58 protein-coding genes and 4 pseudogenes (2 of these 62 running past the window's edge) are annotated in these 53,248 nt (G+C 67.4%); 39 read left to right on the top strand and 23 right to left on the bottom strand.

Annotated elements, in window-relative coordinates; genetic code table 11:
• From BS74_RS09685 to rplQ, 9 genes and pseudogenes are all read left to right on the top strand, one after another.
• Positions 1-47, top strand: partial view of an adenylate kinase gene (locus BS74_RS09685; RefSeq protein WP_185747722.1) — the end only. 514 nt of this gene lie to the left of the window's left edge; the window shows 47 of its 561 coding nt (coding positions 515-561); the start codon falls outside the window, past its left edge; it ends in the stop codon at positions 45-47.
• Entirely contained in the window at positions 47-814 is a 768-nt protein-coding gene (gene map / locus BS74_RS09680) for a type I methionyl aminopeptidase (protein ID WP_038058319.1), read from the top strand. Before BS74_RS09685 ends, map begins: the two co-directional genes overlap by 1 nt.
• A gap of 7 nt (positions 815-821) precedes the next feature.
• Positions 822-1,040, top strand: a complete 219-nt coding sequence (gene infA, locus BS74_RS09675; protein ID WP_003043942.1) for a translation initiation factor IF-1 — start codon at positions 822-824, stop codon at positions 1,038-1,040.
• Between the two features lie 8 nt (positions 1,041-1,048).
• Complete coding sequence (gene rpmJ, locus BS74_RS09670) at positions 1,049-1,162, top strand: 50S ribosomal protein L36 (RefSeq protein ID WP_014514895.1); 114 nt, start codon at positions 1,049-1,051, stop codon at positions 1,160-1,162.
• 9 nt (positions 1,163-1,171) lie between these two features.
• A complete protein-coding gene (gene rpsM / locus BS74_RS09665) occupies positions 1,172-1,552 on the top strand; it encodes a 30S ribosomal protein S13 (RefSeq protein ID WP_015718087.1) in 381 nt (126 codons plus the stop codon).
• Positions 1,553-1,591: 39 nt separating this feature from the next.
• Positions 1,592-1,981: a 30S ribosomal protein S11 gene (gene rpsK, locus BS74_RS09660; protein ID WP_038058318.1), complete on the top strand. Its 390-nt coding sequence runs from the start codon at positions 1,592-1,594 to the stop codon at positions 1,979-1,981.
• A 13-nt stretch (positions 1,982-1,994) separates the two neighbouring features.
• On the top strand, positions 1,995-2,624 hold the full coding sequence (gene rpsD, locus BS74_RS09655; protein WP_038058317.1) for a 30S ribosomal protein S4: 630 nt from the start codon (positions 1,995-1,997) through the stop codon (positions 2,622-2,624).
• A 51-nt stretch (positions 2,625-2,675) separates the two neighbouring features.
• Positions 2,676-3,616 (top strand): annotated as a pseudogene (locus tag BS74_RS09650) (DNA-directed RNA polymerase subunit alpha).
• Between the two features lie 4 nt (positions 3,617-3,620).
• Positions 3,621-3,977, top strand: coding sequence for a 50S ribosomal protein L17 (rplQ, locus tag BS74_RS09645; protein WP_038058315.1), 357 nt, complete (start codon positions 3,621-3,623; stop codon positions 3,975-3,977).
• A gap of 73 nt (positions 3,978-4,050) precedes the next feature.
• Here rplQ and BS74_RS09640 read toward each other — a convergent pair whose 3' ends face one another.
• Positions 4,051-4,527: a hypothetical protein gene (locus BS74_RS09640; protein ID WP_038058313.1), complete on the bottom strand. Its 477-nt coding sequence runs from the start codon at positions 4,525-4,527 to the stop codon at positions 4,051-4,053.
• A gap of 44 nt (positions 4,528-4,571) precedes the next feature.
• Between BS74_RS09640 and BS74_RS09635 the strand changes: the two genes are divergently transcribed.
• Positions 4,572-5,405, top strand: coding sequence for a DMT family transporter (locus tag BS74_RS09635; protein WP_038058311.1), 834 nt, complete (start codon positions 4,572-4,574; stop codon positions 5,403-5,405).
• A gap of 4 nt (positions 5,406-5,409) precedes the next feature.
• On the opposite strand, the gene BS74_RS09630 is transcribed toward BS74_RS09635, so the two are convergent.
• Entirely contained in the window at positions 5,410-5,922 is a 513-nt protein-coding gene (locus BS74_RS09630) for an HNH endonuclease (protein ID WP_038059150.1), read from the bottom strand.
• Between the two features lie 94 nt (positions 5,923-6,016).
• On the opposite strand from BS74_RS09630, the gene BS74_RS09625 reads away from it, so the two are divergent.
• The 17 genes and pseudogenes from BS74_RS09625 (at position 6,017) to BS74_RS09545 (ending at position 23,101) form a co-directional block, all read left to right on the top strand.
• Positions 6,017-7,366 carry a tetratricopeptide repeat protein gene (locus BS74_RS09625; RefSeq protein ID WP_038058309.1) on the top strand — a complete coding sequence of 450 codons (1,350 nt, stop codon included), beginning with the start codon at positions 6,017-6,019 and terminating at the stop codon, positions 7,364-7,366.
• A gap of 1 nt (position 7,367) precedes the next feature.
• Positions 7,368-8,180, top strand: a complete 813-nt coding sequence (locus BS74_RS09620) for an SPOR domain-containing protein (protein ID WP_038058307.1) — start codon at positions 7,368-7,370, stop codon at positions 8,178-8,180.
• Entirely contained in the window at positions 8,177-8,812 is a 636-nt protein-coding gene (locus BS74_RS09615) for a redox-sensing transcriptional repressor Rex (protein ID WP_038058305.1), read from the top strand. The genes BS74_RS09620 and BS74_RS09615 overlap by 4 nt, the downstream gene beginning before the upstream one ends.
• A gap of 14 nt (positions 8,813-8,826) precedes the next feature.
• Complete coding sequence (locus BS74_RS09610; protein WP_038059148.1) at positions 8,827-9,264, top strand: hypothetical protein; 438 nt, start codon at positions 8,827-8,829, stop codon at positions 9,262-9,264.
• A 25-nt stretch (positions 9,265-9,289) separates the two neighbouring features.
• The gene (locus BS74_RS09605; protein ID WP_038058303.1) at positions 9,290-10,237 is read left to right on the top strand and encodes a polyprenyl synthetase family protein; all 948 of its coding nucleotides are present in this window, start codon (positions 9,290-9,292) and stop codon (positions 10,235-10,237) included.
• Between the two features lie 133 nt (positions 10,238-10,370).
• On the top strand, positions 10,371-11,630 hold the full coding sequence (locus BS74_RS09600) for a Glu/Leu/Phe/Val family dehydrogenase (protein WP_038058301.1): 1,260 nt from the start codon (positions 10,371-10,373) through the stop codon (positions 11,628-11,630).
• 9 nt (positions 11,631-11,639) lie between these two features.
• Positions 11,640-12,914 (top strand): Glu/Leu/Phe/Val family dehydrogenase, encoded by a 1,275-nt coding sequence (locus tag BS74_RS09595; RefSeq protein ID WP_038058299.1) that lies wholly within the window; start codon positions 11,640-11,642, stop codon positions 12,912-12,914.
• Positions 12,915-12,981: 67 nt separating this feature from the next.
• Positions 12,982-13,503: a GNAT family N-acetyltransferase gene (locus tag BS74_RS09590; protein ID WP_038058297.1), complete on the top strand. Its 522-nt coding sequence runs from the start codon at positions 12,982-12,984 to the stop codon at positions 13,501-13,503.
• 1 nt (position 13,504) lies between these two features.
• Positions 13,505-14,395: a 2-hydroxyacid dehydrogenase gene (locus BS74_RS09585; RefSeq protein ID WP_038059146.1), complete on the top strand. Its 891-nt coding sequence runs from the start codon at positions 13,505-13,507 to the stop codon at positions 14,393-14,395.
• Positions 14,396-14,441: 46 nt separating this feature from the next.
• A complete protein-coding gene (locus BS74_RS09580; protein ID WP_038058295.1) occupies positions 14,442-14,663 on the top strand; it encodes a hypothetical protein in 222 nt (73 codons plus the stop codon).
• Positions 14,664-14,724: 61 nt separating this feature from the next.
• Positions 14,725-15,747 carry a 1,9-bis(guanidino)-5-aza-nonane synthase gene (locus tag BS74_RS09575; protein ID WP_038058294.1) on the top strand — a complete coding sequence of 341 codons (1,023 nt, stop codon included), beginning with the start codon at positions 14,725-14,727 and terminating at the stop codon, positions 15,745-15,747.
• A gap of 89 nt (positions 15,748-15,836) precedes the next feature.
• Positions 15,837-18,605 carry a tetratricopeptide repeat protein gene (locus BS74_RS12660; protein ID WP_038059145.1) on the top strand — a complete coding sequence of 923 codons (2,769 nt, stop codon included), beginning with the start codon at positions 15,837-15,839 and terminating at the stop codon, positions 18,603-18,605.
• Between the two features lie 5 nt (positions 18,606-18,610).
• Positions 18,611-19,434: pseudogene (locus BS74_RS09565) on the top strand (menaquinone biosynthesis family protein).
• Between the two features lie 9 nt (positions 19,435-19,443).
• Positions 19,444-20,069 (top strand): annotated as a pseudogene (locus BS74_RS13035) (Crp/Fnr family transcriptional regulator).
• Positions 20,070-20,079: 10 nt separating this feature from the next.
• Complete coding sequence (gene bshC, locus BS74_RS09555) at positions 20,080-21,534, top strand: bacillithiol biosynthesis cysteine-adding enzyme BshC (protein ID WP_038058292.1); 1,455 nt, start codon at positions 20,080-20,082, stop codon at positions 21,532-21,534.
• A 61-nt stretch (positions 21,535-21,595) separates the two neighbouring features.
• Complete coding sequence (locus tag BS74_RS09550) at positions 21,596-22,657, top strand: SpoIID/LytB domain-containing protein (protein WP_038058291.1); 1,062 nt, start codon at positions 21,596-21,598, stop codon at positions 22,655-22,657.
• Positions 22,658-23,101, top strand: a complete 444-nt coding sequence (locus tag BS74_RS09545; RefSeq protein WP_152607349.1) for a methylated-DNA--[protein]-cysteine S-methyltransferase — start codon at positions 22,658-22,660, stop codon at positions 23,099-23,101.
• On the opposite strand, the gene BS74_RS09540 is transcribed toward BS74_RS09545, so the two are convergent.
• Positions 23,098-24,525: a glycoside hydrolase family 13 protein gene (locus BS74_RS09540; protein WP_038058289.1), complete on the bottom strand. Its 1,428-nt coding sequence runs from the start codon at positions 24,523-24,525 to the stop codon at positions 23,098-23,100. The two genes, BS74_RS09545 and BS74_RS09540, sit on opposite strands and share 4 nt — an antisense overlap.
• Positions 24,526-24,617: 92 nt before the next feature.
• On the opposite strand from BS74_RS09540, the gene gmk reads away from it, so the two are divergent.
• Genes gmk through BS74_RS09515 form a run of 5 tightly spaced genes read left to right on the top strand, consistent with a single transcriptional unit; the run spans position 24,618 to position 27,857 of the window.
• On the top strand, positions 24,618-25,280 hold the full coding sequence (gene gmk, locus BS74_RS09535) for a guanylate kinase (protein WP_038058287.1): 663 nt from the start codon (positions 24,618-24,620) through the stop codon (positions 25,278-25,280).
• Positions 25,261-25,560 carry a DNA-directed RNA polymerase subunit omega gene (gene rpoZ / locus BS74_RS09530; RefSeq protein WP_038058285.1) on the top strand — a complete coding sequence of 100 codons (300 nt, stop codon included), beginning with the start codon at positions 25,261-25,263 and terminating at the stop codon, positions 25,558-25,560. Before gmk ends, rpoZ begins: the two co-directional genes overlap by 20 nt.
• On the top strand, positions 25,561-26,751 hold the full coding sequence (coaBC, locus tag BS74_RS09525; protein ID WP_038058283.1) for a bifunctional phosphopantothenoylcysteine decarboxylase/phosphopantothenate--cysteine ligase CoaBC: 1,191 nt from the start codon (positions 25,561-25,563) through the stop codon (positions 26,749-26,751).
• Between the two features lie 11 nt (positions 26,752-26,762).
• Positions 26,763-27,239: an arginine repressor gene (argR, locus tag BS74_RS09520; protein ID WP_038058281.1), complete on the top strand. Its 477-nt coding sequence runs from the start codon at positions 26,763-26,765 to the stop codon at positions 27,237-27,239.
• A 6-nt stretch (positions 27,240-27,245) separates the two neighbouring features.
• Entirely contained in the window at positions 27,246-27,857 is a 612-nt protein-coding gene (locus BS74_RS09515; RefSeq protein WP_038058279.1) for a MarC family protein, read from the top strand.
• Here the strand turns inward: BS74_RS09515 and BS74_RS11970 are convergent.
• Genes BS74_RS11970 through glyA form a run of 3 tightly spaced genes read right to left on the bottom strand, consistent with a single transcriptional unit; the run spans position 27,854 to position 30,888 of the window.
• On the bottom strand, positions 27,854-28,018 hold the full coding sequence (locus BS74_RS11970; protein ID WP_185747721.1) for a nucleotidyl cyclase domain-containing protein: 165 nt from the start codon (positions 28,016-28,018) through the stop codon (positions 27,854-27,856). The genes BS74_RS09515 and BS74_RS11970 overlap by 4 nt on opposite strands.
• Entirely contained in the window at positions 28,015-29,619 is a 1,605-nt protein-coding gene (locus tag BS74_RS09510) for a DNA repair protein RecN (RefSeq protein WP_038058277.1), read from the bottom strand. Before BS74_RS09510 ends, BS74_RS11970 begins: the two co-directional genes overlap by 4 nt.
• A 45-nt stretch (positions 29,620-29,664) precedes the next feature.
• Positions 29,665-30,888 (bottom strand): serine hydroxymethyltransferase, encoded by a 1,224-nt coding sequence (gene glyA / locus BS74_RS09505; RefSeq protein WP_038058275.1) that lies wholly within the window; start codon positions 30,886-30,888, stop codon positions 29,665-29,667.
• 128 nt (positions 30,889-31,016) lie between these two features.
• Here glyA and BS74_RS09500 point away from each other — a divergent pair, with 128 nt between their 5' ends.
• The gene (locus BS74_RS09500; RefSeq protein WP_038058273.1) at positions 31,017-31,289 is read left to right on the top strand and encodes a hypothetical protein; all 273 of its coding nucleotides are present in this window, start codon (positions 31,017-31,019) and stop codon (positions 31,287-31,289) included.
• Between the two features lie 86 nt (positions 31,290-31,375).
• On the opposite strand, the gene purF is transcribed toward BS74_RS09500, so the two are convergent.
• From purF to BS74_RS09455, 9 genes are all read right to left on the bottom strand, one after another.
• Positions 31,376-32,767, bottom strand: a complete 1,392-nt coding sequence (gene purF, locus BS74_RS09495) for an amidophosphoribosyltransferase (RefSeq protein WP_038058271.1) — start codon at positions 32,765-32,767, stop codon at positions 31,376-31,378.
• Positions 32,754-34,937: a phosphoribosylformylglycinamidine synthase subunit PurL gene (purL, locus tag BS74_RS09490; protein WP_038058269.1), complete on the bottom strand. Its 2,184-nt coding sequence runs from the start codon at positions 34,935-34,937 to the stop codon at positions 32,754-32,756. The genes purF and purL overlap by 14 nt, the downstream gene beginning before the upstream one ends.
• Positions 34,937-35,650 (bottom strand): HAD family hydrolase, encoded by a 714-nt coding sequence (locus BS74_RS09485; RefSeq protein WP_038058267.1) that lies wholly within the window; start codon positions 35,648-35,650, stop codon positions 34,937-34,939. The genes purL and BS74_RS09485 overlap by 1 nt, the downstream gene beginning before the upstream one ends.
• Complete coding sequence (gene purQ / locus BS74_RS09480; protein WP_038058265.1) at positions 35,647-36,330, bottom strand: phosphoribosylformylglycinamidine synthase subunit PurQ; 684 nt, start codon at positions 36,328-36,330, stop codon at positions 35,647-35,649. The genes BS74_RS09485 and purQ overlap by 4 nt, the downstream gene beginning before the upstream one ends.
• Positions 36,327-36,581, bottom strand: coding sequence for a phosphoribosylformylglycinamidine synthase subunit PurS (gene purS, locus BS74_RS09475; protein ID WP_038058263.1), 255 nt, complete (start codon positions 36,579-36,581; stop codon positions 36,327-36,329). Before purS ends, purQ begins: the two co-directional genes overlap by 4 nt.
• A gap of 2 nt (positions 36,582-36,583) precedes the next feature.
• Positions 36,584-37,279 (bottom strand): phosphoribosylaminoimidazolesuccinocarboxamide synthase, encoded by a 696-nt coding sequence (gene purC / locus BS74_RS09470; RefSeq protein ID WP_038058262.1) that lies wholly within the window; start codon positions 37,277-37,279, stop codon positions 36,584-36,586.
• A 160-nt stretch (positions 37,280-37,439) separates the two neighbouring features.
• Positions 37,440-38,750 carry an adenylosuccinate lyase gene (gene purB / locus BS74_RS09465; protein WP_038058259.1) on the bottom strand — a complete coding sequence of 437 codons (1,311 nt, stop codon included), beginning with the start codon at positions 38,748-38,750 and terminating at the stop codon, positions 37,440-37,442.
• Positions 38,751-38,762: 12 nt separating this feature from the next.
• A complete protein-coding gene (locus BS74_RS09460; RefSeq protein WP_038058251.1) occupies positions 38,763-39,338 on the bottom strand; it encodes an intradiol ring-cleavage dioxygenase in 576 nt (191 codons plus the stop codon).
• Positions 39,335-39,895: a YceI family protein gene (locus tag BS74_RS09455; protein ID WP_038058249.1), complete on the bottom strand. Its 561-nt coding sequence runs from the start codon at positions 39,893-39,895 to the stop codon at positions 39,335-39,337. Before BS74_RS09455 ends, BS74_RS09460 begins: the two co-directional genes overlap by 4 nt.
• An 84-nt stretch (positions 39,896-39,979) precedes the next feature.
• On the opposite strand from BS74_RS09455, the gene BS74_RS09450 reads away from it, so the two are divergent.
• The 5 genes from BS74_RS09450 (at position 39,980) to ccsA (ending at position 43,638) form a co-directional block, all read left to right on the top strand.
• Positions 39,980-40,639, top strand: coding sequence for an HAD family hydrolase (locus tag BS74_RS09450; RefSeq protein WP_038058247.1), 660 nt, complete (start codon positions 39,980-39,982; stop codon positions 40,637-40,639).
• Complete coding sequence (locus BS74_RS09445) at positions 40,636-41,001, top strand: carboxymuconolactone decarboxylase family protein (RefSeq protein WP_038058244.1); 366 nt, start codon at positions 40,636-40,638, stop codon at positions 40,999-41,001. The genes BS74_RS09450 and BS74_RS09445 overlap by 4 nt, the downstream gene beginning before the upstream one ends.
• Positions 40,973-41,647, top strand: coding sequence for a uroporphyrinogen-III synthase (locus tag BS74_RS09440; RefSeq protein WP_038058242.1), 675 nt, complete (start codon positions 40,973-40,975; stop codon positions 41,645-41,647). The genes BS74_RS09445 and BS74_RS09440 overlap by 29 nt, the downstream gene beginning before the upstream one ends.
• Before the next feature lie 63 nt (positions 41,648-41,710).
• On the top strand, positions 41,711-42,889 hold the full coding sequence (gene hemA / locus BS74_RS09435; RefSeq protein ID WP_038058240.1) for a glutamyl-tRNA reductase: 1,179 nt from the start codon (positions 41,711-41,713) through the stop codon (positions 42,887-42,889).
• Positions 42,886-43,638: a cytochrome c biogenesis protein CcsA gene (gene ccsA, locus BS74_RS09430; RefSeq protein WP_038058238.1), complete on the top strand. Its 753-nt coding sequence runs from the start codon at positions 42,886-42,888 to the stop codon at positions 43,636-43,638. Before hemA ends, ccsA begins: the two co-directional genes overlap by 4 nt.
• A 121-nt stretch (positions 43,639-43,759) precedes the next feature.
• Here the strand turns inward: ccsA and BS74_RS09425 are convergent.
• The 6 genes and pseudogenes from BS74_RS09425 to BS74_RS09400 form a co-directional block, all read right to left on the bottom strand.
• A pseudogene (locus tag BS74_RS09425) lies at positions 43,760-45,165 on the bottom strand (sensor histidine kinase).
• A gap of 103 nt (positions 45,166-45,268) precedes the next feature.
• Complete coding sequence (locus tag BS74_RS09420; protein WP_038058233.1) at positions 45,269-45,943, bottom strand: response regulator transcription factor; 675 nt, start codon at positions 45,941-45,943, stop codon at positions 45,269-45,271.
• Between the two features lie 33 nt (positions 45,944-45,976).
• Positions 45,977-46,594 carry a PAQR family membrane homeostasis protein TrhA gene (gene trhA, locus BS74_RS09415; protein WP_038058231.1) on the bottom strand — a complete coding sequence of 206 codons (618 nt, stop codon included), beginning with the start codon at positions 46,592-46,594 and terminating at the stop codon, positions 45,977-45,979.
• A 3-nt stretch (positions 46,595-46,597) separates the two neighbouring features.
• Positions 46,598-48,991, bottom strand: coding sequence for a phosphoenolpyruvate synthase (gene ppsA / locus BS74_RS09410; RefSeq protein ID WP_038058230.1), 2,394 nt, complete (start codon positions 48,989-48,991; stop codon positions 46,598-46,600).
• 14 nt (positions 48,992-49,005) lie between these two features.
• Positions 49,006-49,890: an AAA family ATPase gene (locus tag BS74_RS09405; protein WP_038059143.1), complete on the bottom strand. Its 885-nt coding sequence runs from the start codon at positions 49,888-49,890 to the stop codon at positions 49,006-49,008.
• A 34-nt stretch (positions 49,891-49,924) separates the two neighbouring features.
• Positions 49,925-51,922 (bottom strand): elongation factor G, encoded by a 1,998-nt coding sequence (locus BS74_RS09400; RefSeq protein ID WP_038058229.1) that lies wholly within the window; start codon positions 51,920-51,922, stop codon positions 49,925-49,927.
• A 47-nt stretch (positions 51,923-51,969) separates the two neighbouring features.
• Here BS74_RS09400 and BS74_RS09395 point away from each other — a divergent pair, with 47 nt between their 5' ends.
• Complete coding sequence (locus BS74_RS09395; protein ID WP_038058228.1) at positions 51,970-52,359, top strand: M67 family metallopeptidase; 390 nt, start codon at positions 51,970-51,972, stop codon at positions 52,357-52,359.
• 9 nt (positions 52,360-52,368) lie between these two features.
• Here the strand turns inward: BS74_RS09395 and BS74_RS09390 are convergent, their stop codons facing one another.
• Entirely contained in the window at positions 52,369-53,178 is an 810-nt protein-coding gene (locus BS74_RS09390) for a type I restriction enzyme HsdR N-terminal domain-containing protein (RefSeq protein WP_038058227.1), read from the bottom strand.
• A gap of 61 nt (positions 53,179-53,239) precedes the next feature.
• Positions 53,240-53,248, bottom strand: partial view of a flavin reductase family protein gene (locus BS74_RS09385; protein ID WP_038058225.1) — the final stretch only. It continues 471 nt past the right edge of the window; only the last 9 of its 480 coding nucleotides appear in the window; its start codon lies beyond the right edge, outside the window; it ends in the stop codon at positions 53,240-53,242.

Genomic DNA, 53,248 nt, shown 5'->3' with positions numbered 1-53,248 from the left:
CCCCTGACGAGGTTTACGCCCGCATCCGGGAAGCCCTGGGAATCTGATGGCCATCAAACTGAAAAGTCCGTGGGAGATTGAGCGCATGCGGGAGGCGGGAGCCCTCCTCACCGAGGTGGTGGAGGAGGTAAGGCGGCACGTGGAGCCCGGCGTCACCACCAAGGAGCTGGACCGGATCGCCTATGAGGCCATAAAAAGGCGCAAGGCCAAACCGGCCTTCCTGGGCCTTTACGGGTTCCCCGCCACCCTGTGCACCTCGGTGAACGAGGTGGTGGTCCACGGCATCCCCTCAGAGGAGCCCCTCAAGGAGGGGGATATCCTTTCCGTGGACGTGGGCCTCATCTATGGGGGCTTCGCCGCGGACATGGCCCGCACCTTTCCCGTGGGCAAGGTCTCCCCGGAGGCGGAAAGGCTTATCCAGGACACGGAGGCCGCCTTCTGGGAGGGGATGAAGTACCTTAGGCCCGGGTACCGCATCGGGGATGTGGCCCATGCGGTGCAGACCTATCTGGAGAGCCGTGGATACGGGGTGGTGCGGGAGTTCGTGGGGCACGGGGTGGGGCGGGAGATCCACGAGGATCCCCAGCTGCCCAACTTCGGCAAGCCGGGAACGGGCCCCAAGATCCGGCCCGGGATGACCCTGGCCCTCGAGCCCATGGTGACCCTACGCCCGGCTTCCGTGGTAATATTGGAAGATGGCTGGACGGCGAGCGCCGGAAGGGGCAACCTCGCCGCCCACTACGAGAACACCGTCTTGGTGACGGAGGAAGGCCCGGAGCTCCTCACCGGGGTTGCCCTGGTGCGGGCAGGGTAGGAGGGGTATGGCGAAGGAGAAGGACACCATTCGGGCAGAGGGCGTGGTTACCGAGGCTTTGCCCAACACCACGTTTCGGGTGAAGCTGGACTCGGGACCCGAGATCCTGGCCTACATTTCGGGCAAGATGCGCATGCACTACATCCGCATCCTGCCTGGGGACCGGGTGGTGGTGGAGATTACCCCCTACGACCCCACGCGGGGCCGCATCGTGTACAGGAAGTAGGAGGCGAGATGAAGGTACGGGCGTCGGTTAAAAAGATGTGCGAGAAGTGCAAGGTGGTGCGCCGGCACGGTCGGGTGTACGTGATCTGCGAGAACCCGAAGCACAAGCAACGGCAAGGGTAAGGAGGGAACGTGGCGAGGATTGCAGGCGTGGAGATTCCCAGGAACAAGCGGGTGGATGTGGCCCTCACCTACATCTATGGGGTGGGGCCCGCCCGGGCCAAGGAGGCCTTGGAGAAGACGGGGATCAACCCGGCGACCCGGGTGAAGGACCTCACCGAGGCGGAGGTGGTGCGCCTTCGGGAGTACGTGGAGAACACCTGGAAGCTGGAGGGTGAGCTCAGGGCGGAGGTGGCCGCCAACATCAAGCGCCTTATGGACATCGGTTGCTACCGGGGCCTCCGCCACCGCCGCGGATTGCCGGTGAGGGGGCAGCGCACCCGCACCAATGCCCGTACCCGTAAGGGACCCCGCAAGACCGTGGCGGGTAAGAAGAAGGCGCCTAGGAAGTAGTTCTAGGGCCAGTGGATACTCCTAAAGCTGAGGGAGAGTATGGCCAGGAAACCGACCAAGAAAAAAGTCAAGCGACAGGTGGCCAGCGGGAAGGCGTACATCCACGCCTCCTACAACAACACCATCGTCACCATCACCGACCCGGACGGCAACCCCATCACCTGGTCCTCGGGCGGGGTCATCGGCTACAAGGGAAGCCGCAAGGGCACGCCCTACGCGGCCCAGCTTGCGGCCATGGACGCCGCCAAGAAGGCCATGGCCTATGGCATGCAGAGCGTGGACGTGATCGTGCGCGGCACCGGGGCGGGTCGGGAGCAGGCCATCCGGGCCCTCCAGGCCTCGGGCTTGCAGGTGAAGTCCATCGTGGACGACACCCCCGTGCCCCACAACGGCTGCCGGCCTAAGAAGAAGTTCCGCAAGGCTTCGTAAGGAGTAGGAGAAGATGGGTCGTTACATTGGTCCAGTTTGCCGTCTTTGCCGCCGGGAAGGAGTCAAGCTCTACCTGAAGGGGGAGCGTTGCTACAGCCCCAAGTGCGCCATGGAGCGCCGCCCCTACCCTCCGGGGCAGCACGGGCAGAAGCGCACCCGCCGTCCTTCCGACTACGCGGTGCGCCTTAGGGAGAAGCAGAAGCTCCGCCGCATCTACGGGATCTCCGAAACCCAGTTCCGCAACCTCTTTGAGGAGGCGAGCCGCAAGAAGGGGGTTACGGGTACCGTCTTCCTGGGTCTTTTGGAGTCCCGCTTGGACAACGTGGTCTACCGGCTGGGCTTTGCCGTAAGCCGCCGCCAGGCCCGGCAGATGGTGCGCCACGGCCACATCACCGTGAACGGCCGCCGGGTGGACCTTCCCGCCTACCGGGTGAAGCCGGGGGATGAGATCGCCATCGCCGAGGGCAGCCGCAACCTGCCCTTCATCCGGGAGAACCTCGAGGCCATGAAGGGCCGCAAGGTGGGCCCCTGGCTTTCCTTGGACGTGGAGGGGATGAAGGGCAAGTTCCTGCGCCTGCCCGACCGGGAGGACCTGGCGCTTCCCGTGAACGAGCAGCTGGTGGTGGAGTTCTACTCCAGGTAGCCCTAAGGGGGCCCGGCCTGTCCGGGCCCCGGTGTACCGGCAAGGAGGTCTATGTTAGAGAGCAAGCTGAAGGCCCCGGTCTTCACGGTGCGCACCCAGGGGCGGGAATACGGGGAGTTCGTCCTGGAGCCCCTGGAGCGGGGGTTTGGCGTCACCCTGGGCAACCCCTTGAGGCGGATCCTCCTTTCCTCCATCCCCGGGACCGCGGTTACCAGCGTGTACATTGAGGACGTTCTCCACGAGTTCTCCACCATTCCCGGGGTAAAGGAGGACGTGGTGGAGATCATCCTGAACCTGAAGGAGCTGGTGGTGCGCTTCCTGGACCCCAGGATGCAGACCGCCACCTTGGTCCTGAAGGCGGAAGGCCCGAAGGTGGTCAAGGCGGGGGATTTTGTGGTGCCCCCCGATGCGGAGATCCTGAACCCCGACCTCCCCATCGCCACCTTGGACAAGGGGGGGAAGCTTTACATGGAGGTGCGGGTGGACCGGGGCGTGGGGTACGTGCCCGCCGAGCGCCACGGCATCAAGGACCGCATCAACTCCATCCCCGTGGACGCCATCTTCTCCCCTGTGCGCCGGGTGGCCTTCCAGGTGGAGGACACCCGGCTTGGCCAGCGCACCGACCTGGACAAGCTGATCCTGAGGATCTGGACGGACGGTTCCGTGACCCCCCTCGAGGCCCTGAACCAGGCGGTGGAGATCCTTAGGGAGCACCTTTCCTACTTCGCCAACCCGCAGGCCTCCACCCTGCCCCCCCGGAGCCGGCCTCGGTGGAGCGCACGGAAGGGGAGGAGGACCTGGACCTGCCCTTGGAGGAGCTGGGGCTTTCCACCCGGGTTCTCCACAGCCTCAAGGAGGAGGGGATTGAATCGGTGCGGGCGCTTTTGGCCTTGAACCTCAAGGACCTGAAGAACATCCCCGGCATCGGGGAAAGGAGCCTCGAGGAGATCCGCGAGGCTTTGGCCAAGAAGGGCTTCGCCCTGAAGGAGTGAGACCATGCGCCACCTGAAGTCTGGAAGGAAGTTGAACCGTCACTCTTCCCACCGCCTGGCCCTTTACCGTAACCAGGCCAAGAGCCTCCTGGCCCACGGGCGCATCACCACCACCCTGCCCAAGGCCAAGGCGCTCACCGGGTTCGTGGACCACCTCATCCACCTGGCCAAGCGGGGCGACCTGCACGCCCGCCGCCTGGTGCTCCGCGACCTGCAGGACGTGAAGCTGGTGCGCAAGCTTTTTGACGAGATCGCTCCCAAGTACCAGAACCGGCCCGGAGGGTACACCCGGGTGCTGAAGCTGGCGGAGCGCCGTCGGGGGGATGGGGCGCCCCTGGCCCTGGTGGAGCTGGTGGAGTAGCCCCCCTAGGGAAAACGGGTAGCGTCTAAGGCTTTTTTAGGGCCCCGTCGTGGCTAAAGCCACGAGGGGGCCCTTAGCCCTTTCCCTCCCCCGGGCGGCCCAAGAGCTTGAGGAGCTGGTCCTCCAGTTCCCCGATGTAGGCGGCCAGGGTGTTGCCGTGTTTTTCCAGGGTTTCCGCGATGCGGGCCTCGAGGGCCCGGATCTCCTCCTTCTCCACCTCCGCCAGGCGCTTCAGCTCCTCTTCCAGGTAGCGCCTAAGCTCGGTGTACCGGCTTTGCTCCGCCTCCTCGGCCAGCTTCTTGTAGTGGAGAAGCTCCCGGGCGTAGCGCCGCACCTCCAGAAGGGCGGCGGTTTCCAGGCCGATGGTGAAGATGAGGTAGAGGAGGGAAACCACCCCCAAGGCCACCACCAGGACCAGGCCCAGGGGGGCCTGCACCCGGGTGAGGCCCAGGGAGAGGGAGGTGGGCTTGGTGACCTCCCCCCAGTTGAGCCAGGAGAAGAGTACCAGCAGCAGGAGGACGAGAAGGACAAAAAGGGTGCGCGCGCTCATCCGTCAGCCTCCATAGGGCACCGGGGGGATTATACACTCTTCTGGTGGGTTATCTGTACCTGCTCCTGGCCGCTTTCCTTTGGGGTCTCATCGGTCCCGTAAGCCGCCTGGCCTTTCAGGAGGGGCTTACCCCGCTTTCCGTGGCCTTTTTCCGAGCGGTCATCGCCTGGGTGTTCTTCGGTGTGCATGCCCTCCTCCTGCGCCAGGTGAGGGTGGAGGGCCGGGACGCCCTGCCCCTCCTTCTTTTCGGTCTGGTGGGGGTTTCCCTTTTCTACGGCTCCTACCAGCTGGCGGTGGTCTACGGGGGGGCATCCCTGGCCTCCGTCCTTTTGTACACGGCCCCAGCCTGGGTGGCCCTCCTTTCCCTGGGGGTCTTAAGGGAACCCCTGGACCCCAGGGGGCTTTGGGCGGTGGCCCTGACCCTTCTGGGGGTGGGGCTCATGGGGGCGGGAGGGGGGAGTGGGGTGCGGGCCCTGTACCCGGCCCTTTTCTTCGGGCTCCTTTCCGGGTTTACCTACGCGCTTTACTACATCTTCGGCAAGCTTTACCTCCCCCGCTACCCCACCCCCACCCTCTTCCTCTACGCCCTACCCGTGGGGGCCTTGGGGCTTTTGCCCTGGGTGGGGTTCACCCCGCTCAGCCCAAAGGCCATGGGGGCCTTGCTGTTCTTGGGAACCTTTTCCACGTACGGGGCCTATCTGGCCTACTATGCGGGTTTAAGGCACCTTCCCGCCACCCGGGCCAGCGTGGTGGCCACCTTGGAGCCCGTGGTGGCCAACCTGTTCGCCTTCCTCCTCTTCCGGGAGGTGCTTTCCCCTTGGGCCTACCTGGGGGCGGGCCTAGTGCTCCTGGCGGTGCTCCTCACGGTGCGGCGCTAGGGCGTTAGGTTAGCCACGCCTGGAGGTAGGGCTGCCAGTCCTCGGGGATCTCCTTCAAATCGGAAAGAAAAAGGGGCGCCCTGGGCGCCCGAGGGGGCTTTAAAAGGCGCATCCCCGCCTCCTCGGGGGTGCGGTCCCCCTTCTTCAGGTTGCAGGGGCGGCAGGCGGCCACCAGGTTTTCCCAGGTGCTCTTGCCCCCGCGGCTTTTGGGGAGGACATGGTCCACAGTGAGGTCCCCCCCTTGGCGGCCGCAGTACTGGCAGGTGTAACGGTCCCGCCTCAGGACGTTGCGGCGGTTTAGGGGGATGCGGCTTGGCCCCCGCCTTACCAGGCGCTTGAGGCGGATGACGCTGGGGACGGGGATCTGGGTGGAGGGGGTGTGCAGGTGGCGCCCGCTTTCCGAAAGCATCTCCGCTCCCCCGGAGAGCACCAGGAGGACGCTACGCTTGATGCTGGCCAGCCCCAAGACCTCGTAGGCGGCGTTCAGGACCAGCACCCTGGGGGCATCCAGGTCCAGGGCCTTGCCGGGAGGACCCACGCCCTTAGGATAGCAAAGGCTCTTCCCCTGGAGCTGTGCTATGCTAAAGGCAACGACGGGTTTGGAGGCCCTTATGACGAGACCTTTTCCCAAAGCCTTAACCCTTCTCCTGGGGCTTGGACTGGCTTTGGCGCAACCCGCTTGGGAGCGGGCGGAGTCCTTGTTCAAGGCGGGGGAGTATGCCCAAGCGGCCCTGGCCTACGAGGAGGTCCTGGCCCAGGACTATGGCCGTTTTGCAGCCCACCTGGGCCTGGGGGTGAGCCTCTTCCGCCTGGGCCGCCTCGAGGAGGCCCGCTTCGCCTTTGACCAGATGGTCCGGGTCTTCCCCGACCGCTACGAGGGCCACTACAACCTGGGCCAGGTCTACCTGCGCCTGGGCAAGCCCAAGGAGGCGGCGGAGGCCTTCGCCAAGGCCGCGGAGCTTTCCCCCACGGAGGAGGCCTACTTAGGATGGGCCACCGCCCTCACCCAAGCGGAGCAGGCCAAGGAGGCGGCGGAGGTTTTGCGGAGGGGGCTTACCCCGGAGCGGAGCCCCGCCTACCACCTGGCCCTGGCCCAGGCCCTTTACGCCGCGGGGCGGAGGGCGGAGGCGGTGCCGGTGCTCTATGGCCTTTTGAACCGGGAGCCCAGGATGGCCGAGGGCTGGGACCTTCTGGCCCGCATCCTGGCGGAGGAGGGGCTGAGGGAACGGGCCCTCAGGGAGCTGGACCGGGGGCTTGGGGCGGTGGAGGGGAAGGCCAGGGCCAGGCTCCTCCTGCGCAAGGCCCTCCTTTCCCCCCGCCCCGAGCCCCTGTTGCGGGAGGCCTATGCCCTGGACCCTTCCCTGTGGGAGGCCGCCTACCTCTTGGGGCAGGCCCGCCTCGAGGCGGGGGACCCCAAGGGGGCCTTGGGTTTTCTGCTTTCCGCCTACAGGACAAGCCCCGAGCCCCAGGTGGCCTTGGCCTTGGCGGTGGCCTACCTGCGGCTTAAGGATTACCGGAACGCCTACCGGTATGCGGAGGAGGCGGGTCCGCCGGGTGGCTTCCTCAAAGCCCAGGCCGCCTACGCCTTGGGCCGGCGGGAGGAGGCGTTGGGGCTCCTCGAGGGGATGAGCTCCCCAGAGGCCCAGGCCCTTAGGGGTACCCTGCTTTTGGAGATGGGCCGTCTGGAGGAGGCCTTGGCCCTCCTCCGCCCCCTCTACGCGTCCGGCCGCGATCCAGGGGTGGGGGTAAACCTGGCGGCGGCCCTGGTGGGCCTTGGCCGCTTTGGAGAGGCGGAGATGGTGCTAAGGGAGGTGCTGGCCAAGGCGCCTAAGCAGGCGGCGGCCTGGTACAACCTGGCCCTGGCCCTGAGGGGCCTGGGCCGGCAGGCGGAGGCGGAGCGGGCCTTGGCCCAGGCGGCCGCCTTGGGCTCAAGGGAGGCCCAGGCCTTGCTTCGGAGGTAGGATGCGCTGGCTACGGGAAAACTGGCTGGATTTCCTCATCTTCCTCCTGATCGCCCTGGTGGCGGCGGGCATCGTCCTTTACCTCACCGGGATCAATCCCTTTGCCCGGCCCAAGGTGGGCGCTTCTTCCCTACCTGAACCTGCGGTGACCTCCCCATCCGCGCCCTCTTCGGCTCCTCCGCCCCAGGGGGCGCCCACCCCCCAGCCTTCCCCTTCCGAGGCCAAGCCTCCTGAGCCCGTGGTTACCGTGCTTCCCTTGCCGCAGGCCCCGGCGGAGCCGGCCCCCACCAGGCCCGCCACGGAAGCCAAGCCCAAGGCCCCCACTGGGTCCAGCTCCTCCTCCCCGCCTCCTTCCCCTCCCAGCCCTACCCCCAGCGGGGCTTACCGGGTGGCGGTGGGGGCTTTCGCCAACCCGGAGAATGCCGCCCGGCTTCGCCAGGAGCTGGTCCAGAAGGGGTACCCGGCCCGCCTGGAGCCTTCGGGAGGCCTCACCCGGGTGGTGGTGGGCCCGTATGCCACCGAGGCCGAGGCCCGCCGGGTGGCGCAGGCCCTGGCCTCCTACGGGGCCCAGGTGTACCGGGGCCAGGGGGCGGCCCCGCCCGCCTCGGGCACCCTCTACCTCCAGGTGGGGGCCTTCCAGAAGGAGGAAAACGCCCTGGCCCTGGTGGGGAAGCTTAAGGGGATGGGCCTCCCGGTGGTTTTGGTGAAGGACGGGGTCTACCGGGTGCGGGTGGGCCCGGTGGCCGAGGGGGAAAAGGAGGCCACCAAGGCCAAGCTACAGGCCTTGGGCCTCGAGGCCTTGGAGGTGCGATGAAGGTTCCCAGCGCTGCCATCAGCCGGTTGGTCACGTATCTGCGCATCCTGGAGGAACTGGAGGCCAAGGGGGTTCACCGCACCAGCTCCGAACAGTTGGCGGAGGAGGCCCAGGTTACGGCCTTCCAGGTGCGCAAGGACCTTTCCTACTTTGGCTCCTACGGCACCCGGGGGGTGGGGTACACGGTGCCGGTCCTGAAGCGGGAACTCCGCCACATCCTGGGCCTAAACCGCCGCTGGGGGCTTTGCATCGTGGGGATGGGCCGTTTGGGAAGCGCCCTGGCCGACTACCCTGGGTTTGGGGAGAGCTTTGAACTCCGGGGCTTCTTTGACGTGGATCCGGAGAAGATCGGCCGACCGGTGCGGGGCGGGGTGATTGAGCCCCTAGAGCTCTTGCCCCAGAGGGTCCCGGGGCGCATAGAGATCGCCCTCCTCACCGTGCCCCGGGAGGCGGCCCAAGGGGCTGCCGACCTCTTGGTGGCCGCTGGGGTGAAGGGCATACTGAACTTCGCCCCCGTGGTGCTGGAGGTGCCCAAGGAGGTGGCGGTGGAGAACGTGGACTTCCTGGCGGGCCTAACCCGCCTCAGCTTTGCTATACTTAATCCCAAGTGGCGCGAGGAGATGATGGGGTGAAGGGGGTGAGGTGGATGCGAAAGGTGTTTTTGCCGGTGCTGATCCTGCTCCTGGGCTTGTCCGGTTGTAGTTCCTTCTTCGAGGGAGGTCTTGTGGTGGGTGCTCCCACTGTTCAGGTGGCCCGGGAGAACTTTTCTTTGACCTTTGAGCGTGACCAAAACGGCAACGTGGTGGCCTATAACTACGCCTACACCCTGCTCCTCTATCCCCTGCCGGGCTCGGGCAGGGGGTATGTGGTGCTCTTGGATGAGAGCGGCAACCCTGTGGAGGCACCTTTTACTTTTTCCGAGCCCTGCCTGGCTCAGGCCCAGTCCTGTCCCCCGGTTTCCCGAACCATAAGCAAGAGCTCTGCATCACCCCTTGCCCCCACTCAAGTAGTGAGCTACCGAACAGTTTCCCTGGGCGGCCAAGCCAAGGTGGTCCGTTTGCCGGCTCCCATAGAGGTTTACTGAGGCCCCAAGGGCTATACTGGGGGGCGTGACGGTCCTTGCCGACCTCGAGGCCCCCCTCCTTCAGTTTGAGGAGGCCCTTTCTGAGCTTGTTCAGTCGGACGTCCTCTTCGTCCGCCTCATCCACCAAGACCTGGTGACGGCTGGGGGGAAGCGCATTCGGCCCCGGCTGGTCTTCCTGGCCTCGAGGGCCCTTGGGGGGGCGCCCCACGAGATGGAGCTGGCCCTGGCGGTGGAGCTTTTGCACTCCGCCACCCTCCTCCACGACGACCTCATTGACGACGCCGAGACCCGCCGGGGCAAGGAGGCGGCCTTCCGGCGGTACGGGAATGCGGTTTCGGTTCTCTCGGGGGATTTCCTGCTCTCCAGGCTCCTCCATGTGATCGCCAAGACGGGAAGGATGGAGCTGGTGGAGCGCTTTGCCCAGGTGGCCAAAACCTTGAGCGAAGGGGAGGTTTTGCAGTTCCAGGTGGCGGCTTTGGAGGACTACTCCCTGGGGAACTACGAGAGGATCATCACCGCCAAGACGGCGGTGCTCATGGAACTCTGCACGGAGGGCCCCGCCCTCCTCCAGGGCGCGGATGGGGAGGTGCGCCAGGCCCTGGCCCGCTTCGGTCTTCTCTACGGCCAGGCCTTCCAGATGCGGGACGATTACCTGGACCTCATGGGCACCCCTGAGCGCCTGGGCAAGCCGGTGGGCGGGGATGTGCGGGAGGGCAAGGCCACCCTCATCACCCTCCTCCTCATGGAGCGCTTCCCCGAGGTGCGGGAGGTGCTGAGGCGCAGGGGGAGGGAGGAGGGGGATTTGGAGCGCCTGCGCCTCCTGGCCCGGGAAAGCGGGGTGGCGGAGGAGGTGGAGGCGCGCATCCGGGAAAGGGCCCACCTGGCAGCGGAGGCGCTTCGGCCCCTGCCCCCTTCCCCCTACAAGGAGGCCCTCGAGGCCTTGGCCCTGAAGGAGGCGGAGAGGCTCTCCTAAGTGCCCCGGAAAGGCTTTGGGCCTCGCTCTTCTTCCCGGGTATATTGCGGCAATCCTCCACGCATGGGCCCATGGGGTGCTGGTCCTGGGGGACTGGGCTTTGGCGCGGGGTATAATCCCCTTCGGTGATGGTATGAGCCTTCCCGCCTATCGGCCTCCGGAGGACCCTGGCCTCTGGGAGGCCTTCCTGGAGCGGCTGGAAAGAACCTTGAAGGTGGCGGAGATCCATCCCACCACGGTGGAGTACCTGGTCCACCCCAAGCGCCTGGTCACGGTCTCCCTGCCCGTGATCATGGACGACGGCAAGGTGCGGGTTTTCCAGGGCTACCGGGTGGTGCACGACATCGCCCGGGGGCCGGCCAAGGGGGGGGTGCGGATCCACCCCGGGGTCACCCTGGGCCAGACCGCGGGCCTGGCCGCCTGGATGACCCTGAAGGCCGCCATTTACGACCTCCCCTTCGGTGGGGCAGCGGGGGGGATTGCCGCCGATCCCGAGGGGCTTTCCCCTAGGGAGCTGGAGCGGTTGGTACGCCGTTACACCGCTGAGCTCGTCAACCTGATCGGCCCAGACATGGACATCCTGGGCCCCGACCTGGGCACGGACCAGCAGGTGATGGCCTGGATCATGGACACCTACTCCATGACCGTGGGTTCCACGGTGCCCGGGGTGGTCACGGGCAAGCCCCACGCCCTGGGGGGCACGGAGGGCCGGGACGACGCCGCCGGGCTTGGGGTGGCTTTGGTCCTGAAGGAGCTGGCCCGGCGCCGGGGGCTTCCCCTGGAGGGGGCCAGGGTGGCGGTGCAGGGCTTCGGCCAGGTGGGGGGAAGCTTTGCCCTCCACGCGGAAAGGATGGGCCTCAAGGTGGTGGCGGTGTCCACGCGCCGGGGGAGCATGTACCAGGCGGAGGGGCTCGAGGTGGCCGGGGCCCTGCGCCATTACGAGGCCACGGGGGAGCTTCCCCGCTACGACCTTGCCCCGGAGGAGCTTTTCGCCTTGGATGTGGACTACCTGGTCCTGGCGGCCCTCGAGGGGGCCCTAGACGGGGAGACGGCCAAGGCGGTGCGGGCCAAGGTGGTGCTGGAGGCCGCCAACTTCGGCCTGACCCAGGAGGCCGAGGCCTACCTTCTGGGCAAGGGGGTTTTGGTGGTGCCGGACCTCCTCACGGGGGGCGGGGGGCTTCTGGCAAGTTACCTGGAATGGGTGCAGGACCTTAACATGTTCTTCTGGAGCGAGGAGGAGGTGCGGCAAAGCTTCGCCAAGAGCGTGGCCAGGGCGGTGGCGGAGGTGTGCGACAGGGCCGAGCACCTTTCCAGCGATCTGCGCACCGGGGCCATGGCCCTGGCCCTGGAACGGGTGAACGAGGCCACGCGGCTAAGGGGCGTTTACCCCTAAGGAGTGTCTATGAAGAGCGAACCCCTTTCCTACTTGGGCAAGGACGGCGGACCTTGGGAGATCTTCGTGGAACAGGTGGACCGGGTGGTCCCCTACCTGGGGCGGTATGCGCCCTTGGCGGAAAGCCTCAAGAGGCCCAAGCGGGTCCTGATCGTGGACGTGCCCATCCATCTGGACGACGGCACCGTGGCCCACTTTGAGGGCTACCGGGTCCACCACAACACCGCCCGGGGTCCCGCCAAGGGCGGGGTGCGCTACCACCCCGAGGTCACCCTTTCGGAGGTCATGGCCCTGGCGGCCTGGATGACCATCAAGAACGCCGCCGTGGGCCTACCCTACGGGGGGGGCAAGGGGGGGGTGCGGGTGGACCCCAAAAAGCTTTCCGCGCGGGAGTTGGAGCGGCTCACCCGGCGCTACACCTCGGAGGTGGGCATCCTCCTGGGGCCGGACCGGGACATCCCCGCCCCCGACGTGAACACCGGGGAGCGGGAGATGGCCTGGATGATGGACACCTTCTCCATGAACGTGGGCCGCACCGTGCCCGGGGTGGTGACGGGGAAGCCCATCGCCCTGGGGGGTTCCCTGGGGCGGCGGGACGCCACGGGGCGGGGGGTGTTCGTGACCGCCAGGGCGGCGGCGGAGAAGATCGGCCTCCCCATTGAGGGGAGCCGGGTAACCCTCCAGGGCTTCGGCAATGTGGGGAACGCCGCCGCCCGCATCTTCCACGACCACGGGGCCCGGGTCATCGCCGTCCAGGACCACACGGGCACCATCTACAACGAGGCGGGGATTGACCCCTATGACCTCCTTAAGCACGTGGCGGAATACGGGGGGGTGCGGGGCTACCCCAAGGCCGAGCCCCTGCCCAACCCGGAGTTCTGGGCGGTGCCCACGGAGTTCCTCATCCCCGCCGCCTTGGAGAAGCAGATCACCGAGCAAAACGCCTGGCGGATCCAAGCCAAGATCATCGCCGAGGGGGCCAACGGCCCCACCACCCCGGCCGCGGACGACATCCTGCAGGAGAAGGGCATTCTGGTGGTTCCCGACGTGATCGCCAACGCGGGGGGCGTGACGGTGAGCTACTTTGAGTGGGTGCAGGACTTTAACTCCTACTTCTGGACGGAGGAGGAGATCAACGCCCGTCTGGAGAGGGTTCTCCGCAACGCCTTTGAGGCGGTGTGGCAGGTGAGCCAGGAGAAGAGGATCCCCCTGCGCACCGCCGCCTATGTGGTGGCGGCCACCCGGGTCCTCGAGGCCCGGGCCCTCCGGGGGCTTTACCCCTGAGGCCCTTCCCCCTTCCCGGGCGGGCTTACCCCCGCCCGGGCTTTCCGTTTCCCGGTAGGCTATCCCTGTGGACTGGCCCCGCTATGGCCGGGTAACCCTGAAGCCCTTCCACGCGGGGCTTACCGAGGGGGAGTGGAAGGGCCTTTATGAGACCTTCCGCGACCCCGAGGTGGCGGAGTGGAACGGCTCAAGCCCCTTGCGCTCCCCCTTTTGGCTTTTCAAGCGCCTCGTCCAGGCGGAGATGCGCCGCAAGGACCGCCTGGCCTTCGTCATCCTGGACGAGGGGGGGGAGTACCTGGGTACCCTGGAGCTCTATGACCTCACCCCCGAGGAGGCCACCTTGGGTATCCTCATCGGGAGGAAGGACCGCTGGGGCCAGGGGTACGGCACCGAGGCGGTGCGGGCGGCCCTGGCCTACGCCTTTGGCCCCCTGGGGCTCAAGCGGGTGAGGCTCCGCACCTTTGCCCACAACCTTAGGGCCCGGCGGGCCTTCCAGAAGGCGGGCTTCCGGGAGGTGGGCCTGGGCCCAGGGCCTGGGGGCAGGGAGGACGTGTACATGGAGGTGAGCCGTGACCAGCCGGAAGGCTAGCTTGCGCATCTTGAGCCCAAGGCTTAGGGAGGAGGTCTTCGCCCTTTTGCCCGAGGGGGTGGAGGTGCGCCACCTGGACGAGCCCTGGCCCGAGGCGGTGGACTTTTTCCTACCCCCCTTTGGCCAGGAGGAGGTGGTGCGGCAGGTCCTGGAAAGGGTGGAGGTCAAGGTGGTCCAGACCCTCTCCGCCGGGGTGGACTGGATCCTGCCCCTCGTGCCGGAGGGGGTGGTGCTCTGCGATGGCTCCGGCATCCACGATGTCCCCGTGGCCGAGTGGGTGGTGATGGCCCTTTTGGCCCTCCTGAAGGAACTTCCCAGCTTCCTCGAGGCCCAGCGGGAAGGGCGTTGGGCCCCAAGAAGGCTTCCCGACTTGGAGGGCCGGGTCGTCCTCCTCCTGGGCTACGGGTCCATCGGGAAGGCGGTGGAGGCCAGGCTAAGGCCCTTTGGGGTGGAGGTGCTTCCCGTGGCCCGGCACGCCCGTCCCGGGGTCTACACCCCGCAAGACCTCCCCCACCTCCTGCCCCAGGCGGACGCGGTGGTGGTCCTCCTCCCCCTCACCCCGGAGACCCGGGGGTTGGTGGACCGGGGGTTTCTGGCCCGGATGAAGCCGGGGGCGCTTCTCCTCAACGCGGGCCGGGGGGCGGTGGTGGACACGGAAGCGCTCCTCGAGGCGCTGCGGGAGGGGAGGGTGCGGGCGGCTTTGGACGTCACCGACCCCGAGCCCCTGCCCGAGGGCCACCCCCTTTGGCGGGCCCCCGGGCTCCTCCTCACCCCCCACGTGGCCGGCCTCTCCGAGGGCTTTCCCCGCCGGGCGGGCCGGTTTTTGGCGGAGCAGGTCCTGCGCTACCTGCGGGGGGAGCCCCTTTTGAACGTGGTGCGGGAGGGGTACTGATACCGCCCCAGGACTTTTCCGCGTGGGGACCCCAAAGGGAGGGGAGATGGAGGTGATCCTGCACGGCGACCTGCGGCGCTTTGGCGAGCGCCTAGAGGTGGAGGCCAAGACGCCCCGGGAGGCCTTGGAGAAGCTTGGCATCCCCTTGGAGGAGGCCTGGCTTTTGGCGGTGGGGAAGAAGGCGGTGGGCCCCGACGACCCCGTGGAGGGCCCCCTGGAGGTCTACCCCCCCATCGCCGGGGGTGGTATACTGAAAATCCTGCCCTAAAGGCAGGGGGCGCGAAAGGGGGGGAGCCGCCCGACGCCCACCCCGCGTAGAAAGGAGAAGGATGGAGAAGAAGCAACTCCTCTCTACGCCCGTGGTCCCCATAGACATCAAGGCCTTTGACGCCGGGCCCATCCTCGAGGCCATGGGCAAGACCGCCTTCCAGGCGAGGAACCTCCACCGGGCGGCGGAGATCTACCTGAGGATGCTGGAGGACGACGCCGCCGTCATCCTCACCCTGGCGGGGAGCCTGGTCTCTGCCGGCCAAGGCCTCATCGTCCACGACCTGATCCGCAAGGGCCTGGTGGACGTCATCGTGGCCACCGGGGCCAACATCGTGGACCAGGACTTCTTTGAGGCCCTGGGCCACCGCCACTACCAGGGGGACCCCAAGGCGGACGACGAAACCCTAAGGCGGCTTTGGATTGACCGCATCTACGACACCTACATCGACGAGGAGGAGCTCCGCCACACCGACTACACGGTGGCGGAGATCGCCGACGCCCTGGAGCCCCGCCCCTACTCCAGCCGGGAGTTCCTCTGGCACATGGGCCGCTACCTGGCGGAGAGGGGCCTGGGGGAGAAGAGCATCGTGCGGGCCGCCTACGAGGAGGGGGTGCCCATCTTCGTCCCCGCCTTCTCCGACTCCTCCGCCGGCTTCGGCCTGGTCTACCACCAGGTGAAAAACCCCAAGGCCCACGTGACCATTGACTCCGTGGCCGACTTCCGCGAGCTCACCGAGATCAAGCTCAAGGCGGGCACCACGGGGCTGGTGATGCTGGGGGGCGGGGTGCCCAAGAACTTCGCCCAGGACATCGTGGTGGCCGCGGAGGTCCTGGGCCACCAGGTGGAGATGCACAAGTACGCCATCCAGATCACCGTGGCCGACGAGCGGGACGGGGGGCTTTCCGGCTCCACCCTTTCCGAGGCGCAAAGCTGGGGCAAGGTGGACGCCGCCCTTTCCCAGATGGTCTTCGCCGAGGCCACCCTGGCCTTCCCCCTCCTGGCCTCCTACGTGTATCACCGGGCTCCCATGCGGGCCAAGCGGCGTTACGCCGACCTCTTCGCCCAAGGGGTTCCCGCCTAGGGGCCTTTGGCCTCCCCCGCTTGGGGTTATGCCCGGGCGGGGGGTCTTTGCTGGACCAACCCCCCTACCCTTTGGTAGACTGCCGGCAAATGCCCGATGAGCTAAGGCTATACCTGAAGGAGCGGTTTGCCGTCCTGGGGCCGGTGTCCCCAGGGCGTTTTGAGGCGGAGTTGGCCAAGCGGGTGGGGAGCCCCGCCAAGCGGGAGCCGGTCCTCAGGGCCTGGCGGGCCTACCTCTCGGGTGGGGGGAGGGAGGCGGTGCGAAGTTTTTACCGGGAGATCCTCCGGGTGCCCAAGGGGGAGGCCCTGGTCTACGGCATGCACCTCCCCTTCTTGGAGTTTTACGCCCGGGAGGTGCCCTCCCGCCTCGAGGGGCGGGTTTTGGAGGTGGGGGCCTTCACGGGGGCCTTGGTGGGCTATTTGCAAAGGAAGCGGCCCGAGCTTTCCTTCCACGCCTTGGAGGGGGTGGAGGAGGCGGTGGAGCTGGGTAAAAAACGGGTGCCGGAGGTGGTCTGGCACGCCGCCTGGGCGGAGGAGGCGGAGCTTCCCCCCTTTGACACCCTGCTCCTCCTTTCCGTCTTCCCCGAGGGCTTGGTGGACCAGGGGCTGGAAAGCCGCCTGGAGGCCCCTTCTTTTTGGAAGCAATTCGCTTTCTTTGAGCGCCTTCCCCGCTTCGCCCGGCTTTTGCAGCCCGGTGGGCTTTTGGTTTACGGCCACGGGCCCTTCCTGGGCAAGAGCCCGGAAGGGGTGGAGGAGGGGTTGCGGCGGCTGGGGTTTTACCAGGTGGAGCGGGTGGGGGAGGGGGAGTATTTTTTGGTGTTGGCCAGGAGGCCCGAGGTGCTGGCGGTCCAGGAGGAGGCCTGGGAGGCGGAGGCCCCTCCGGAGGAGGCCCCCTTGCGGGTTCCCGTTTTGGCCCAGGCGCGGGATCTCGCCGAGGTGCGGGAGCTTCTGGCCGCGGGGCGGTATGCGGAGGTGTTGGCCCATCTGCCCGAGGGGGTGGAAGGGGAGGCGGCCTGCCTCAGGGGACGGGCCCTTTTTGCCCTTTCCCGCTACGCCGAGGCGGAGGAGGTCCTGAGGCGGGCCCTTTCCGAGGAGGCGGAGGACCTGAGGGCCATGGTTTTGGTGGAGCTTGGGGAGTACGAGCGGGCCAGGCCCCGCCTCGAGGCCCTGGCAGGCCGGGGCGGCCGCTACCGGCTCTACCTGGGCCGGGTCTACCTGAGCCTGGGCCGGTATGCGGACGCCCTCAGGCAGTTTGTGGAATCGGGCCTGCCCGAGGCGGAAGGGTACGTGCGGGAGGCCTTGGAAAGGATCACCGAGCGCATGCGCCGCTTTGCCCGGGAAGGGGAGTGGGCGGAGGTAAGCCGCCGGGCGGAGTTCGTGGAGGACCTCGCCCCCGGCCTCCTGACCCGGGAGATGCTCCGGCTTGGCCTGAAGGCGGCCCTGATCCAGGGGCTTTTTGCCCGGGCGGAGCGGTACGCCCGCAGGCTGGCGGACCTGGACGAGGCCGAGGGCTTCCTGGGGCTGGCCCTGGTGGCCCTCCGGGTGCGCTCCCCCTTGGAGGTGCGGCCCTTGGACGACCTCAAGTCCGTGGAACCCTATCTCACCGAGGCCTTGGCCCGGGCGGAAATCCCCGAGGCCCTGCTCCTTTTGGGGATGCTGAGGGAGCGGGAGGGGCGGTATGCCGAGGCCCTCCGCCTTTTGGAGCGCTCCGCAGAGCGGGGGGAGGGGGAGGTGGCGGGCCTGGCCTACCACCACCTGGCCCAGGTGAAGCGGGCCCTGAGGCGGCCCCTGCGGGAGGTCCTGGGGGACCACAAGCGGGCCCACGCCCTTAGGGCCTACCCCGCCCCCTACCTTTTCCAGCTGGCCCAGGAGGCCTTGAAGGGGGGAGAGGAGGTCCTGGCGCGGGAGCTCCTTTCCCGGGCCCGGGATGCGGGGCTTGCCGAGGTGGCCGAGGCCGACCTCATGGGCTTGCTCTCCCTGGTGGAGAGGCTGGAGGGCCCCTGGGCGGCCTTTAACGTCCTCTACCAGGCCCTAGGCCGTACCCCCAGGCCTCCCTTGGAGCTTCTGGCCATGGCCTACCGCCTTTCCCGCGCCTTTCGGGAAAGCCCCGAGGCGGAGGCGGTGCGGGGGCAGTACCTGGCGGCCCTTTACGCCGAGGGGCGGGGGGAGGAGGTGGAGCGGCTTCTGCTGGAGGAACTGAGGGCCCACCCCCAGGCCCTGGAGGTGCTCTTTGATCTGGCGGAGCACTACGAGGCCAAAGGGGACTGGCGGCAGGCGGCGGAGCAGTGGCAGAAGGCCCTGGAGGTGGCGCTTTACCGGGAGAAGGACCTGGAGCTTGCCCGGGAGGTGCTCCGTAACCTCCTCTTCCTCAGGCCCCACGACGAGAGCCTCTCCCTGTACCTGGAGGAGCTTAAGGCGGTGAGCCGGGGCCTGGAGGCCCTGGGGGAAAGCCCCAAAGCCCTGCCCGAGACCAAGGAGGAGCTTTTGCAGGAGGGCCTCCCCCAGTTCCACGGGGAGCACCTTCTGGTGGTGGGTGGGCACACCCAGCTGAGAAGCCGGCTTGTGCCCCTCCTCGAGGCCCGGGGCCTCAGGGTGGACTGGTTTGATGCGGATACCGCGGGGGTGGGGAAGGAGGCCCTAAGGCGGATCCAGAACCGCCTGGAAAAGGCCCATGGCCTCATGATCGTCTCCAGCTACGTGGGCCACGACTTCTCCGAGCCCGTGCGCCTCGAGGCGGAGCGCCTGGGGGTTCCGGTCCATGTGATCCCCGGGCGGGCCCGGGGGGCCACGGGGTTTCTCAGGGCCCTCAAGGCCTTTGCCCCCGAGCTGTTTAAGCGGGCCCTCAAGGGGGTACAGTAGGTTTCATGGAAGCGCAGGTTTTGCGGCTGGGCTATTCGCCTTGCCCCAACGACACCTTCATCTTTTACGCCCTGACCCACGGCCGGGTGGCGAGCCCCCTTCCGGTGGAGGAGGTTTTGGAGGACGTGGAGACCCTAAACCGCTGGGCCCTGGAGGGGAGGCTTCCCCTCACCAAGCTCTCCTATGCCGCCTATGGGAGGGTTAGGGACCGGTACGTGGCCCTGCGGAGCGGGGGGCCTTGGGCAGGGGCGTGGGCCCTTTGGTGGTGGCCAAGAGGCCCCTAAAGCGCCTCGAGGGGGCTAGGGTGGCCATCCCCGGGCGGAACACCACCGCCTTTTTGCTCCTATCCCTGTATGCGGAGGGGTTTGAGCCCGTGGAGGTCCGCTACGACCAAATCCTGCCCCTGGTGGCCCAGGGGGAGGTGGAGGCGGGCCTCATCATCCACGAAAGCCGCTTCACCTACCCCCAGTACGGGTTGGTGAGGCTTCTGGACCTGGGGGAGTGGTGGGAGGGGGAGACGGGCCTGCCCCTGCCCCTGGGGGCCATCCTGGCCCGGCGGGACCTGGGGGAGGGGCTCATCCGGGCCCTGGATGAAGCGGTGCGGCGGAGCCTGGAGTACGCCTGGGCCCACCCCGAGGAAACCCTCCCCTACCTGAAGGCCCACGCCCAGGAGCTTTCGGAGGAGGTCATCTGGGCCCACGTGAGGACCTATGTGAACGGGTTCAGCCTGGACGTGGGCGAGGAGGGGGAAAAGGCGGTGGAGAGGCTCTTCGCCGAGGCCGAGGCCCGGGGGCTTCTACCTCCGTCCCCGGCTCCCCTCTTCCTGTAGACTCGGGGCATGTTCCAGGAACTTTCCCTCGAGGCCCGGCGGGAGGCGGCCAGGGTGTTCCAGCCCAAAAGGGTCTTGCGGGGCGCCCCCCTCTACGCCCCGGGGCAGCGGGTGGATGGGGTGTACCTGGTGCGGGAAGGGCTGATCTGGCTGGAGGGGCCCCGTTCGGCGGAAGGGGAGCCCGCCACCTTGGGGGTGGTGGGGCCCGGGGGCTTTTTGGGGAGGAGGCCCTGGTGGGGGGGAATAGGCGCACCTCCGGGGCCACCGCCTTGACCTACGCCGAGCTCCTCTTCGCTCCCCGGGAAGGCCTGGACTCCTTGCGGGCGCGCTTTCCCGAGGTGGAGCGCTTCCTCCTGGAGGTCCTCTACGCCCGGCTGAAGGAGGCGGAGGAGCGGCTTTGGGAGTTGCACCACCTCTCCGTGAGCCAGCGCTTGGCCCGGCTTCTCCTCAAACTGGGCCGGGCGGGGGAGGTGGCCTTTTCCCACCAGGACCTGGCCCGCATGGTGGGGGCCACCCGGGAGACCGTGACCAAGCTCCTAGGGGAGTGGGCCCTTTCGGGCCTGGTGGACCTGGGTTACCGCCGGGTGGAGGTCCGGGAGCCCGAGGCCCTTGCCCGCCTGGCCGAGGCGCTTTAGGCTTTGAGGCATGGAAACCCAGGTCCTGGCCCACCTTTTGGGCCTACCCCAGGGGGAAGAGGCCCTTAAAGAGCGCCTGGGCCGGGAGGGTCATCCCCGTCTCTCCTCGGCGCTTGCCGCCTACCTGAAGCGCCTCCAGGCTCCGCGGGAGGCCTTGGCCGCCCTCGAGGGCCTGGGGCGGGGTGCGGTGGTCACGGGCCAGCAGGCGGGGCTTCTGGGGGGGCCCGCCCTCACCTTCTACAAGGCCCACACCGCCTTGGGCCTGGCAGCAAGGGTGGGGGCGGCGCCCGTCTTCTGGGTGGCCTCCCAGGACCATGACGTGGAGGAGGTGCGCCATCTCCATCTCCTGGTGGAGGAGGAGGTGCGCTCCCTATCCCTACCCCTGCCTCCCCTGCCCGCGGGGCGGATCCCCCTTGCCCCCTACCGGCAGGCGGTGGCGGAGTTCCTGGGGCCTTGGTCCCGGGACCCCCGGGTGGCTTACGCCCTGGAGGGGGAAACCCTGGCCGAGTTTTTCGCCCGCACCCTCTTGGCCTTCCTGGGGGAGCGGGGCCTCATCCCCTTTGACCCCATGGCCGAGGAGCTGGCCTTCCTCTTTCAGGAGGCCGTGGAGCGGGAGCTGGAGGATCCCCTGGCCAGCGCCGGGGCCATCAACCGGGAGGCGGAGCGCATCCGTGCCCTAGGGGGCAAGCCTCCCTTGAAGCGCAAACCGGGGGCCACCAATCTTTTTCTGGAAACAGATCAAAGAAGGCTCCTTTTTTACCAGGAAGGGGCCTTTACCGACGGGGTGCGGCGCTATAGCAAAGGGGAGCTTCTGGAGATCCTGCGGACTGATCCCAGCCGCCTCACCCCGGCCGCGGGTCTAAGGCCGGTGTTCCAGGACCTGGTTTTGCCCACGGCAGGCTTTGTGGTGGGCCCCAACGAGTTCCGGTATGTGGCCGAGCTCTCCGGGGTCTACGCCCTTTACCGCATCCCCATGCCCGCCTTGTTTCTCCGCCTGGGGGCTTTGGTTTTGGAGCCCCCCATCCACCGCATTGTGCAGGGGTACCGCCTGGACCCCTGGGCGTTCGTGGAAGGGGGGGAGGATGCCTTCCTGGAGGCGGTCAAGGGGGTGCTGGAGGGGTTTGGGGACCTCGAGGCGGAGCTCTCCCACCTCTTGGAGGGGGTGGAGGCCCTGGGCCAGAAGGCCCGCGCCCTGGAGCCCACCTTGGAAAGGCCCTTCCGCCGCTTCCAGGCCCGGCTCAGGGGGGAGGGGGAAAGGCTTTTGAAGAAGCTTCTCCGCGCCCGCATGGGGCGGGATGCGGTCCTCCTCCACCATCTGGAGCGCCTCAGGCGGCACCTTTTGCCGAGGGGCCTGCCTCAGGAACGGGTTTACCCCTTCGCCATGTACGCCTTGCGCCATCCGGAAGCCCTCCAAAGGCTTGAGGAGGCCCCCATCCTGGGAAGGGCCACCCTGGTTTTGGGCTGAGGGCCGAGGCCGGGCCCAAGGCCTTTGGGGGGCTCCCCCCGTGGTAGGATGGGGGCGCGGTATGCGGTACGGGTTAAAGGGCCTCCTTCTCTTCTGCCTCCTTTTTCCCTTGTGGCTCCTGCCTTCCCGCGGCCAAGGGGGGGACCTGCTCCTCAGGGTGCTCCTGAAGGAGGTGCCGGAGGGGCAGGAGGTCTCCCTCCTCCTGCCGGAGGGCCAGGGAACGGTGCGGGCCCGGGGGGAGGCCCAGGGGGTCTGGGTGGAGGGCAAGGTCCAGCCCTTTTGGGAGTTCCCCGGGCCCTATTTCCGCCTCGAGGGCCGCCCTTACCGGGGTGGGGTGCGGCTTCTCGCCCAGGGAGGCAAGCTCCTTGTGATCAACTTGGTCCTCCTGGAGGACTACCTCCTCGGGGTCCTACCGGGGGAGATGCCCGAGGGCTTTCCCCTGGAGGCCCTGAAGGCCCAGGCGGTCCTGGCCCGCACCTTCGCCGTGAACCGCCTGAACCCCAAGGCGCCCTACGACCTCTGCGCGAGCGAGCTCTGCCAGGTCTACCTGGGCTTCGCCGCCGAGAAGCCCAAGCACGCCCAGGCGGTGGCCGCCACCCGTGGCCAGGTCCTGAGCTACGGGGGCAAGGCCATCTCCGCCCTGTACCACGCCGACTCTGGAGGCATGACGGCGGGGAGCGAGGAGGTGTTCCAAAAGGCTCTTCCCTACCTCCGCCCCCGGCCCGACCCCTACGCCAAGGGGCCCAAGAGCGCCTGGCGGGTTTCCGTGTCCAAGGAGGCGGCGGAGCAGGCCCTCAGGGCCTTGGGCTACACCCCTAAAGGGGAGGAGGCGCCCCAGGTGTTGGAGCGTAGCCCCTCGGGCCGGGCCTGGCGGGTGCGGCTTATGGGGGTGGAGGTATGGGGTCCGGAGGCCCAGCGCCTCCTCCGCCTCATGGGCCTTCCCTCCGCCTTGGCCGAGTTCCAAGGCTTTGAGGCGGTGGGCCGGGGGGCGGGGCACGGGGTGGGGCTTTCCCAGTGGGGGGCCAAGGGGATGGCGGAGGCGGGCTTTGACCACCGGGAGATCCTGGGCCACTACTTCCCCGGCACCTTCCTCTCCGAGCTCCTCCTGGCGGGGGTGCCCTAGGTGCTCCTTTCCACCCCCCTAGGCCCCCTTTGGCTGGCGGTTTCCCCCGTGGGGGTGGCGTGCCTAGAGCCCGCCCTTTTTCCCCGGGGCAAGGAGGCGCAAGGTCCCTTGGCCGAAAGGGTGCGGGAAAGCCTCGCCGCCTACTTCGCCGGAAAACGCCCGGACTTTTTGGACATCCCCCTAGACTATAGCGGGCTTTCCCCGGAGCGCATCCGCCTTTACGAGAGGGTACGCCGCATCCCCTACGGCAAGACCACGAGCTACGGGGCCCTCGCCCGGGAACTGGGGCTTTCCCCCCGGGCGGTGGGGGCGGGGCTTCGGGCCTCTCCCTTCTTCCTCCTGGTGCCCGCCCACCGGGTCATCCACCAGGATGGCCGGCTTGGGGGCTTCGCCGGGCAGGAGGGGCTAAAGCTTTGGCTCCTCCGCTTTGAAGGGGCCCTTTAGACCTCGGTCCAGACCGCCACGGAAAAGGGCGGAAGCTCGGGGCCGCAAAGCCTGCCCCCCATGGGGGTGCAGAGGCTACCGGAGAGCAGGTCCACCGCCTGGGCCCCCCGGGGTAGGGCCCCATGCAGGGGAAAGTCCTGCCGAAAGGGCTCGGGGCTGGCGTTCACCACCACCAGGTAGGGGCCGCGGGTGAAGGCCAGGTGGCCGTCCGCGGCGTAGATCCGTCCGTAGGGGGCGGTGCGGAGGAGGGGGTGCTCGCGGCGCAGGCGGGCCATGCGGCGGACCGCCTCGAGGATCTCCCGCCTCCAGCGGGCCTCCTCCCACACCATTCCCCCGCGGTTTTCCGGGTCGTGGCCGCCCTCCATGCCGATCTCCTCCCCGTAGTAGACCGTGGGGTTACCGGGCAAGAGGAAGAGGAGGGAGAGGGCGAGCCTGGCCCGCTCCACCTTCCCCTTAAAGAGGGTGAGGAGGCGGGGGGTGTCGTGGGAGGTGAGGAGGTTCATCTGGGAGCGCACCACCTCCTCCCGGTAGCGGCTGAAGAGGTTTTCCAGACGGTGGCTGAAGGCCAAGGCCTGGAGGGGCTCCACCCGCCCCAGGCCCGACCGGGCGGCCAGCTCCTGGTCCAGGGCCTCCCCTCCCACGAAGCCCAGGATGGCCCGGGAGAGGGGGTAGTTCATGGTGGCGTCAAACATATCCCCCTGGAGCCAGGGGTCGGCCTCTTCCCAGATCTCCCCCACGAGGTAGGCCTCGGGGTTGGCCCCTTTCACCCGGCGGCGGAAGGCCCGCCAGAACTCGGGGTCCGGGATCTCGTTGGGTACATCCAGCCGCCAGCCGTCGGCCCCAAAGCGGATCCAGTACTCCGCCACCTCCAGGAGGTACTCCCGCACCGCCGGGGTCTCCACCCGGAGCTTGGGGAGCTCGGGGTTGCCCCACCAGGCCTCGTAGTTGGGGTTCCGCCCGTAGGGGTTTAGGGGGAAGCCCTTCACGTGGTACCAGTCCCGATAGGGGCTCGCCTCCCCGTTTTCCAAAAGGTGCTGGAAGGCGAAAAACCCCCTCCCCGTGTGGTTGAAAACCCCGTCCAGGATGACGCGCATGCCGTGGGCGTGGGCCACCTCCAGCAGGTGGCGCAAGGCGGCGTTCCCCCCCAGGACGGGGTCCACCTGGAGGTAGTCCGTGGTGTGGTAGCGGTGGTTGGCGGTGGAGGCGAAGATGGGGTTCAGGTAGAGGGCCTCCACCCCCAGGTCCTTGAGGTAGGGGATTTTCTCCGCGATCCCCCAGAGGGTGCCCCCCTTGAAGCCCCGCAGGGTGGGCGGGGCTTCCCAGGGTTCAAAGGGACCGCTGGGGGCGGGCTTGCCCGGGGGGCCTGCCCGGAAGTAACGGTCGGGAAAGATCTGATAGAAGAAGGCGCCCTCGTACCAGGCCACGGGCCCAAGTGTACCACGGGCGGAAGGTGCCTAGATCACAAAAATCCTTGTTCCCAGACCCAGGGTTCTGGTATCCTCCCGGGGTGAGGGGTATGAGGGGGCGGCTTTTCGTCATGACCGGGGCCAGCGGGGTGGGGAAGGGTACGGTGCGGGCCAAGGTGCTGGAACGCACCCGCCTCTTCTACTCCATCTCCATGACTACCCGCCCCCCACGCCCGGGGGAACGGGACGGGGTGGACTACTACTTCGTGGATAGGGGCACCTTTGAGGCCCTGTTGCGGGAGGATGGGTTTTTGGAGCATGCCGAGTACGTGGGCCACCTCTACGGAACCCCAAGGGCCCCGGTGGAACGGGCCTTGGCCCGGGGGGAGGACGTTCTTCTGGAGATCGAGGTGCAGGGGGCCCTGCAGGTGCGCGCCAAGGTCCCCGAGGCGGTCCTCATCTTCCTCCTGCCCCCTTCCCTTTCCGAGCTGAAGCGGCGCCTGGTCTACCGGGGCAAGGATAGCCCCGAGAAGATCGAGAAACGGCTCAAGCAGGCGGAGTGGGAGATCCAAAACGCCCACCTCTTTGATTACGTGGTGGTGAACGAGGTGCTGGAGGAGGCGGTGGCCGATTTCCTGGCCATCCTGACCGCGGAGAGGTTGCGCACCCCCAGGATGGGCGCCGCCTTGGAGAGGGCCCTTAAACGGGATAAGGACTTAGAAGCCGAGTTGGACGAGATTTTGCGGAGGAGTTATGGCGGAACCCGGGATTGACAAGCTTTTTGGCATGGTGGATTCCAAGTACCGGCTCACCGTGGTGGTGGCCAAGCGGGCGGAGCAGCTTCTCCGCCACCGCTTCAAGAACACCGTCCTGGAGCCGGAGGAGAGGCCCAAGATGCGGACCCTCGAGGGCCTCTTTGACGACCCCAACCCCGTGACCTGGGCCATGAAGGAGCTCCTCACGGGGCGGCTGGTCTTCGGGGAGAACCTGGTGCCCGAGGACCGGCTGCAGCGGGAGATGGAGAGGCTTTACCCGGTGGAGGAGGAGGCGTAGGTGGCCCGGGTCCTGGTGGCGGTGACGGGGGGGGTGGCGGCCATCAAGGCCCCCCACCTCCTCCGCCTCCTCAGGGCCCAGGGACACGAGGTGCGGGTCCTGGCCACCCCCAGGGCCCTGGAGTTCATCACCCCCCTTTCCCTGGCGGTAGCCGCCGGGGGGGAGGTGGCCACGGAGGAGGCCTGGTTCAGGCCCGATGGCCGGGCCTTGCACATAGAGCTCGCCCGCTGGGCCGAGGTGGTCCTGGTGGCTCCCGCCACCGCGGATGCCATGGCCAAGGCCGCCTTGGGCCTGGCGGACGATCTCCTCTCCGCCACCCTCTTGGCGGGGGCCAAGCGGGTGGCCTGGGCCCCGGCCATGAACGAGGCCATGTGGCTTGCCCCCAAGACCCAGGAGCATGCCCGGACCCTCGAGGCCCTGGGCCACGCCCTCTTTGGCCCCGGGTACGGCCCCTTGGCGGCGGTGGGGGAGGGGGAGGGGTGGGGAAGGATGCTGGAGCCGGAGGAGCTTGTGGAGAGGCTGGAGGCCTTCCTCACCCCCAAGGACCTGGAGGGCCTGAGGCTTCTGGTCTCCGCCGGCCCCACCCGGGAGTACCTGGACCCGGTGCGCTTCCTTTCCAACCCCTCCTCAGGCCGCATGGGCTACGCCGTGGCCGAGGCCGCCCGCGATCGGGGGGCGGAGGTGGTCCTGGTCTCCGGGCCCACCGCCTTGCCCGCCCCCTGGGGGGTGGAGAGGGTGGAGGTGGAAAGCGCCCTGGAGATGCGCCAGGCCATCCTGGAGCGCTACCCTTGGGCCCAGGCGGTGGTGATGGCGGCGGCGGTGGCCGATTACCGCCCGGCGGAGGTGAGCCGGGAGAAGGAGCCCAAGGTGGCGGCGGAGAAGGTCCTCCGCCTCCTTCCCAACCCCGACATCCTGAAGGAGCTGGGGGAGAACAAAGGGGACAAAGTCCTGGTGGGCTTTGCCATGGAAACCAAGGAGGGCTTGGAGCGGGCCAGGGAAAAACTCCACCGCAAGAACCTGGACCTCATCGTCCTCAACTGGGTGAACCGGGAGGGGGTGGGTTTCGGCAGCGCGGAGAACGAGGTGGTGCTCCTCCTCCGGGATGGCCGGGTACAGGAGCTTCCCCGTATGAAGAAGCGGCAGGTGGCCCACCGTATACTGGATTGGGTTAAAGAATTCTGGCGAGGCTAAGAGGGGTGTCTATGCGGAGCAAAGCGGAGCGGCACCGCGCCATTCAGGAGATCGTGAGCCGGGAGGAGATCGGCACGCAGAAGGAGCTGGTGGAACGCCTGAAGCAACTGGGTTTTGAGGTGACCCAGGCCACGGTGAGCCGGGACATCGCCGAGCTGAGGCTGGCCCGGGTTTCCCTGGGCAAGGGGCGGCACAAGTACGCCCTCCCCTCCGTGGAGCTCCCCGAGGACGTGTATGAGGAGCTGAAGCGGCAGTTTGGCCTCTTTGTCAAGGATGTGGACCGGGGGGAGAATATCCTGGTGGTGAAGACCGCGGAGGGCCACGCCTCGGGGATCGCCCTGTTGATGGACCGCCTCAAGCGGGACGAGATCGTGGGTACCCTGGCGGGGGAGGATACCATCCTGGTGGTGGCCCGGAGCGAGGAGGGGGCCAAGGCCCTGGAGCAGGAGTTCGGGGAACTCCTCGTGGCGGGAAAGGCGCGCCCCTAGGCTTTCGTGCTGGAGCTTTTCCTCAAGTCCTTCCTCACCCTCTTCGTGGTGGTGGACCCGGTGGGGCTGGTGCCGGTTTTCCTGGCCCTGGCCGGGGATCGTCCCCCCAGGAAGCAGGCCCAGATCGCCAGGAAGGCGGTGTTGGTGGCGGGGGGGTTGATGGTCTCCTTTTTCTTCTTCGGCCGGGGGCTTCTGGAGTACCTGGGGATCAGCCTCGAGGCCCTGCGCATCGCCGGGGGGATCCTCCTTTTCCGCATCGCCACCGAGATGGTGTTTGCCCACCATGAGCGGGAGACCGAGGAGGAGAAGGACGAGGCCCGCCTCCGGGCGGACATCTCCGTCTTTCCCCTGGCCATCCCTTTGATCGCGGGCCCTGGAGCCTTGGCCAGCGTCCTCATCCTGGCCCTGGAGGCCCGGAAGGAGCCCCTGGGCTACGCTGTGGTGCTTTCCACGGTGGTTCTCGTCCTGGCCCTGGCCTACGTGTTCCTTCGGCTTGCGGTCCAGGTGCGCCGAGCCCTGGGGCGCACGGGGGTGAACGTGGTGACCCGGGTCCTGGGGATCCTCCTGGCCGCCTTGGCGGTGCAGTACGTGGCCGACGGGGTTAAAGCCCTTTTTTAGCCCTCTTGGCCCGGTACATGCGCCCGTAGGCCTCCTTCAGGTGGATGGGGCTTCCCCAGGCTCCGGGCCTCCCGGAGGACCAGGGGAAAGGCCTCCTCCAAGGCCCGGCGGTTGTCCAGGCCGGTGAGGGGGTCGGTGCGGGCGGCCTCCGGGGGATTCATTCCTGGGCCTCCACCCAGCCCTGGGCAGCCTGGCCGCTCCCTTCCAGAAGGAGGCGGGCGTGGGCCAGGGCGGCCTCGGTGTACTGGCCGGAGAGGAGGCGGGCCAGTTCCCGGATCCGCTTCTCCCCCTCCAGGGTCTCCACCCGCACCTCCTCTCCCTCCTTCGCCACCCGCAGGTGCCTTGTCGCCCGGGCGGCGATCTGGGGCAGGTGGGTGACCACCAGCACCTGCCGGACCTGGCCCAGGCGGGCCAGCCTTTCCGCCACCTTCCAGGCGGTCTCCCCCCCTATGCCGGCGTCCACCTCGTCAAAGACCACGGTGGGGGCCTCGGCCCCGGTGAGGAGGGCGAGGGCCAGGGCGATGCGGGAGAGCTCCCCCCCGCTGGCCGCGGAAAGGGGGGCGGGGGGGAGGTGGGGGTTGGCGGAGAAGCGGAACTGGACCTCTTCCAGGCCCTGGGGTCCGGGTTCGGGGAGGGGCTTCAGTTCCACCTGGAAGCGGGCCTTGGGAAAACCCAAGGCGGAAAGCTCCCCCGCCATCTCCCTTTCCAGCCTGCGTGCCGCCTCGAGGCGGGCTTGGGAAAGGCGCTCCCCCGCCTCCAAGAGGGCCTCCGAGGCCGCTTTCAACGCCCTTTCCAGGGCCAAAAGCCGCTCTTCCCCTCCCTCCAGGGCCTTGAGCTCCTCCTGGGCCCTTTCCCCGTAGCGCAGGACCTCCTCCAAGGTGGGCCCGTACTTGCGCTTGAGCCTCTCCAGGAGGGAAAGGCGTTCCTCCAGCTGGGCCAGGCGGCCTGGGTCTCCCTCCAGGCTTTCCAGGTAGTCCTCCAGCTCCTGGGCCACGGCCCGGCCTCCCTCCAGCGCCGCCTCCAGGTCCCGGGCCAGGGCCTCGAGGGCCGGGTCAAAGCGGCTTCCCCCCCTCAGCTCCCGCAGGGCCGCCTGCAGGAGGTCCAAGGCCCCCCCCTCCGCCAGGAGGGCGTAGGCTTTGCCCGAGCGCTCCCTCAGGGCTTCCAGATGGCGAAGCCTTTGCGCCTCGGCCTCCAGCTCCTCATCCTCCTTGGGCCTGGGGTTCGCCTCCTGGATCTCCCTAAGCTGGAAGCGGAGGAGGTCCTCCCGCTCCGCCTTGGCCCTTAGGGCCTCCTCCAGGGCTCTTTTTTCCTGAAGGAGGGCCTGGTGTCGCCTGTAGGCTTCCCCGTAGCCCTCCAGGAGGCTTGGGGGCAGAAGGGCATCCAGAAGCTCCCGCTGCCGCTTGGGGGAGAGGAGGGCCATGGCGGTGTGCTGGGCGTGAAGGGAAAGCCACCTTTCCGCCTCCTCTTGGAGCTCCTTGAGGCTTACCACCTCCCCGTCGATCCGCGGGGTGGAGCGGCTCCCGATGCGGCGGGAAAGGATGCGCTCCTCCCCCTCACCCTGGAGGAAGGCGGTCACCAGGAGGCTATCGCCAAAGGGCCCCAAGAGCCCTTCGGACCTGGCCCCAAGGAGGAGGGCCAAGGCGTCCACCAGGAGGCTTTTCCCCGCCCCGGTTTCCCCGGTGAGGACGTTCAGCCCAGGGCCCAGCTCCAGGGTGGCCTCGCGGATGACGGCGAGGTTGCGCACCTCGAGGCGCTTTAGCATCCCCTTAATTCTAAGCCCCTGGCGGGAGGGGCCTGGGTGCGGAAGTCAGGGCATGGGGTGGGCCAGGGCGAGCCGGCGAACCTCCTCCCGTAAGGCCTCCGAAGGGCCTTCCATGAGGGCTCGGTCTATGAGCTCCGCCACCAGGGGCATCTCCTCCGGGGTGAAGCCCCGGGTGGTGAGGGCCGGGGTGCCGATGCGGATGCCCGAGGTGACCCGGGGGGGCTTGGGGTCAAAGGGGATGGCGTTCTTGTTGACGGTGATGCCCACCGCATCCAGCCTTTCCTCCGCCTCCTTCCCCGTGAGGCCCTTGGGGCGGAGGTCCACCAGGAAGAGGTGGTTGTCGGTGCCCCCCGTGACGATGCGGTAGCCCCGCCCCGCCAGCTCCTCCGCCAGGCGCTTGGCGTTTTCCACCACCAGGCGGCTGTACTCCTTGAACTCGGGTTGCAGGGCCTCAAAGAAGGCCACCGCCTTCCCCGCGATCACGTGTTCCAGGGGGCCGCCCTGGATGCCGGGGAAGATGAGCTTGTCGATCCTTTTGCCCAGCTCAGGGTCGTTGGAGAGGATAAGCCCGCCCCTCGGACCCCTCAGGGTCTTGTGGGTGGTGCTGGTGACCACGTGGGCGTGGGGAAGGGGGTTCGGGTGGAGCCCGGCCGCCACCAGGCCGGCGAAGTGGGCCATGTCCACCACCAGGTAGGCCCCCACCTCCTCGGCGATCTCCCGGAAGGCCTTGAAGTCCCAGAAGCGGGGGTAGGCGCTGGCGCCCGTCACGATCACCTTGGGCCGGTGCTCCAAGGCCAGGCGGCGCACCTCCTCGAGGTCAATGAGCTCGGTGTCGGGCCGGACCCCGTAGGAAACCACCTTGTAAAGCTTCCCGGAGAAGTTCACCTTGGAGCCGTGGGTGAGGTGGCCGCCGGCCGCCAGATCCATGCCCATCAGGGTATCCCCCGGCTCCATCAGGGCCATGTACACCGCCATGTTGGCCTGGGAGCCGGAGTGGGGCTGGACGTTGGCCCAGGCGGCCCCGAAGAGCGCCTTGGCCCGTTCGATGGCCAGGCTTTCCACCTGGTCCACCACCTCGCACCCCCCGTAGTAGCGGGCCCCCGGGTAGCCCTCCGCATACTTGTTGGTGAGGACGCTTCCCACCGCCTCCCGCACCTGGGCGGAGACGAAGTTCTCGCTGGCGATGAGCTCCAGGCCTTCCCGCTGGCGCTTTTCCTCCAGGGCGATGAGCTGGAAAAGGGCCTCGTCCCTCAGGCTGGTCCTGACCATAGGCTGATTATAGGGCCTGGGCGGGGGTGAGGCTAAGGGCCCCCTCTCCCGGGTCTAGGCCCCTTGGGGACAGGTTTTTCCTCGTGGATGGGCCCTAAGGAAGGCGCTTCCCTTGGTAAGCTTGGGGTATGAGAAGGGCTCTTCCGATTTTGAAGTGGGGGCTGGCGCTGACCCTGGCCATTCTGCTCTTGACCATCATCCTCATCAACTTCACCTCTAGCCGCGACCTGCCGGAGCTGGTCCGGGTGCAGGTGGAGCGGTATGCGGTGTGCAGCTACTGGTTCTTCGGCTGGCACCTGGCTTCCACGGGCGCCTTCGCCTTTATTTTCTTGCTGCTGGGGCTTCTTCTGGGCCTCGGGGCGGGGTTTGCCCTGAGCCGGTGGATGGCCAGGAGGGGCTAAGCACCCCGCCCTCAAGCCACGACACCCTTCCTTGCCCCATGGCCCTGGGCGAAGCCCGGGGCTTCTGGAAGCCTAGGGGGCGGTGCCTAGAAAATCTCCAAGGCCAGTTTTTCCCCTTCCGCCGGCACCCCCGCAGGGTAGCGGCCGTTGAAGCAGGCCAGGCATACCGGGCCTCCTATGGCCTTCTTCACCCCTTCCTCGGAAAGGAAGGCCAGGCTGTCCGCCCCGATGTAGGCCCGGATCTCCTCCAGGCTCTTCTCGGCGGCGATGAGCTCCTTGCGGGCGGCGGTGTCGATGCCGTAGTAGCAGGGGAAGCGGATGGGGGGGCTGGAGACCCGGAAGTGGACCTCCCGGGCCCCGGCCTCCTTCAGCATGGCCACGATGCGGCGGCTGGTGGTGCCCCGCACGATGGAGTCGTCGATGAGCACCACCCGCTTGCCCCGCACCGCAGAGGTGGGGGAGAGCTTCAGGCGGGTCTTCAGGTCCCGCAGCGCCTGGGTGGGTTGGATGAAGGTGCGGCCGGCATAGGGGTTCTTGTAGAGCCCGTACTCCAGGGGGAGGCCCGAGGCCTTGGCGTAGCCCACCGCGGCCCCGATGCCGGAGTCGGGCACGGGTACCACCATGTCCGCCTCCGCCGGGGCCTCCCGGAAAAGCTCCATACCCATGCGCACCCGGGCCTCGTAGGCCTCCACCCCGTCCAGCAGGCTGTCGGGCCTGGCGAAGTAGATCCACTCAAAGGCGCAAGGGGCAGGGTTGGGGGGGAGGGCCTGGAGGCTTTTGAGCTCGCCCTCCTCCACCCAGACCACCTCCCCCGGGCGCACATCCCGGAGGTACCGGGCCCCGATGAGCTCCAGGGCCGGGGGCTCGGAGGCGAAGGCGTAGCCCTTTGGGAGCCTTCCGATGGCCAGGGGCCGCACCCCGTGGGGATCCCGGAGGGCCACCAGGGTCCTGCGGTCCATGAGGAGGATGGCATACCCCCCTTCCAGGGCCTTCATGGCCTCGGCGGCCGCCTGGGGAAGAGGGAGGTGGCCCAGGCGGGCCAGGAGGAGGAGCATCACCTCGGTGTCCGAGGTGCTCTGGAAGGTGGCCCCTTCCTTAAGGAGCCGGTCGCGGAGGGGCTTGGCGTTGGTGAAGTTGCCGTTGTGGGCGATGGCCAGAACCCCGTGGGCGGTGCGGGCGGTGAGGGGTTGGGCGTTGAAGCGCAGGTTGGAGCCCGTGGTGGAGTAGCGGGTGTGGGCCAAGCCCAGCCGTGCCTCGGGAAGCCTCAGGCGGGAAAGCCTTTCCTCGGTGAAGACCTGGTGCACGAGCCCCAGGTCCTTTTCCACCAGGAACTCCTTGCCATCGGATACGGCGATGCCCGCCGCCTCCTGTCCCCGGTGCTGGAGGGCGAGGAGGCCCAGGTGCAAAAGCCCCGGGGCGTCCAGGGGTTCTTCGCTCCAAAGCCCCAAGACCCCGCACTCTTCCCTAGGCTTGTCCATCCAGCACCTCCCGTAGGGGCCGCTTCCAGGCGGCGAGGAGTTCTTGTACCTCCCACTCTAGCACCCCTTCCGGGGTGAGGACCGTGAGGGTGTGCCCTCCGGTCTCTCCTAGGATGCGGTAGGGAAGACCCCTTTCCTCCAGGCGGAAGGTGGCCTCCTTGAGGTCCTCCTTGGCCACGGTGAAGAGGATGCGGCTTGGGGCCTCGCCAAAGAGGGCGGCCAGGCCGGGGGTGCGCACCTCCACCGTGGCCCCCAGGCCATAGGGGAAGGTCATCTCCGCCAAGGCCACCAAAAGCCCCCCCTCCGCCAGGTCGTGGGCGGTGCGGGTGAGCCCCAAGGCGATGAGCTCCCGGATGGCCTCCTGCACCCGCTTTTCCAGCTCCAGGTCCAGCCTGGGGGGATGGCCCGCCTCGAGGCCCGCAAGGAGGTAAAGCACCTCGCTTCCCCCCAGCTCCCCCGCCTCCTCCCCCATGAGGACGATGACCTCCCCGGGGCGCGAAAAGCCCATCTCCGCCCGCTTGCGGATGTCCAAGACCCCCACCACCCCCACCATGGCCGTGGGGGGGATGCGCCGGCCCCCGCTTTCGTTGTAGAGGGAGACGTTTCCGGAGACCACCGGCACCCCCAGGGCCTCGCTGGCCTCCCTAAGGCCCGCGATGGTCTCCCTTAGCTCAAAGTAGCCCTCCGGGGTCTCCGGGCTTCCCAGGTTTAGGCCGTCGGTGTAGGCCAGGGGCCTTGCCCCCACCACGCTCACGTTGCGGCAGGCCTCGGCCAGGGCGTGCATGGCGCCAAGCCGGGGATGGAGGCGGCTGTAGCGGGGGTTCTGGTCCACCTTGGCGGCGATGCCTAGGCTGGTGCCCTTCACCCACAAGACCGCCGCATCCCCCTTGCCGGGAAGGAGGGCGGTGCGGGTGCCCACCTGGTGGTCGTAGCGCTCGTAGACCGCCTCCCGGCTGGCCAGGTTGGGGGAGGCGAGGAGCCTGGGGAGGACCTCCTGGGGGTTGGCCTCGAGGGGGGGAAGGGGCATCTCCCGGAGCCTTTGGATCTCGGGGTCTTCCCTGGCTAGGCGCACGTAGGTGGGGGCTTCCGCCAGGGCCTCGGTGGGGACCTCGGCCACCACCTCGCCCCGGAAAAGGACGCGGAAGACCCTCTCGGGGATGGTGCGGGCCACCCTCACGCAGTCCAGGCCCCACCTCCTAAAGACCTCCTCCAGCTCCTTTTCCTTGCCCTCCTTGGGCACCAGGACCATGCGCTCCTGGCTTTCCGAGAGGAGGAGTTCTATGGGCCCCATGCCGCTTTCCCGGGTGGGGACCTGGTCCAAGTGGAGTTCCACCCCCAGGCCCGACTTGAAGGCCAGCTCCGAGAGGCTACTGGTGAGCCCCGCCGCCCCCATGTCCTGCACGCCCTCCACCAGGTCCTTTTCGATGGCCTCGAGGGTGGCCTCCAAAAGGAGCTTCCCCAGGAAGGGGTCCCCCACCTGCACCGCCGGCCGGTCCTCCTCCTTGTCCTCGGAAAGCTCCCGGCTGGCGAAGGCCGCCCCCCCAATCCCGTCCCGCCCCGTCTTGGCCCCGGCGTAGTAGATGGGCCGGCCCAGGGAGGCCCGGCTCCGCCTCAGGTGCTCCTCCCGGAGGAGGCCCAGGCACATGGCGTTCACCAGGGGGTTTTCCCGGTAGCCCTCGTGGAAGTAGAGGTCCCCGCCCACCGTGGGCACCCCGATGGCGTTGCCGTAGTGGGCGATGCCGGAAACCACCCCCTTGAGCAGGTAGCGGCTTCGGGCGTCTTCCGGAGGGCCAAAGCGCAGGGAGTCCAGGAGGGCGATGGGCCGGGCCCCCATGCTCATGATGTCCCGGATGATCCCCCCCACCCCGGTGGCAGCCCCCTGGAAGGGCTCCACCGCGGAGGGGTGGTTATGGCTTTCTATCTTGAAGGCCACGGCGAAGCCTTCCCCGATGCACACCACGCCCGCGTTTTCCCCGGGTCCCTGCAAAACCGCCTCCCCTTCCTTGGGGAGGTCCTTCAAGAGGGGGCGGGAGTTCTTGTAGGCGCAGTGCTCGCTCCACATCACCTTGAAGAGGAAGAGCTCCACCCGGTTGGGCTCCCGCCCCAGCCGCTTCACCATCTCCCGGTACTCGGTGTCCGGGATGCCGATTTCCTGGGCCAGGCTTTCCATCACTCCAGAAGGGGAAGGAGCTCCCGATGGCTTTTCACCTTGGCCGTGGGCTTGACCTCCCCGTTCACCTCCCTCAAGCCCACGTACTGCACCGCCCAGGGGTAGCCGGTGGCGAAGGCCCCCCGGATATCGGTCTGGGGCAGGTCGCCCACGTGCAGGGCCTCCTCCGGGGCCACCCCCAGGGCCTCGAGGGCCACCCGGAAGGCCTCAGGCCTAGGCTTCACGAACCCCGTCTCGTCGGAGAAGCTGTAGGCCTGGAAGACGTCCAGCCCCTGCCGCCTCAGGTGCTCCCGCAAGAGGCGGCCCGGGGTGAGGCCGGTGTCGGAAACCAGGGCCAGGGGGTATTTGCGGGCCAGCTCCTTCAGGACCTCCAGCCCCGGAAGGGGCTCGAGGTCCACCAAAAGGGAGCTCTCCTCCAGCCGCCTGGCCGTGAGGGCGATGAGCCCGGGGTCGTAGGGGGCTCCCAGGAGGGAGAAGATGCGGGCCACCCGGTCGTATACGGACATGTGCTCCCCGGCCTTCCATGCCTCCTCAAAGGCGATGGCCGCCTGGCGGTAGGCCTCCCGCACCTCGTGCTCCTCCGCGGGATGCCCGGCCTCGGAAAGAGCGTCCAGGAGGATCTCGTACCGGGCGGGCATGACCTTTTCCAAAAACGCCTGCCCCTCGGTGAAGAGGGTGCCCCAGAAGTCAAAGGTGATGGCCTTGGGTTTCATGCGTTTACCTCCTCCAAAAGCCCCAGGAACAAAGGGAGCCCGTCCGTACTGCCCAAAACCTCATCCACCGCCCGCTCGGGGTGGGGCATCATGCCGAGGACGTTGCCCTTCTCGCTCACGATGCCGGCGATGTCGCGGAGGCTTCCGTTAGGGTTGTAATCCCCTTCCCCCCCTAAGGGGGCGTAGCGGAAGACCACCAGCCCCTCCCCTTCCAGCCATTCAAGGGTCTTGGGGTCCGCGTAGTACCGCCCTTCCGCATGGGCGATGGGCAGGCGCAGGACCTGCCCCTTCCCATAGCGCCGGGTGAAGGGGAGGTCCGTGCGTTCCACCCGCACCCCCACCTCCTTGCAGGTGAAGTGCAGGTTCAGGTTGGCCAGCAGGGCCCCGGGGAGGATGCCGGCCTCGGTGAGCACCTGGAAGCCGTTGCAGACCCCAATCACCAAGCGGCCCTCCCGGGCGAAGCGCCTCACCTCCTCCATCACCGGGCTCTTGGCCGCCAGGGCCCCGGCCCGCAGGTAATCCCCGTAGCTGAAGCCTCCCGGCAGGAATACCCCGTCAAAGCCCTTTAGGCTGGTTTCCGTGTGCCAGACGTACGCCGCCTTGATGCCCGCCTTCTCCAAGGCGAAGCGGGCGTCCTCGTCGCAGTTGGAGCCGGGAAAGCGGACGATGGCCCACTTCATGGGAGTTCCTTTATGGCCTCCAGGGTGAAGACCTCCATCACCGGGTTGGTGAGGAGTCTGCCCATGGCCTTGGCTTTTTCCTCCGCCTCCAGGAGGGTTTCCGCGGGGAAGACCACCTCCAGGACCTTCCCTACCCGCACCGAGTCCACGGGATGGCCCAGGTCCCTCAAGACCCCTTCCACCGCCCGGCCCTGGGGGTCCAGGATGCCGTCTTTTAACTCAATGAGCAGGGTGGCTTGGTACCTGGGCATGGCTACCCCTTGAGAACCCGCCTTAGGACCTCCTGGTAGGCCTCCGCCTCGCCCCCCAGGTCTTTGCGGAAACGGTCCTTGTCCATGGGTTCACCCGTCCTCTGGTCCCAAAGGCGCATGGTATCAGGGGAGATCTCGTCGGCGAGGAGGATCTCCCCATTCCTTTTGCCGAACTCCAGCTTGAAGTCAATCAGGTCCAGGCCCCTTTGGGCAAAGAAATCCCGCAACAGCTCCCCCACCCTCAGGGTGGTGGCCTTCACCTGGGAAAGCTCCTCTTCCCCGGCCAGGTCCAGGGCCAGGATGGCCTCAGGGCAGATGAGGGGGTCGCCCAGGGCGTCGCTTTTTAGGGAGAACTCCACCAGGGGGGCTTTCAGGGGGGTGCCCTCCTTCACCCCGTACCGCTTGGCGAAGCTTCCCGCCGCCCGGAAGCGGAGGATGACCTCCAGGGGGAGGATCTCCACCCGTAACACCCGCATCTCCCGGTCGGAGAGCTCCTCCAGGAAGTGGGTTTTGATCCCGTGGGCCTCCAGGTGGCGGAAGAGGGCCGCCGAGACCTTGTTGTTCACCACCCCTTTCCCGGGGATGATGCCCCGCTTCCTGGCGTTGAAGGCCGTGGCTTCGTCCTTGAAGTAGACCCGAAGGGTGTCCGGTCCCTCGGGAAAAAGAACCTTTGCCTTGCCCTCGTAGAGCTTTTCCATGTGCCTCCTTAGGGACCTTAGCCCCGCCTCGCCTTCATTTTAATGCCAGGGGGGAGGCCTGGGAGCCCCTTGGGCAGGGGTGCGGCCCCTTTCCTAAGTGCCGATGCCTGGAGGTGGCCGCAATAGGCAAGGAAGAAGGACGGTGCTCAAAGCGGGGTACCTAAAGCCCAAAGCGGGCGTAGATGGCGTCCACGTGCTGGAGGAAGGGGCTTGGGTCAAAGAGGGCCTTGAGCCTTTCCCCCTTGAGGGGGTTTTCCGGGTCTTCCTCTAGGAGCTCGGGGAAGCTTCGGCCCTCCTCCCAGCTCCGCAGCGCGTTCCGTTGCACGATGGCGTAGGCCTTATCCCGGGGAAGGCCCTGGGCGATGAGGGCGTTGAGCACCTGTTGGGAGTAAACCAGGCCCCGGGTGAGGTCCAGGTTTTTCTGGAGATTTTCCTCAAAGACCACCAGGCCCGCCAGGATGCCCCTAAGCCGCCTCAGGGCATAGTGGGCTACGGTGGTGGCGTCGGGGAGGATGACGCGCTCCACGGAGGAGTGGGAGATGTCCCGCTCGTGCCAGAGGGCGATGTTTTCCAAGGCGGGCCCCAGGTAGCCCCGGAGGAGCCTGGCCATGCCGGTGAGGTTTTCCAGGCCCACGGGGTTTTTCTTGTGGGGCATGCTGGAGCTTCCCGTCTGCCCTTCCCTGAAGGGTTCCTGGGCCTCGAGGACCTCCGTGCGCTGGAGGTGGCGTAGCTCCACCGCCACCCGTTCCAGGTTCCCCCCCAGGATGGCCAAGGCGGCCAGCACCTCCGCATGCCGGTCCCGGGGCACCACCTGGGTGGAGAGGGGTTCGGGCTTTAGGCCAAGCCGCCGGGCCACGTGGGCCTCCACCTCCGGGGGCACGTGGGCGTAGTTCCCCACCGAGCCCGAAAGCATGGCCACCCCGATGGCCTCCTTGGCCCGCCCTAGCCTCTCCTCGTCCCGCTGGAAGGCGGCGTAAAAGCTCAGGAAACGGAGGCCGAAGCTGGTGGGCTCCGCGTGGACCCCGTGGGTGCGGGCGATGGCCGGGGTGCGCCGGTAGCGGAGGGCCAGGCGCTTGAGCTCCTCCTGCACCCCCTTGAGCTCCGCCAGGATGAGGTCCAGGGCCTGCACCAGAAGGGCGTTTTGGGCGGTGTCCACCACGTCCGAGCTGGTGAGGCCCAGGTGCAGGTACCGCCCCACCTCCTCGTCTTTCGTCCACTCCACCAGGGCCCGGGTGAAGGCCACCAGGTCGTGGCGGGTGATTTCCTCCAGCTCCGCCACCCTTTGGGCGAAGCGGGCGTCTAGGGGATGCTCCTTTAGGTGCTCAAGAAGCTTCTGGGCAAGGCCTTGGGGCACCTGGCCCAGGGCCTCCCAGGCCTCGAGGGCGTAGGCCTCCACCCGGGCCCAGGTGCGGTAGCGGTTTTCCTCCGACCATAGCGCGGCCATCTCCGGGGTCTGGTAACGGGGGACCATGCCTTAAGGGTACTAAAAGGGCAGGGTGAGGACGAAGTCCGCCCCATACCCCTCCCCTTCCGGCTTGGGGCTGAGGAGCAGGTCGGCCCGGAAGAGGCCGTCTTGGCGGTTGCCGATGCGGGGCATCCCCCTTTCGGCGTAGGGGGGCCTGGCGTAGACCCTTTGCTGGATTTCCTCGGGGAAGAAGAGCTGGGTGGCGAAGCTTCTCCCTCCCGCTTCCACCCGCAGGTGCAGGTGGGGGGTGCGGCTTGGGTACCAGCCGGGGAAGAGGGTGCGGAACTCCACCCTTCCCTGGCCGTCCGTGGCCTGCCAGCCCCGGCAGAAGACCCCGGGGGCGTTCACCCCGGAGTAGCGCCCCAGGGCGTCCGTGTGCCAGAGGTCCACCCGCAGGCCCCCAAGGGGCTGGCAGGTGCGGTCCTGCACCCGCAAGGTAAGCCGCAGGAGAACCCCAGGAAGCCCCTCCCGCAGGTCCTGCCGCCTGGGCACCTCCCGCAGGAAGTAGGGGCCTTCGGTTAGGGCGGGGGTCGGCGGGCACTGGGCCCGGGCCAGAGGGTAAAGGAAAAGGCCGAGGAGGGCGCGCCGCTTCATTTCCGCCTCAGGCGAAGGTCCACCTCCAGCCGGATGCGGTTTTCCACGCTGAGGAGGATGGGCACCCGGGGCTGGACCAGCTGGAACTTCTCAAAGGGGAACTCCGTCTTGAGGACCACCCGCACCTCCTGGCCCCTGAACTCCGCCTCCCCCTCCCAGACCACCTCCTCGGTGACGTCCCGTATGGTGAGGTCCCCCACCACCCGCACGGGGAACTTGCCGCCTTGGGGCAAGGGGTTGGGCAGGCCCTCCACCGCCTTGGGCCGGAAGGTGGCGGTGGGGAAGCGGTCGGTCTGCAGGGTGTTTTGCCGGAGGTAGTTGTCCCGCCGCGCCTGGTCGCTCTTTAGCTCCCTCAGGTCCACCACGAACTCCCCGCTGGCCTTGCCCCCTTGCAGAACCACCAGCCCCTTCACCGCCCCCGTGGTGCCCACGGCCTCGGCGATGCCGATCTGGACCAGCTGCTCCCGCACCCGGTAGCGGGCCTCCCCGGAAACCACCTCAAAACTCTGGGCCAGGACAGGAACCAGCAATACCCAAAGCCATACCAGCCATCGCATGCCTCACCACCTCCCTTTGCCATAAAGGGCATAGCAGGCGAAGGTTAGACCCCTGTTAGAAGGGCCAGGGTATACACTGGGTTCATGACCCGGGCGGTGCTCTTTGACGTGGGGAATACCCTGATCCTGGCAAGCCCCCGGTTTTGGCTTCTGCCCTTTTTGGAGGAAAGGGGGCTAAGGCCGAGGAAAGACCCCAAGGGGGCGGCCTTGGCGGCCTTTCGCTTTTATGAGGACCACCACCTGGAGGCCCGGGATCTGGAAACCGCCTTGGGGCTTTGGCGGGAGTTCCACCGCAGGCTTTTCACGGGCATGGGCCTCGAGGAGCACGCGGAGGCCCTGAGCCGGGAGCTGGTGGCCAACTGGAAGAACCCCCGGTTCTGGCCCGTGGTGCCTGGGGCCCAGGCCACCCTCCAGGCCCTGAAGGAGCGGGGCTACCTCCTGGCGGTGGTCTCCAACTGGGACGCCACCCTGCCCGAGATCCTGGAGGTGGTGGGCCTGAGGCCCTACTTCCAGCACTTGGCGGTGAGCGCCCTTTCCGGGGTGGCCAAGCCGGATCCTAGGCTCTTCCAGGAGGCCCTTTCGGCCCTTGGGGTTAGGCCGGAGGAGGCGGTGCACGTGGGGGATTCGGAGGCGGACGTGGCCGGGGCCCAGGGGGCCGGGGTTAAGCCCCTCCTCTTTGATCCCTTGGGGGAGAACCCCGAGGCCCTTCCCAAGCTGGAGAGGGTGCTAGACTACCTGCCATGAGCGTGCGGCGGGCCATATGGGGGGAGAAGCAGGAGGCCATTGAGGCCAGCCTCAAGGAGGTGGACGAGGACCTTTTCCGCTACATCCGCGACTTCGCCTACGAGGAGGTTCTGGCCCGGCCGGGGCTGGACCTGAAGACCCGGGAGCTCCTTGCCATCACCGCCCTCATCGCCCTGGGTAGCCCCAAGGAGCTGGCCACCCATTTGGAGGGGGCGTTACGGGTGGGGGCCACCGAGGAGGAGGTGCGGGAGGCCATCCTGCAGTCCGCCCTCTTCCTGGGCTTTCCCCGGGCCTTGGCCGCCATGAAGCTTTTCCACAAGGTGCTCAGGGGCCGTGGTCCTGCTGACGCGGGGGAAGGATAGGGCGCTTTTGGAACGGCTTGCCGCCTTGGGCATAGAGGCGGCGGAGGTGGCCCTGCTGGAGCAGGTGGATCTGCCGGGCCTGCAGGCGCTTCCGGGCAGGTTGCGCGCCGCCGACTGGGTGGCCGTCACCTCCAAGGAGGGGGCGAAAAGGCTTCTTTGGGCTTGGGAGCGGGCGGGAAGGCCCCCTTTAAAGGTGGCGGCGGTGGGGGAGGGGACGGGGGAGGTGTTGCGCCGGGGGGGGCTATCCCCCGCCTTCCTCCCTCCCAGGGCCACGGCCAAGGACCTGGCCTTGGGGTTTCCCCAGGCGCAAAGGGTGCTCTTTGTGGCGGGGGACCTGGCGGGGAAGGACCTGGAGGAGGGCCTGAGGGACCGGGGGATGGAGGTGGAGCGGCTGGAGGTTTACGCCACCCGGGAGCGGGAGCTTTCCCCGGAGGAGGTGGGCCTTTTGCGGGCGGCCCAGGTGGTGGCCTTCTTCAGCCCAAGCGGCGTCCGGGCCTATGCCCGTTGGACCGAGCGGCGGCCCAAGGCGGCTTGCATGGGTCCCAGCACCGCCAAGGAGGCCTTGGCCGCGGGTTTCCCCGTGGTGGAGGCGGAGGTGCCCGGCCTGGAGGGCCTTTTCCACGCCATCTTGCGGGCGCTCCCATAGGCCTTCGGTTAAGGGTGGGGGGACGCTTGTCCCTACCCAGGTGGCGTATACTGGCGGAAGCCTATGGCCCTGCCCCTTTACCTGGTGGGCCTTTCCCACAAGACCGCTCCCCTAAAGGTGCGGGAGAGGGCCGCCCTAGACCCTGCCGTGGCCCTGCCCGCGGCCCTTTCCGCCCTGGGCAAGGCGGTGGTGCTTTCCACCTGCAACCGCACGGAGATCTACGGGGTGGGAAGCCCCAAAGAGGCCCAAGCCCTCCTCCTTGCCCGGGGGGTGGAGGCCCATCACCTCTACCTGAAGGAGGGTGTGGAGGCCCTGCGGCACCTCTTTCGGGTGGCGGCGGGGTTGGATTCCTTGGTGGTGGGGGAGGCGCAGATCTTGGGGCAGGTGCGGGAGGCCCTTTTCCTGGCCCGCCGACACGGGGCCACGGAAAGCCTTTTGGAGAAGGCCTTTCAGTCCGCCATCGCCCTGGGGAAGCGGGCCCGGAGCGAGACCGCCATCGGGGCGGGGGCGGTGAGCGTGGCCTATGCCGCCTTGGACCTGGCCCTGGCCGTCTATGGGGACCTCACGGGGCTTGCCGTGGCCGTCCTGGGGGCGGGGGAGATGGCGGAGCTCTTCCTCACCCACCTGAAGGCCCATGGGGTGGGCCGGGTTTTGGTGGTGAACCGCACCCTTGAGAGGGCTAAGGCCCTGGCGGAGCGCTTCGGGGGGGAGGCCTACCCCCTCGCGGCCCTGCCCCAGGTCCTGCGCCAGGTGGACCTGGTGGTGGCCTCGGCCGCCGCCCCCCACTACCTGGTGGGCCCCGGGGACCTGCCCCGGCGGGCCAAACCCCTTTTCCTCATTGACATCGCCCTGCCCCGCAACATTGACCCCCGGGTGGGCCGCCTGCCCCAGGCCTACCTCTACAACCTGGACGACCTGGAGCGGGTGGTGGAGAAGAACCTCGAGGCCCGCAAGGGGGAGGTGCCCAAGGTGGAGGCCCTGATCCAAAGGGCCGTGGGGGATTACCTGGAGTGGTACGCGGGCCACCGGGTGCGGGAGGCCATCCGGGCCCTGGAGGGCTTGGCCTTTAAAGAGGTGATGCGGGAGTACCCTGGGGCCGATCCCCTTACCTGGCACAAGGAGGCGGGGCGCAGGGCCCATCCCTGGATTGTGGCGGTGAAGGCGCGCACCCAGGCCTTCCTCCAAGGTCCCCCCTGCCCGGGGGAGTGCCCGCTTTTGGCCTTCCGTCCCCCTAGGCTATGACCGTGGCTTCCCTGCTGGCCCTGGTGGGGGTCGTCCTCCTGGCCTTGGGGTTGTTCTGGCCTCGAGGGCTTTTCCTGGGGGCTTTCCTTTACCTGGGGGCCGCCTTGGCCGATGCCTTGGCAAAGGGTTTTTTCTCGGGTCCGGCCCAGCCCGCCCTGGTCCTGGGGGGGCTTTTGGCCCTAAGGAGCGAGAGCCTTTTCCTCCGGCCGAGGCTTGCCGCCTTGCGCCGTTACCTGGTCCTCCTGGCCATGGGGCTGGGCCTCTTCGCCCTCAAGGCCTTGCCCCATCCGGGTGGGAACCTGCCCCTCCTTCTCACCTTGTTGCATGCGGGGGCTTTCCTGGTGGCCTACCTGGCCCTGGCGGTGGGGGTGGGGGCGGGGGCGATGTGCGCCCTGCAGGACCTGCGCTTGCGGTCGGTACCGGAAAAGGCCCTGCTTTCCGCCCCCCTTTGGAGCCTGAAGCGGCTGGAGCAAGGCTACCTGCGGGTGGGGTACCTGGCCACCACCCTGGGGCTGGGAAGCGGCATGGCCTGGGCCTGGGGGTATTTCGGTAGCCCCTTGGCCCTGGACCCCAAGGAGGTGTCCGTGCTCCTGGGCTGGCTGGGCCTCACCCTGTACTTCCTGTTGGAGGAGAAGCTCCGGGGCTACCCGCGCATGGCCCTGCTCCTCCTTTCCTATGCCCTTCTCCTCTTCGCCTTCCTGGGGGCTCCCTTCCTGGGCTCCCGCCACCCCTCGGGGTTGGGTTTCTGATCCCTTTTCTCCAGGTTGGGTGGTGTACCCCGCGGCCAAGGGGCTTTCCGCCAAGATGGCCCGCATCCCCCTGCATACACCCCGCTGGGGGAGGTTCTGGAGGCCTTGCGCCGGGGGGAGATCAGCCTGGAGGAGGCGGTGGCGCGGCTGAGGGGAGGGAAAAGCTGAAGGCGGTTCCCTTGCCCACCTCGCTTTCCACCCAGATCTCCCCTCCGTGGGCCTCGAGGATGGCCTTCACGATGGCCAGGCCCAGCCCCGACCCCCCCGCTCCCGGTCCCGGGCCTTGTCCACCCGGTAGAAGCGCTCAAAGAGGTGGGGGAGGTGCTCCTCGGGGATGCCTTCCCCATCGTCCTCCACCCGCACCACCACCTTCTCCCCGAGATCAAAGGCCCTAAGCCAGATGCGCTGGGCCCTGGCCTTGATGGCGTTGGTGAGAAGGTTGGCCAGGACCTGGTGGAGCCGGTCCGGGTCCCCCTGCACCCAAAGCTCCGGGGGGGCCTCCACCTGGATCTCCCCCTCAAAGCTTTTGGCGAACTCCTCCTTGACCTCCTCCAAGAGGTCCAGGACCCGCACCGGTACCGGTTCCATGCGCCAGGTGCCGCTTTGGGAGAGTTCCAGGAGGTCGGAGACCAGTTTCCCCATGCGCTCCGCCTCCCGCTTGACCACCTCGAGGCTCTCCCGCTGGGCCTCGGTGAGGGGGGTGCGGCGCAGAAGGAAGCCCACGTGGCCCAGGATGGCGGTGATGGGGGTTCGGAGCTCGTGGGAGGCGTCCTGGAGAAAGCGGGTCTGAGCCAGGAAGGCCTGTTGCATCCGGGAAAGCATCCCGTTCAGGGCCCGCACCAGGGTGGACACCTCGTCCCGCCCCTCGGGCTCGGGCAAGGGTTCGGGGCGGGCGGTGATGGCTTCGGCTCGCCGGGCCACCCATTCCAGAGGCTCCAGGGCCCGGGCCACCAGGCTCCTGGCCAGGAGGATGGAGAGGAGGAGGACCAGAAGCGCCGTCCCCGCATAGATGCGGGCGAACTGGGTGAGGGTGCCTTCCAGGTCTTCCACGGGCCTTCCCACCAGGAGGGCGCCTTTCCACACGGTTCCCCCCAGGTTCACCTCCACCCTTCGGGCGTAGACCAGAAGCCTCAGGGGGGTTCCTTCCCGGGGTAGCTCGGCGTAGGCCCAAGCCTCTCCCCGCTCCAGCAGGGTGCGGTATTGGGCCTCGGGGAGAAGGAGGCGCTGGCTTCCCAGGGCGGGGCTTTTCTGGAGGCTGATCCCCCCTTCCTGGGCCAGGAGGGCGGGGTTTTCCTCGGGGATGAGGATGAGCTCGGCATACAAGCTGGCGGGCAGGCCAGCCTCCAGAAGCGCTTGCCCACCCAGGTTCAAAAGACGGGCCACCTGGTTGCTGGCCTCCTGGAGCTCTTGGCGCAGGGAGCGGTAGAGGAAGTTCCTTAAAAGGCCCTCCAGGGCAAGCCCCAGAACCAGAAGGGCCACCAGGAGAAGGCTTGCGGTTAGAAGGGTGATGCGGGAGCGGAGGGTCATCGATGCGGGCAGACGGGCGAGCCAGCCCCATCCCGACCCCGGATGGGGTCGGGATGGGACCCAAGGGGGCACCGGAGGTCCAGGGGCATGGTGGCTTCGGCCCTCAGTCCTCCCGGAGCACGTACCCCACGCCCCGCACCGTGTGGATCAGGCGCCTTTCCCCCGCGGCCTCCAGCTTCTTGCGCAGGTAGCCGATGTAGACGTCCACCACGTTGCTTCCCCCCTGGTAGCCGGGCCAGACCTTCTCCTCGATCTCGTAGCGGCTGAAGACCTTTCCCGGGTTCTTGGCGAGGAGCTCCAAAAGCTCAAACTCCTTGTTGGATAGCTCAATGCGCCGCCCGCTTCGGAAGACCTCCCGCCCCTCCAGGTTGATGATGAGGTCCGCCACCCGGATCTCCCCGGTGATGGCGGGGCTCACCCGGCGCAGGTGGGCCCGCACCCGGGCCAGGAGCTCCTCAATGGAAAAGGGCTTCACCAGGTAGTCGTCCGCCCCGGCATCCAGCCCCTCCACCTTGTCCTCAATGCGGTCCTTGGCGGTGAGGATGAGGATGGGGACGTTGGAGGTCTTTCTTATGCGCTTCGCCACCTCGATCCCGTCCATGACGGGGAGCATCAGGTCCAGGATGACCAGGTTGGGGTTCACCTCCCGGAAGCGGGAAAGCCCGGTGATGCCGTCGTAGGCCACCTCGGTGCGGTAGCCCTCGGCTTGGAGTTCCAGCTCAATGAAGCGGGCGATGTCTTTCTCGTCCTCAATGATCAGGATGAGGGGGGGTTCCATACCCCCCAGGATACTCACTTTCTCATGAGAAAGCTAGGTGTACAGGCTCAGCACCGCCAGGTACATACAAAGGCTCCCCAGGAGGACCAGGAGGTGCCACAGGCCGTGGAAGCCCACCTTCTCCGGCCAAGGGTTGGGTCTTTTGCGGGCGTACACGAGGGCCCCCAGGGTGTAGAAGGCCCCGGAGGTGGCCATGAGGGCGAGGGTGGAGAGGGGCAGGTGGAGCTTGGGGAGGAAGAGGACGGAAAGCCACCCCAGGGCCAGGTAGGCCAGGGTGTAGAGCCAGCGGGGGGCCTTCAGGAAAAAGAGGCGGAAGCCTACCCCCAGGAGGGCCAGGCCCCACACCAGGCCCATGGCGAAGGGCTTCCAGCTCTCCTGGAGGCCTTCCACCAGGAAGGGGGTGTAGCTCCCGGCGATGAAGAGGAAGATGGCGGCGTGGTCCAGGCGCCGAAGCCAGGCCAAGGCCCGCTCCTCCACCCTCAGGGCGTGGTAGAGGGCGCTGGCGGCGAACATGAGGGCCATGGTCAGGCCGAAGAGGAGGAGGGCAGGCCAGGAGGCCCTGGGGGCCAGGAGGAGGAGAAGGAGGCTTCCCAAGAGGGCCAAGGGTACCCCCAGGGCGTGGCTCAGGGCGTTGAAGGGTTCGCGGACCATGCCCTAGCCTACCAGGCCCAAGGCGGCCTCGAGCTCCGCCACCCTCTTCACCGTGCGCAAGAGGGCGTCGGGGTTGAGGCTTAGGGAGTCTATGCCCTTTTCCACCAGAAAGGCGGCGAACTCCGGGTAATCGGAGGGGGCCTGGCCGCAGATGCCCACCTTTTTCCCTTTGGCGTGGGCCTTCTCAATCAGCATGGCAGAGAGGGCTTGCACCGTGGGCCTGCGCTCGTCAAAGAGGGCGGCCACCCGCTCGGAGTCCCGGTCCAGGCCGAGGGCGAGCTGGGTCAGGTCGTTGGAGCCGATGGAAAACCCGTCAAAGAGCTCGGCGAAGGCCTCGGCCTCCAGGATGTTGGAGGGGATCTCCGCCATCACGTAAACCTCGAGGCCCTCTTCCCGCCTAAGCCCCCCCTCCGCCATGGCCTCCAAGACCTTGGCCCCCTCCTCCGGGGTGCGGCAGAAGGGCACCATCACCATGAGGTTTTTCAGGCCCATCTCCTCCCGCACCTTCCTCACCGCCGCCACCTCCAGGGCAAAGCCCTCCTTGTAGTCGGGGTGGTAGTAGCGGCTCGCCCCCCGCCAGCCCAGCATGGGGTTTTCCTCCTTGGGCTCAAAGAGGTGGCCCCCGAGGAGGCGGGCGTACTCGTTGGTCTTGAAGTCGGAGAAGCGGAGGAGGACGGGCCTTGGGTAGAAGGCGGCGGCGATGAGGCCGATCCCCTGGGCCAGGGTGTCCACGAAGTAGGCCTTCTTGTCGGGGTAGGCCTCGGTGAGTTCCTCCACCTGGCGTTGCACCTCCTTAGGGAGGGTCTCAAAGCGGGTTAAGGCCAAGGGGTGGATGCGCACGTGGCTGGCGAAGACGAACTCCATGCGCAAAAGCCCCACCCCGTCGGTGGGCAGGAGGCTTACCCTTAGGGCCTCCTCCGGGGTGCCCACGTTCACCATGATCCGGGTGCGGGTTCTGGGGAGGGTTTCGGGGCGGACCTCCTCCACCTCAAAGGGCAGGGCCCCCCGGTAGACCCGGCCCACCTCCCCCTCGGCGCAGGAGACCGTGACCGTCTCCCCCTCGGGGATGAGGCGGGTAGCCCCCACGGCCCCCACCACCGCCGGCACCCCCAGTTCCCGGGCCACGATGGCCGCGTGGGAGGTGCGCCCACCCCGTTCGGTGACGATGGCCGAGGCCCGCTTCATGATGGGTTCCCAGTCGGGGTTGGTGGTCTCGGTGACCAGCACCTCGCCCTCCTGGAAACGATCCATCTCCTTGGGGTCCCGGAGCACCCGGGCCCTACCCGCGGCGATGGCCTCGCCCACCGCCAGGCCCTCAGCCAGGACCTCGCCCCTTTCCCGCAGGCGGTAGAGGCGGAGCACCGGGGCCTTTTGGGAATGGACGGTTTCGGGGCGGGCCTGCAGGATGAAAAGCTCCCCCGTGGGCCCGTCCTTGGCCCACTCGATGTCCATGGGGGTGGGGACCCCCCGCTTCTGGCTGTAGTGCGCCTCAATCCGGATGGACCAGTCGGCCAGGAGGAGGGCCTCGTCATCGGAAAGGGCGAACTGCTTGCGGAGGTAGGGGGGCGTGGGGCGGTTTCTTAGGCGCCCCTCCCTAGGGTCAAAGGCCAAGGTGAGCTCCTTGGGGCCCAGCTTTTTGTGGACCAGGGCCCGGTAGCCCGCCTTCCGGGCCTCCTTGTGCACGTAGTAGGCGTCGGGCCCCACCCGTCCCTGGACGATGTTTTCCCCAAGGCCGTAGATGGCGGTGATGTAGACAAAGCCCCGGTGCCCGGTGTCGGGGTCCAGGGTGAAGATCACCCCGCTGGCCCCGGTATCCGCCCGCACCATGCGCTGGACCCCCACGGAGAGGGCCACCTTCAGGTGGTCAAAGCCCATGTGGGCCCGGTAGCTGATGGCCCTCGCCGTGAAGAGGCTGGCCATGGCCCGTTTCACGTGGAGGAGGAGGTCCTCTTCCCCTTGCACATGGAGGTAACTTTCCTGCTGTCCCGCGAAGCTGGCGGTGGGGAGGTCCTCGGCGGTGGCGCTACTGCGCACGGCCACGGGGAGGGCCTCCTCCCCAGCCTCCTCGGAAAGCCGCCGGTAGGCCAGGCGGATCTCCTCCTCCAGGTCCGGGGGGTAGGCCCCCTTGAGGATCAGGTTCCTCAGGCGGCGGCTGGCCTGGGCCAGGAGGGTGGGGTTGTCGGGGTCCAGGTCCTTGAGCTCCTTGGCGATGGCCTCCTTGAGCCCGTTGGCCTCCAGGAAGTACCTGTAGGCCTCGCTGGTGGTGGCGAACCCCCCGGGCACCTTCACCCCCAAAGGGGAGAGCTCCCGGAGCATCTCCCCCAAGGAGGCGTTCTTGCCCCCCACCAGGGGGACGTCCTCGAGGCCCACCTCGTGGAAAAACCGTATCCAGCGCATACCCTTCCTCCTTCCTAGGGGATCCCCCCCTTTTTGAGAAGCTGCTTGAGGATTTCCTCGGGGCTTTCCCCCTCGTAAAGGGCCTCCTCCGTGAGGAAAAGCCGGTGGGGGAGGGCCAGGAAGGCGGCATCCTTGAGCTCCTTCCAGTCCACCAGGGGTTTGCCCCTCAGGTAGGCCAGGGCCCGGGCCAGGGCCAGCCAGGCCTTGGCCCCCCGGGGGGAGAGGCCCATGCGCAGGCGGCCATCCTCCCCGCTCAGGAAGGCCACGTGGGTGATGGCCTCCAGGGCTTCCCTGGCCACCCGGATCTCCTGCACCTCCTTTTGCGCCCTAGGGAAGTCCACCGGCAAGGGTTCGGGAAGCCTTGGTTCCTCCGTGAGGATCCTGAGCCAGACCTCCCGCCTGGGGGGGCGGAAGGGGATTTTAGCGGTGAACCGGTCCAGCTGGGCCTCGGGCAGGGGGTAGGTGCCCTCCAGCTCCAGGGGGTTTTGCGTGGCCACCACGAAGAAGGGCTCGGGCAGGGGGTGGCGCACCCCCCCCGCGGTCACCGCCCGTTCCTGCATGGCCTCGAGGAGGGCCGACTGCACCTTGGGCGGGGCCCGGTTGATCTCGTCCGCCAGGACCACCTGGGCGAAGAGGGGGCCCTTCACGAACTCAAACCGCCCTTCCCGAAAGACCTCGCTCCCCGTGAGGTCCTGGGGGAGGAGGTCGGGGGTGAACTGGATGCGCTTGTAGCTAAGCCCGCTCCCCTTGGCGAAGCCCTCCGCCAGGAGGGTTTTCCCCAAGCCCGGCACCCCCTCCAAGAGGGCGTGCCCCCGGGCCAAGACCGTGGCCAGGAGGGCCTCAATCACCTCCTCCTGGCCAAAAAGGACCTGGGCCAGCGCCTCCTTTAGCTGGGAGATGGCCGAAGGCCCTTCCCTCACCCCGCCCCCTCCCTCATTCCTCCGTGGCCTTGCGCTCCTGGATCACCTTCTGGGCCAGGTGGGGGGGCACCTCCGCGTAGTGGCTGAACTCCAGGGTGTAGGCCCCGGCTCCCCCGGTGAGGCTGGGCAAGGCCTTGTAGTACTCCAGGACCTCCGCCAGGGGCACCTCGGCCCGCACCGCCGCCAGGGCCCCCTCCTGCTCCATGCCCAGGATGCGCCCCCTGCGGGCCTGGAGGTCGGAGAGGATATCCCCCACCCGCTCCTGGGGGGCGATCACCTTGATCTGGTAGATGGGTTCCAGGAGGACGGGGCTTGCCTGTTCCATCACCTTTTTGAAGGCCATGCTGGCGGCGATCTGGAAGGCGAGGTCGGAGGAGTCCACCTCGTGGTAGGAGCCGTTAAAGACGATGGCCTTAAAGCCCATCACCGGATAGCCCGCCAGGACCCCCTTTTTGGCCGCCTCGAGGATCCCCTCCTCAATGGCCTCCTGGTACTTGCTGGGGATCACCCCGCCGGTGATGCGCCACTCAAAGCTGTACTCCGGGGCAGGTTCCAGCCTAAGCCACACATCCCCGTACTGGCCGTGCCCCCCGGTCTGCTTCTTGTACTTGCCTTGGCCCTCGGCCACCTTGCGGATGGTCTCCCGGTAGGGCACCTTGGGGACGCTGTAGTCCACCTCCACCCCGTAGTCCGCTAGGCGCTCCTTGGCGGTGGTGAGATGAAGCTCCCCGTGGCCCCAAAGGAGGAACTCCCCGGTTTCCTCCTGGCGCTCCAGCTTGAGGCTCGGGTCCTCCTCCAGAAGCTTCCTCAGGGCTTCCCCCAGCTTGGCCTCGTCGGTTCTGCCCTTGGGCTTGATGGCCACGGGCACGTTGGGCTCGGGCAGGCGGGCGAAGGGCACCGCCTCGCTTTCCGGCCTCTCCCCTTGCCAAAGCACCATGCCCCGGTGGAGCCCCTCCGCCTTGGGCAGGCCCAGGATGTAGCCCCCTTCCGCCTCCTCCACCTCCAGGAGGTCCTTGCCCATGGGCACGTAGAGGTGGGGAAGGCGGACGGGGCCCGCCTCGCTTTGCAAGGTGTCCCCCGGCTTCAACCGGCCCCGGTAAAGGCGCACGTAGGCCACCTGGCCCATGAAGGGGTCCACCTGCACCTTGAAGACCTTCCCCAGGGCGGGGCCTTCCCCGAAGCGCTCCTTGGGGGAGGGCAGGGCCTCCAGGATCAGGTCCAGAAGGGGCAAAATGCCGATCCCCTCGGTGCCCGAGGCCAGGGCCACGGGAAAGAGGAGCCCTTTGCGCACCGCCTCGTGGAAGGCCTTCTCCAGGGCCTCCCCGGTGACCTCCTCCCCTTCCAGGTACTTTTCCAGAAGGGCTTCGTCGGTCTCCACGATGGCCTCGAGGACCTCCTGGCGGAAGCGCTCGGCCCTTTCCTTTTCCTCCGCCGGCAGGGGCACCTCCACCTCGCCCCCGTTCTGGTAGCGGTAAGCCTTGCCGTGGAAGACGTCAATGAGCCCCACCCAGCGCCCGCCCTCGTAAAGGGGCAAGTCTATGGGCAGGATGTGGCCCAGGGTGGCCCGGAGGTCCTCCAGGAGGGCGTAGTAATCCCCCCCCTTGTCCAGCTTGGTCACCACCACCATGCGGGCCAAGCCCAGCCTTTCCGCCACGGTCCAGGCCCTTTCCGTGCCCACCTGCACCCCGCTTTCCGCGGACACGGCCACCAGGGCGGCGTCCGCGGCCTCCAAAGCCCCCCTGATCTCCCCCACGAAATCCCCGTAGCCGGGGGCGTCCAGGAGGAAGATGCGGTGGTCCTGGTGGCGCAGGGGGGCCACCCCGGTGCGCACCGTGGTGCGGTGGAGCTTGGCCTCGGGGGTGTAGTCGGTGGTGGTGGTGCCGTCCTCCACGCGGCCCATGCGCTCCTTGGCGCCGGTTCGGAAAAGAAGGGCCTCGACCAGGGTGGTTTTGCCGCTACCCGCATGGCCCACCAGGGCCACGGTTCGGATGGGAGAGGTTCCTGGGATCATCTTCCCTCCTTCTTGGTGCCCATAGTATAGGCCCAAGGAGGGGGCGATTGTCCCAAGTGCTCTACGTGCCCAGGAGGCTTCTGGAGGAAACCCGCGCCCACCTGCAGGGGGAGGCGCCCAGGGAGGGGGTGGGGCTATGGGCGGGTAGGCGGGAGGTGGAGCGGGTCATCCCCCTGCCCAACGCCCACCCCCAGCCCCTCACGGGTTACCTGGCCGAACCCTTGGCCCTGCTTCGGGCCCTGAAGGAGCTGGAAAGAGAGGGCCTAAGCCTCCTGGCCATCTACCACTCCCACCCCAGGGGGCCCGCCTTTCCCAGCCCCACCGACCTCCGCGAGGCCCGCTGGCGGGTGCCCTACGTGATCTTCGGCACCGATGGGGTCAGGGCCTTCCTACTCCCAGAAGGTCAGGAGGTGGAAATCCATGTAAGTGAAGGTTGAAGCGGCTGCCTATAAATCGCTAGAGGGGTTTTCCCCGGGAGCAGGTTGTTCTTTGGCCCCTTTGGATTTTGCGGCTTTTTTGGGTTGAAATAACTTTTTAACAAGTTTTGCCGCCATCGCTGCCCGTTCTCCCTCTAAGGCTTCTCGTTTGATGACCTCGGCCGTAAGCAAGTCTTTGATTTCCTCGATTTCTAGCTTTAATTCGGGATTGAGTTGACGAAAGAGCTTGCGAAGCGTCTTAAGCACAGGAGGTGTTTGTAAGAGCGCGGCCAATACGAAACGATTCGAGAGCTGTTGTTGCACGTAATACTGTTCAAGAAGGCCTTTGAGCAAAGCCTCCTTGGTAAGGAGAAGAAGATCCTGTATTGTCTTTGTTAAAGCACCTTTGCGATTGCCCAAGTTAAACAAATCTATATCTAAAACAAGTTCCTGCCCAATGGGCTTCGAAAAAACAATGCGGTAAACACGCCAGATGCGGCCATTTGTAAGCATGACCCACTCCACTCCTTGATTGGCTCCGTAGTCCACAGCTTGCTTTAAGTGAGCATCCTTCAACTCAGAGCCAATCGCTTTGACCTCAACAAGGTATTTGACAACTCCTTTGTGAAGAACGGCCAAGTCGCAATAAGTTCCACGGATAGCGAGCTCAGAGGTGATTTCGTTCCATTTATCATAGCCAAATACGTCGCTTAACATGTCTGCGACAATCCGCACCGTGTCAGCCTCGTTAACGTCTTTTGCGTAGGCCGCATCTAAGACAGGAAGAAAACGCTTAAGCCCGGTTATGACGCGATCAATCGTCCTTTTGGAAAAGGTCATGAGTTCCTCCTTGAGACTAACTATAATAGCATGCCTTAAGAAAAGGAGGAGGAAGTTAGGACTAGCCCCC

It is taken from the genome of Thermus amyloliquefaciens, assembly GCF_000744885.1.
GTDB lineage: Bacteria > Deinococcota > Deinococci > Deinococcales > Thermaceae > Thermus > Thermus amyloliquefaciens.
The sequence above is the reverse complement of the archived record's forward strand: the minus strand, read 5'-3'. Positions and strand labels throughout refer to the sequence as shown.

Bases quoted from the DNA above. Each gene is read 5' to 3' on its own strand.
- map (WP_038058319.1), top strand. From the start codon at position 47: ATGGCCATCAAACTGAAAAGTCCGTGGGAGATTGAGCGCATGCGGGAG.
- infA (WP_003043942.1), top strand. From the start codon at position 822: ATGGCGAAGGAGAAGGACACCATTCGGGCAGAGGGCGTGGTTACCGAG.
- rpmJ (WP_014514895.1), top strand. From the start codon at position 1,049: ATGAAGGTACGGGCGTCGGTTAAAAAGATGTGCGAGAAGTGCAAGGTG.
- rpsK (WP_038058318.1), top strand. From the start codon at position 1,592: ATGGCCAGGAAACCGACCAAGAAAAAAGTCAAGCGACAGGTGGCCAGC.
- rpsD (WP_038058317.1), top strand. From the start codon at position 1,995: ATGGGTCGTTACATTGGTCCAGTTTGCCGTCTTTGCCGCCGGGAAGGA.
- rplQ (WP_038058315.1), top strand. From the start codon at position 3,621: ATGCGCCACCTGAAGTCTGGAAGGAAGTTGAACCGTCACTCTTCCCAC.
- BS74_RS09640 (WP_038058313.1), bottom strand. From the start codon at position 4,527: ATGAGCGCGCGCACCCTTTTTGTCCTTCTCGTCCTCCTGCTGCTGGTA.
- BS74_RS09625 (WP_038058309.1), top strand. From the start codon at position 6,017: ATGACGAGACCTTTTCCCAAAGCCTTAACCCTTCTCCTGGGGCTTGGA.
- BS74_RS09620 (WP_038058307.1), top strand. From the start codon at position 7,368: ATGCGCTGGCTACGGGAAAACTGGCTGGATTTCCTCATCTTCCTCCTG.
- BS74_RS09615 (WP_038058305.1), top strand. From the start codon at position 8,177: ATGAAGGTTCCCAGCGCTGCCATCAGCCGGTTGGTCACGTATCTGCGC.
- BS74_RS09610 (WP_038059148.1), top strand. From the start codon at position 8,827: ATGCGAAAGGTGTTTTTGCCGGTGCTGATCCTGCTCCTGGGCTTGTCC.
- BS74_RS09600 (WP_038058301.1), top strand. From the start codon at position 10,371: ATGAGCCTTCCCGCCTATCGGCCTCCGGAGGACCCTGGCCTCTGGGAG.
- BS74_RS09595 (WP_038058299.1), top strand. From the start codon at position 11,640: ATGAAGAGCGAACCCCTTTCCTACTTGGGCAAGGACGGCGGACCTTGG.
- BS74_RS09580 (WP_038058295.1), top strand. From the start codon at position 14,442: ATGGAGGTGATCCTGCACGGCGACCTGCGGCGCTTTGGCGAGCGCCTA.
- BS74_RS09575 (WP_038058294.1), top strand. From the start codon at position 14,725: ATGGAGAAGAAGCAACTCCTCTCTACGCCCGTGGTCCCCATAGACATC.
- BS74_RS12660 (WP_038059145.1), top strand. From the start codon at position 15,837: ATGCCCGATGAGCTAAGGCTATACCTGAAGGAGCGGTTTGCCGTCCTG.
- bshC (WP_038058292.1), top strand. From the start codon at position 20,080: ATGGAAACCCAGGTCCTGGCCCACCTTTTGGGCCTACCCCAGGGGGAA.
- BS74_RS09550 (WP_038058291.1), top strand. From the start codon at position 21,596: ATGCGGTACGGGTTAAAGGGCCTCCTTCTCTTCTGCCTCCTTTTTCCC.
- gmk (WP_038058287.1), top strand. From the start codon at position 24,618: ATGAGGGGGCGGCTTTTCGTCATGACCGGGGCCAGCGGGGTGGGGAAG.
- rpoZ (WP_038058285.1), top strand. From the start codon at position 25,261: ATGGCGGAACCCGGGATTGACAAGCTTTTTGGCATGGTGGATTCCAAG.
- argR (WP_038058281.1), top strand. From the start codon at position 26,763: ATGCGGAGCAAAGCGGAGCGGCACCGCGCCATTCAGGAGATCGTGAGC.
- BS74_RS11970 (WP_185747721.1), bottom strand. From the start codon at position 28,018: ATGAATCCCCCGGAGGCCGCCCGCACCGACCCCCTCACCGGCCTGGAC.
- BS74_RS09510 (WP_038058277.1), bottom strand. From the start codon at position 29,619: ATGCTAAAGCGCCTCGAGGTGCGCAACCTCGCCGTCATCCGCGAGGCC.
- glyA (WP_038058275.1), bottom strand. From the start codon at position 30,888: ATGGTCAGGACCAGCCTGAGGGACGAGGCCCTTTTCCAGCTCATCGCC.
- BS74_RS09500 (WP_038058273.1), top strand. From the start codon at position 31,017: ATGAGAAGGGCTCTTCCGATTTTGAAGTGGGGGCTGGCGCTGACCCTG.
- purF (WP_038058271.1), bottom strand. From the start codon at position 32,767: ATGGACAAGCCTAGGGAAGAGTGCGGGGTCTTGGGGCTTTGGAGCGAA.
- purL (WP_038058269.1), bottom strand. From the start codon at position 34,937: ATGGAAAGCCTGGCCCAGGAAATCGGCATCCCGGACACCGAGTACCGG.
- BS74_RS09485 (WP_038058267.1), bottom strand. From the start codon at position 35,650: ATGAAACCCAAGGCCATCACCTTTGACTTCTGGGGCACCCTCTTCACC.
- purQ (WP_038058265.1), bottom strand. From the start codon at position 36,330: ATGAAGTGGGCCATCGTCCGCTTTCCCGGCTCCAACTGCGACGAGGAC.
- purS (WP_038058263.1), bottom strand. From the start codon at position 36,581: ATGCCCAGGTACCAAGCCACCCTGCTCATTGAGTTAAAAGACGGCATC.
- purC (WP_038058262.1), bottom strand. From the start codon at position 37,279: ATGGAAAAGCTCTACGAGGGCAAGGCAAAGGTTCTTTTTCCCGAGGGA.
- purB (WP_038058259.1), bottom strand. From the start codon at position 38,750: ATGGTCCCCCGTTACCAGACCCCGGAGATGGCCGCGCTATGGTCGGAG.
- BS74_RS09460 (WP_038058251.1), bottom strand. From the start codon at position 39,338: ATGAAGCGGCGCGCCCTCCTCGGCCTTTTCCTTTACCCTCTGGCCCGG.
- BS74_RS09455 (WP_038058249.1), bottom strand. From the start codon at position 39,895: ATGCGATGGCTGGTATGGCTTTGGGTATTGCTGGTTCCTGTCCTGGCC.
- BS74_RS09450 (WP_038058247.1), top strand. From the start codon at position 39,980: ATGACCCGGGCGGTGCTCTTTGACGTGGGGAATACCCTGATCCTGGCA.
- BS74_RS09445 (WP_038058244.1), top strand. From the start codon at position 40,636: ATGAGCGTGCGGCGGGCCATATGGGGGGAGAAGCAGGAGGCCATTGAG.
- hemA (WP_038058240.1), top strand. From the start codon at position 41,711: ATGGCCCTGCCCCTTTACCTGGTGGGCCTTTCCCACAAGACCGCTCCC.
- ccsA (WP_038058238.1), top strand. From the start codon at position 42,886: ATGACCGTGGCTTCCCTGCTGGCCCTGGTGGGGGTCGTCCTCCTGGCC.
- BS74_RS09420 (WP_038058233.1), bottom strand. From the start codon at position 45,943: ATGGAACCCCCCCTCATCCTGATCATTGAGGACGAGAAAGACATCGCC.
- trhA (WP_038058231.1), bottom strand. From the start codon at position 46,594: ATGGTCCGCGAACCCTTCAACGCCCTGAGCCACGCCCTGGGGGTACCC.
- ppsA (WP_038058230.1), bottom strand. From the start codon at position 48,991: ATGCGCTGGATACGGTTTTTCCACGAGGTGGGCCTCGAGGACGTCCCC.
- BS74_RS09400 (WP_038058229.1), bottom strand. From the start codon at position 51,922: ATGATCCCAGGAACCTCTCCCATCCGAACCGTGGCCCTGGTGGGCCAT.
- BS74_RS09390 (WP_038058227.1), bottom strand. From the start codon at position 53,178: ATGACCTTTTCCAAAAGGACGATTGATCGCGTCATAACCGGGCTTAAG.